The sequence below is a fragment of the Evtepia sp. genome, from assembly GCF_034090835.1.
Classification (GTDB): Bacteria; Bacillota; Clostridia; order Oscillospirales; family Oscillospiraceae; genus Evtepia.
This window is the reverse complement of record NZ_JAXDRS010000031.1, coordinates 1-43,908: the sequence shown is the minus strand read 5'-3', so window position 1 is coordinate 43,908 and position 43,908 is coordinate 1. Positions and strand designations below refer to the sequence as shown.

41 protein-coding genes, 1 rRNA gene, 1 pseudogene and 1 riboswitch are annotated in these 43,908 nt (G+C 60.3%); of the genes and pseudogenes, 12 read left to right on the top strand and 31 right to left on the bottom strand.

Going from position 1 to position 43,908, the window contains the following annotated elements:
- Positions 1 to 383: 383 nt before the first annotated feature.
- The 3 genes from metA (at position 384) to SOR61_RS06190 (ending at position 4,114) form a co-directional block, all read left to right on the top strand.
- Entirely contained in the window at positions 384 to 1,307 is a 924-nt protein-coding gene (metA, locus tag SOR61_RS06200; RefSeq protein ID WP_320611802.1) for a homoserine O-succinyltransferase, read from the top strand.
- 1,172 nt (positions 1,308 to 2,479) lie between these two features.
- Positions 2,480 to 3,595, top strand: a complete 1,116-nt coding sequence (locus SOR61_RS06195; protein WP_320611801.1) for a transglutaminase domain-containing protein — start codon at positions 2,480 to 2,482, stop codon at positions 3,593 to 3,595.
- A gap of 18 nt (positions 3,596 to 3,613) precedes the next feature.
- Complete coding sequence (locus SOR61_RS06190; RefSeq protein ID WP_320611800.1) at positions 3,614 to 4,114, top strand: DUF4358 domain-containing protein; 501 nt, start codon at positions 3,614 to 3,616, stop codon at positions 4,112 to 4,114.
- A gap of 97 nt (positions 4,115 to 4,211) precedes the next feature.
- On the opposite strand, the gene SOR61_RS06185 is transcribed toward SOR61_RS06190, so the two are convergent.
- From SOR61_RS06185 to SOR61_RS06095, 19 genes are all read right to left on the bottom strand, one after another.
- Positions 4,212 to 4,946, bottom strand: coding sequence for an MBL fold metallo-hydrolase (locus SOR61_RS06185; protein WP_320611799.1), 735 nt, complete (start codon positions 4,944 to 4,946; stop codon positions 4,212 to 4,214).
- A 3-nt stretch (positions 4,947 to 4,949) separates the two neighbouring features.
- On the bottom strand, positions 4,950 to 6,317 hold the full coding sequence (gene lpdA / locus SOR61_RS06180; protein ID WP_320611798.1) for a dihydrolipoyl dehydrogenase: 1,368 nt from the start codon (positions 6,315 to 6,317) through the stop codon (positions 4,950 to 4,952).
- Positions 6,318 to 6,322: 5 nt separating this feature from the next.
- Complete coding sequence (locus SOR61_RS06175; RefSeq protein WP_320611797.1) at positions 6,323 to 7,306, bottom strand: lipoate--protein ligase; 984 nt, start codon at positions 7,304 to 7,306, stop codon at positions 6,323 to 6,325.
- A 27-nt stretch (positions 7,307 to 7,333) separates the two neighbouring features.
- Positions 7,334 to 8,773, bottom strand: coding sequence for an aminomethyl-transferring glycine dehydrogenase subunit GcvPB (gcvPB, locus tag SOR61_RS06170; RefSeq protein ID WP_320611796.1), 1,440 nt, complete (start codon positions 8,771 to 8,773; stop codon positions 7,334 to 7,336).
- Positions 8,770 to 10,089, bottom strand: a complete 1,320-nt coding sequence (gene gcvPA / locus SOR61_RS06165) for an aminomethyl-transferring glycine dehydrogenase subunit GcvPA (RefSeq protein WP_320611795.1) — start codon at positions 10,087 to 10,089, stop codon at positions 8,770 to 8,772. Before gcvPA ends, gcvPB begins: the two co-directional genes overlap by 4 nt.
- Positions 10,090 to 10,091: 2 nt before the next feature.
- The gene (gcvH, locus tag SOR61_RS06160) at positions 10,092 to 10,469 is read right to left on the bottom strand and encodes a glycine cleavage system protein GcvH (RefSeq protein ID WP_407066513.1); all 378 of its coding nucleotides are present in this window, start codon (positions 10,467 to 10,469) and stop codon (positions 10,092 to 10,094) included.
- A gap of 67 nt (positions 10,470 to 10,536) precedes the next feature.
- Positions 10,537 to 11,622: a glycine cleavage system aminomethyltransferase GcvT gene (gcvT, locus tag SOR61_RS06155; protein WP_320611793.1), complete on the bottom strand. Its 1,086-nt coding sequence runs from the start codon at positions 11,620 to 11,622 to the stop codon at positions 10,537 to 10,539.
- A gap of 146 nt (positions 11,623 to 11,768) precedes the next feature.
- Positions 11,769 to 11,850, bottom strand: a riboswitch (glycine riboswitch).
- A gap of 173 nt (positions 11,851 to 12,023) precedes the next feature.
- On the bottom strand, positions 12,024 to 12,605 hold the full coding sequence (locus tag SOR61_RS06150; protein WP_320611792.1) for a TetR/AcrR family transcriptional regulator: 582 nt from the start codon (positions 12,603 to 12,605) through the stop codon (positions 12,024 to 12,026).
- Positions 12,606 to 12,654: 49 nt separating this feature from the next.
- On the bottom strand, positions 12,655 to 14,283 hold the full coding sequence (locus SOR61_RS06145) for an AMP-binding protein (protein ID WP_320611791.1): 1,629 nt from the start codon (positions 14,281 to 14,283) through the stop codon (positions 12,655 to 12,657).
- A gap of 3 nt (positions 14,284 to 14,286) precedes the next feature.
- Positions 14,287 to 15,066 (bottom strand): acetyl-CoA carboxylase carboxyltransferase subunit alpha, encoded by a 780-nt coding sequence (locus tag SOR61_RS06140; RefSeq protein WP_407066512.1) that lies wholly within the window; start codon positions 15,064 to 15,066, stop codon positions 14,287 to 14,289.
- 2 nt (positions 15,067 to 15,068) lie between these two features.
- A complete protein-coding gene (locus tag SOR61_RS06135; RefSeq protein WP_320611789.1) occupies positions 15,069 to 15,875 on the bottom strand; it encodes an acetyl-CoA carboxylase carboxyltransferase subunit beta in 807 nt (268 codons plus the stop codon).
- Between the two features lie 62 nt (positions 15,876 to 15,937).
- Positions 15,938 to 17,245, bottom strand: a complete 1,308-nt coding sequence (locus SOR61_RS06130; RefSeq protein ID WP_320611788.1) for a biotin carboxylase N-terminal domain-containing protein — start codon at positions 17,243 to 17,245, stop codon at positions 15,938 to 15,940.
- The gene (locus SOR61_RS06125; protein ID WP_320611787.1) at positions 17,227 to 17,664 is read right to left on the bottom strand and encodes a 3-hydroxyacyl-ACP dehydratase FabZ family protein; all 438 of its coding nucleotides are present in this window, start codon (positions 17,662 to 17,664) and stop codon (positions 17,227 to 17,229) included. The genes SOR61_RS06130 and SOR61_RS06125 overlap by 19 nt, the downstream gene beginning before the upstream one ends.
- Position 17,665: 1 nt before the next feature.
- A complete protein-coding gene (gene accB / locus SOR61_RS06120) occupies positions 17,666 to 18,082 on the bottom strand; it encodes an acetyl-CoA carboxylase biotin carboxyl carrier protein (protein ID WP_407066511.1) in 417 nt (138 codons plus the stop codon).
- The gene (gene fabF / locus SOR61_RS06115; RefSeq protein ID WP_320611786.1) at positions 18,079 to 19,323 is read right to left on the bottom strand and encodes a beta-ketoacyl-ACP synthase II; all 1,245 of its coding nucleotides are present in this window, start codon (positions 19,321 to 19,323) and stop codon (positions 18,079 to 18,081) included. The genes accB and fabF overlap by 4 nt, the downstream gene beginning before the upstream one ends.
- A gap of 51 nt (positions 19,324 to 19,374) precedes the next feature.
- On the bottom strand, positions 19,375 to 20,106 hold the full coding sequence (locus SOR61_RS06110) for a 3-oxoacyl-ACP reductase family protein (RefSeq protein WP_320611785.1): 732 nt from the start codon (positions 20,104 to 20,106) through the stop codon (positions 19,375 to 19,377).
- Positions 20,100 to 21,017 (bottom strand): ACP S-malonyltransferase, encoded by a 918-nt coding sequence (gene fabD, locus SOR61_RS06105; RefSeq protein ID WP_320611784.1) that lies wholly within the window; start codon positions 21,015 to 21,017, stop codon positions 20,100 to 20,102. The genes SOR61_RS06110 and fabD overlap by 7 nt, the downstream gene beginning before the upstream one ends.
- Entirely contained in the window at positions 21,005 to 21,949 is a 945-nt protein-coding gene (fabK, locus tag SOR61_RS06100) for an enoyl-[acyl-carrier-protein] reductase FabK (RefSeq protein ID WP_320611783.1), read from the bottom strand. Before fabK ends, fabD begins: the two co-directional genes overlap by 13 nt.
- Positions 21,946 to 22,170 (bottom strand): acyl carrier protein, encoded by a 225-nt coding sequence (locus SOR61_RS06095; RefSeq protein ID WP_320611782.1) that lies wholly within the window; start codon positions 22,168 to 22,170, stop codon positions 21,946 to 21,948. The genes fabK and SOR61_RS06095 overlap by 4 nt, the downstream gene beginning before the upstream one ends.
- Before the next feature lie 376 nt (positions 22,171 to 22,546).
- Here SOR61_RS06095 and vanG point away from each other — a divergent pair, with 376 nt between their 5' ends.
- The 4 genes from vanG (at position 22,547) to SOR61_RS06075 (ending at position 30,195) form a co-directional block, all read left to right on the top strand.
- The gene (vanG, locus tag SOR61_RS06090) at positions 22,547 to 23,599 is read left to right on the top strand and encodes a D-alanine--D-serine ligase VanG (protein ID WP_320611781.1); all 1,053 of its coding nucleotides are present in this window, start codon (positions 22,547 to 22,549) and stop codon (positions 23,597 to 23,599) included.
- Entirely contained in the window at positions 23,596 to 24,360 is a 765-nt protein-coding gene (locus SOR61_RS06085; RefSeq protein WP_320611780.1) for a D-alanyl-D-alanine carboxypeptidase family protein, read from the top strand. The genes vanG and SOR61_RS06085 overlap by 4 nt, the downstream gene beginning before the upstream one ends.
- Positions 24,353 to 26,479: a serine racemase VanT catalytic subunit gene (gene vanT / locus SOR61_RS06080; protein WP_320611779.1), complete on the top strand. Its 2,127-nt coding sequence runs from the start codon at positions 24,353 to 24,355 to the stop codon at positions 26,477 to 26,479. Before SOR61_RS06085 ends, vanT begins: the two co-directional genes overlap by 8 nt.
- Before the next feature lie 644 nt (positions 26,480 to 27,123).
- Positions 27,124 to 30,195: a CocE/NonD family hydrolase gene (locus SOR61_RS06075; RefSeq protein WP_320611778.1), complete on the top strand. Its 3,072-nt coding sequence runs from the start codon at positions 27,124 to 27,126 to the stop codon at positions 30,193 to 30,195.
- A 73-nt stretch (positions 30,196 to 30,268) separates the two neighbouring features.
- On the opposite strand, the gene SOR61_RS06070 is transcribed toward SOR61_RS06075, so the two are convergent.
- The 4 genes and pseudogenes from SOR61_RS06070 to SOR61_RS06060 form a co-directional block, all read right to left on the bottom strand.
- Positions 30,269 to 31,615: an MATE family efflux transporter gene (locus SOR61_RS06070; RefSeq protein WP_320611777.1), complete on the bottom strand. Its 1,347-nt coding sequence runs from the start codon at positions 31,613 to 31,615 to the stop codon at positions 30,269 to 30,271.
- A 135-nt stretch (positions 31,616 to 31,750) separates the two neighbouring features.
- Entirely contained in the window at positions 31,751 to 32,080 is a 330-nt protein-coding gene (locus tag SOR61_RS10255) for a chromate transporter (protein ID WP_407066514.1), read from the bottom strand.
- A 23-nt stretch (positions 32,081 to 32,103) separates the two neighbouring features.
- Positions 32,104 to 32,316, bottom strand: a pseudogene (locus SOR61_RS10250) (chromate transporter); the annotation flags it as partial.
- Positions 32,313 to 32,900, bottom strand: a complete 588-nt coding sequence (locus tag SOR61_RS06060) for a chromate transporter (protein ID WP_320611776.1) — start codon at positions 32,898 to 32,900, stop codon at positions 32,313 to 32,315. The pseudogene SOR61_RS10250 and the gene SOR61_RS06060, both read right to left, overlap by 4 nt.
- Positions 32,901 to 33,030: 130 nt before the next feature.
- Between SOR61_RS06060 and SOR61_RS06055 the strand changes: the two genes are divergently transcribed.
- Positions 33,031 to 33,975 carry a LysR family transcriptional regulator gene (locus SOR61_RS06055; RefSeq protein ID WP_320611775.1) on the top strand — a complete coding sequence of 315 codons (945 nt, stop codon included), beginning with the start codon at positions 33,031 to 33,033 and terminating at the stop codon, positions 33,973 to 33,975.
- Positions 33,947 to 34,396 carry a GNAT family N-acetyltransferase gene (locus tag SOR61_RS06050; protein ID WP_320611774.1) on the top strand — a complete coding sequence of 150 codons (450 nt, stop codon included), beginning with the start codon at positions 33,947 to 33,949 and terminating at the stop codon, positions 34,394 to 34,396. The genes SOR61_RS06055 and SOR61_RS06050 overlap by 29 nt, the downstream gene beginning before the upstream one ends.
- Before the next feature lie 70 nt (positions 34,397 to 34,466).
- On the opposite strand, the gene SOR61_RS06045 is transcribed toward SOR61_RS06050, so the two are convergent.
- From SOR61_RS06045 to SOR61_RS06035, 3 genes are read right to left on the bottom strand one after another with little or no spacing between them, the layout of a single operon-like run.
- Positions 34,467 to 35,387: a 4Fe-4S binding protein gene (locus SOR61_RS06045; RefSeq protein WP_320611773.1), complete on the bottom strand. Its 921-nt coding sequence runs from the start codon at positions 35,385 to 35,387 to the stop codon at positions 34,467 to 34,469.
- On the bottom strand, positions 35,388 to 35,534 hold the full coding sequence (locus SOR61_RS06040) for a CD1871A family CXXC motif-containing protein (RefSeq protein WP_320611772.1): 147 nt from the start codon (positions 35,532 to 35,534) through the stop codon (positions 35,388 to 35,390).
- A gap of 6 nt (positions 35,535 to 35,540) precedes the next feature.
- Entirely contained in the window at positions 35,541 to 36,632 is a 1,092-nt protein-coding gene (locus SOR61_RS06035; protein ID WP_320611771.1) for a TlpA disulfide reductase family protein, read from the bottom strand.
- A 245-nt stretch (positions 36,633 to 36,877) separates the two neighbouring features.
- Here SOR61_RS06035 and SOR61_RS06030 point away from each other — a divergent pair, with 245 nt between their 5' ends.
- Positions 36,878 to 38,083 carry an MFS transporter gene (locus SOR61_RS06030; protein WP_320611770.1) on the top strand — a complete coding sequence of 402 codons (1,206 nt, stop codon included), beginning with the start codon at positions 36,878 to 36,880 and terminating at the stop codon, positions 38,081 to 38,083.
- A gap of 124 nt (positions 38,084 to 38,207) precedes the next feature.
- Here SOR61_RS06030 and SOR61_RS06025 read toward each other — a convergent pair whose 3' ends face one another.
- Both SOR61_RS06025 and SOR61_RS06020 read right to left on the bottom strand, forming a co-directional pair.
- Positions 38,208 to 38,912: a DUF554 domain-containing protein gene (locus tag SOR61_RS06025; protein WP_320611769.1), complete on the bottom strand. Its 705-nt coding sequence runs from the start codon at positions 38,910 to 38,912 to the stop codon at positions 38,208 to 38,210.
- A 137-nt stretch (positions 38,913 to 39,049) separates the two neighbouring features.
- Positions 39,050 to 40,369 (bottom strand): MATE family efflux transporter, encoded by a 1,320-nt coding sequence (locus tag SOR61_RS06020; protein WP_320611803.1) that lies wholly within the window; start codon positions 40,367 to 40,369, stop codon positions 39,050 to 39,052.
- A 230-nt stretch (positions 40,370 to 40,599) separates the two neighbouring features.
- On the opposite strand from SOR61_RS06020, the gene SOR61_RS06015 reads away from it, so the two are divergent.
- On the top strand, positions 40,600 to 41,211 hold the full coding sequence (locus SOR61_RS06015) for a DUF1643 domain-containing protein (protein WP_320611768.1): 612 nt from the start codon (positions 40,600 to 40,602) through the stop codon (positions 41,209 to 41,211).
- 43 nt (positions 41,212 to 41,254) lie between these two features.
- On the opposite strand, the gene SOR61_RS06010 is transcribed toward SOR61_RS06015, so the two are convergent.
- Positions 41,255 to 42,235, bottom strand: coding sequence for a helix-turn-helix transcriptional regulator (locus SOR61_RS06010; protein ID WP_320611767.1), 981 nt, complete (start codon positions 42,233 to 42,235; stop codon positions 41,255 to 41,257).
- A 120-nt stretch (positions 42,236 to 42,355) separates the two neighbouring features.
- Positions 42,356 to 43,042: a Crp/Fnr family transcriptional regulator gene (locus tag SOR61_RS06005; RefSeq protein WP_320611766.1), complete on the bottom strand. Its 687-nt coding sequence runs from the start codon at positions 43,040 to 43,042 to the stop codon at positions 42,356 to 42,358.
- Positions 43,043 to 43,185: 143 nt separating this feature from the next.
- Between SOR61_RS06005 and SOR61_RS06000 the strand changes: the two genes are divergently transcribed.
- Positions 43,186 to 43,659 carry a pyridoxamine 5'-phosphate oxidase family protein gene (locus SOR61_RS06000; RefSeq protein ID WP_320611765.1) on the top strand — a complete coding sequence of 158 codons (474 nt, stop codon included), beginning with the start codon at positions 43,186 to 43,188 and terminating at the stop codon, positions 43,657 to 43,659.
- A gap of 109 nt (positions 43,660 to 43,768) precedes the next feature.
- Here the strand turns inward: SOR61_RS06000 and rrf are convergent.
- Positions 43,769 to 43,884 (bottom strand): 5S ribosomal RNA (gene rrf, locus SOR61_RS05995).
- Positions 43,885 to 43,908: the final 24 nt, after the last annotated feature.

The following is a 43,908-nucleotide window of genomic DNA, read 5'->3' as shown; positions in this document are numbered from 1 at the left end:
TACAAGGTGCACGCCGCTTTGTTTCGTCAGGCGTGAGTTGTATTTTAGCACAACTCTTGGAGCTTGTCAAGCACTTTTTTACTTGATTTTTTCCAGTTTTTCGCGCCTGTCGTTCGCGACAGCTTGGGTATAATACCACCCTTCTCCCCAGATGTCAAGCACTTTTTTCATATTTTTTCGAATTTTTTCCACATTTTCCGGACCCCTTCTGGAAAACGACAGTTCTTCCCCCTCACTTTTCCCATTTTTCCACACGGTTTTCCCCACATCACCTATTATATAAAAGACCTGCTGTTTTCAGCGGGAAAGGTTTGCGTTCCCGCAAAAACTATGGTATTTTAAGAACCAAGCAAACGCAATACTCTTATAAGGTAGGTTTTATTATGCCCATTAAAATCCCCGATTCCCTTCCCGCCAGAAAAACTCTGGAAGGAGAGAACATCTTTGTTATGACCGAGTACCGGGCCATCCACCAGGATATCCGCCCGCTGAAACTTTTGATCCTCAACCTGATGCCCACCAAGATCGTTACGGAGACTCAGCTGCTGCGAAAGTTTTCCAATACCCCCCTGCAAATCCAGGTGGAGCTGCTGCAAACTGTCAGCCATATCGCCCAAAACGTCGACCGCAGCCATCTGGAATCCTTCTACACTTCCTTTGAGGAGATCAAAGACAAGTATTATGATGGACTGGTCATCACCGGCGCCCCTGTGGAAAACCTGGACTTTGAGCAGGTGGACTACTGGGATGAGCTTTGCCAGATCATGGACTGGTCCAAAACCCACGTCCACTCCACCCTCCACATCTGCTGGGGCGCCCAGGCCGGTCTCTATTATCACTACGGCGTGCCCAAGTACTCCCTGAAGGAAAAGCTCTTCGGCGTCTTTGACCACAGCGTCTTAAAGCCCTCTTCCCCCCTCTTCCGGGGATTTGACGACCGCTTCTACGCCCCCCACTCCCGATACACAGAGGTGCTGGCCGAGGACATCCGAGCCGTCCCCGATCTGGAGATCCTGGCCGTTTCCGAGGAAGCCGGCGTTTTTGCTGTGAAAACCGAGGACAGCCGCCAGTTCTTCTTCCTGGGCCACCTGGAATACGACCGCAACACCCTGGCCCTGGAATACCAGAGAGATGTGGACAAGGGGATCAAGATCCAGGTCCCCCAGCATTACTTCCCCGGCGACGACCCCACCCAGCCCCCCATCGTCCGGTGGCGCTCCGCAGGCCAGCTCATCTACACCAACTGGCTCAACTACTACGTCTATCAGACCACCCCTTACGATCTCACCGACCTGCAAAAGCCCTGATCCTCCCGCCCTGCGTACCCACGGTGCGCAGGGCGATTTTCAAAAATTTCTTATGACATTTTCCCTATTTCCTATTGACATGCCGCCCCTTTTATTGTATACTTTAGCCAGAGCCAAGGAAGAATCACTTCCACTACTCTCTGTCCCGTTCGTCGGGTCGGATGATAAAAGAAAGGTAAGGTGAGTCCCATGGGCAGCGCGATTTTCCACCAGAGAGCATGGGCTCCACTCCTCTTTGGCAATTGGTAACAGGATCTCCCTGATGGCACAGTCCCTGTTCCTTGCTGACAGCAAAGGCTGACTCCTTGTGGATGCTCATTATTTCTCTCTGGGACCTGTCATTTCTCTTGAATAAAACTGAACATCGTTACAGTTGAATATGTGATCGTTAATCCAAACGGAACAGAAGAAAGATTGATTGTGATACACTTTATTGTAAGAAAGCCTCCTTTGTAATGCATTCGTTATGAATTCAGAAGGAATTTTTCGTCACAACCACCGGTTTGTATCCTGCGGATAGACAGGGTGATCCCCTTTCTTTCCACGGCAAGCCGTTCCCTTGATCGGAAGATCATTATTGTGTTGTTTCCTGCGCAGTGTAGCTGTGGCTTTGCACAAGGATAGCTGGAAACAGCAGCAGTCAGGGGGTGGATAGAAGGAGAAGGATCTTTGGGTCCTTGGTCCTGTGATACGACGTAAATTCTGTCGCTTTTTACAAGTTTGTGGCACCTCTCTTGCAGAGAGATGCGTTTACGATATCATATCTTAATTTCCTCGTGTACCCCTGTCCCAAGTACGGACAGGAGAACGGAAGACAGTGAAAGCAGAAAGAGTTTTTGGTTTTGCGTCTCTGTTTATGGTCTATAGGAAGGATTCTGTGTGAGATTGACGGATGTCCATTCTAAAAAAGAATCGGGCAGTATCAAGTGCTTTGTGTCTTAATGTGGGCAATTCGGACGGTTCGTCCGGGTTGCCCACGTTTTTTCTTTTCATAGCAGCTTCTGCTTGGATCCCATTTTTTTGCAGGCCGCCTTGCCCTTCATATCCCCTTTCTTAAATCTCCTTCATCTCTCTTAACTTTCTCTTAATTCCATTGACAAATCCTCACCAATTCTCTATAGTTTCCACACCAAAGGAAATCCTACACCCTATGAAATGACGAGGTAACAGCCATGATGAAAGAAAAGAAATGGATGTATGGACTTCTGGCCGTTCTGCTTGTGGCGGTCTTGATCTCTGCAGGCGCCAGCCTTTTTACCGTCAGAGCGGTCCAGCAAATGCAGGCAGCACAAAGCGAAAAAAATGAGACCACCGAGGACAATGTCCCGATCATGGACGGCACCTATACCATCGTCTCCACCCGTCCCATCTCGGACGCCTACCAGTCCGGCCAGACCGGCAACCTGGACAGCAAACAGAAGGAAATCCTCTCTATGGCTTCCGATGTTCTGTCCTCCCTCCTGAAAGACGGCATGAGCGACTATGAAAAGGAAAAAGCCGTTTACGACTGGATGACGGCCAATCTCCGCTATGACAGCGGCGCACTTCAAGTGATCCCCGACACCCAGGAGGACGCAGACAACCCCTACGGCGCCCTGAAATATCACAACGCCGTCTGCGTAGGATATGCAACCACCTTCCGTCTTTTCATGCAAATGATGAACATCGAATGCATGGTAGTCCACAACACGGAGGAGTACCACACCTGGAACCTGGTCAAGCTGGGGGACGACTGGTATCACGTGGACGTATACTCTGACCAGAACGGCGGAAACTACGCCAGCTTTAACCTGAACGACCAGCAGATGCACCAGCAGATGATGAGCTGGGATCTGTCGTTCTTCCCCGCCGCCACCGGCACCCAGTATAACTACGCCTTCCAGAACAAACAGGATGTGGACTCCATCTATGCCATCCCTGGCCTGATCCGTAAGGCAGCCGATCAGAAAACTCCTATGCTCTCTCTGAAGCTCTCTTCCCTGGATGACCAGCAGCTCCAGGCCACCCAGGCCCTGCTCAACGGCGTGGACGTTGCCCTCTCCGAGACCGAAGCCTACGCCCATCTGTCCGTCCAGCGGAGCTGGCTCCCCCTGGGCAGCAACGATTATCTGCTGGCCCTGTACCTGAGCTATCCCCAGGAGGACGACCCGGAGTTCCCCTCCACCCTGACTCAGGAAGAATTGGAAAAAGGCTGCCAGTCCATCAACGACGCCTTCGGCACCCACCTGGACTGGACCAACCTGAGCAGCGACCCCGTGGAAGACCCCTTTGACACCATGGGGATGTAAGAAAGGAGGTCCTTTCCTATGAAACGTTTCCGTATCCTTACAGGGGGACTGGCCCTGCTTCTGGTCCTTCTCCTGTCTGCCTGCGACACCGCCGCCCCGGCGGCAAGCCGGAAGACAGTGGATCTGCCCACCTTGCAGGCTTCCATGCTGGAAGCCGCCCCCTCCCTGCCGGATATGATCTCCGTGACCGGAGGGCTCCCCGATTCCAAGCGGGCCTTCTCTTACCTCTCGGATTTTCCCTATGAAAAGGTGGAAAACTTTCTCCTCTCCTATGCCACCGCCGGGACCGCCGACGAGATCGCCGTGATCTCCGTCAAAAACCCGGCGGACGCAGAAGCCGCAGCCGACAGTCTCCGCACCCATCTCAACAACCGGAAGGCCCTTTTCCGCCAATATAAACCGGAAGAGGCCGCCCGGGCTGAGCAGGGACTGGTCTTTACCAAGGACCAATATGCGGTCCTCATTATCTGCGGTGACAGCCAGGCGGTCAAATCCGCCTTTGAGGCAGCGGTCACCTGAGCTTTCTTCTTCGTGATCTCCGTGTGGATCCCTTTCCTCCCCATAGAAATGGCCCCCAAGGCAGAGATGCTCTGCCTTGGGGGCCATTCATTTTCTTTTACGTGGGTTCATTTCCAGACAGCAGCCGCCGGTCTACCAGAAAAACCGACCGGGCGCTGCCCTCTTTATAGAGGCTCCGGCAAACTTTGGGGCCATACGGGCCCTCCTCTTGGGGTGGTTCTTCCATAAAACGGAGCCAATGCCGCCGGTGGACCTCCACCATCCTCCTGAGATACGGCCGGGGACTGTGGCTGGAGAGGTACCGGTCAAAGGGCAGGGTAAGACTTTCCTCTAAGGTCTGCCCAAGCCGGGCCAGGGTATCGGTCTCCTGCCCCAGCATGAGCAGGGTGGGGTTCAGGCCATCCCCTGCCAGCAGCAGGCGCTCCTCTTCCAGCAGGAGTCCCATAGAGCCTCGGGTGTGCCCCGCCAGGGACACCACCCGTCCGTGGAGCCCGCCCAGGTCAAACACCAGGCCCGGTTCCAGGGGCTCGATGGCGTAGGCAGGTTCTCTCTGGCTGGTCAGAAAGGCCTGGGCCTCCAGGAGATACCAGTCCGCCGGATGGGCGTACACCACCGGAAAGCGATGGTTTCCCCCGATGTGGTCACTGTGCCCGTGGCTGTTCAGCACCAGACAGGGAAGGTCTGTATGGGCCCGGACAAAGGCGGGAAGATCTCCTTTCTCCTGTCCCGTGTCCCACAAAATCGCCTGGGTCTCTCCCACCACCAGGGTGCAATAGTCCCGGTAATCCTCTTCCATGTGCCAAACCCGTGGGGTGATCGCCGCAGCCTGCATCCCTTACTCCGACCGCAGCCCTTCCGCTGCGCCGTACACCATCTCGCAGAAGGTGGGGTGGGGATGGATCACCGAGGACACCTGGTCGGCGGTGAGTCCCTTCTGGATGGCCAGCGCCAGCTCACCCACCAGGTCGGTGGCACGGGGGCACACCAGCTGGGCCCCCAGCAGACGGCCGCTGGCCCCGTCGGTGACCAGCTTCACATAGCCGCTTTCCGTCCCTTCAATGAGGCACTTTCCGTTGGCACCGGTAAGGTATTTCCCGGTTTTCACCGAGAAGCCAGCTTCCTTTGCCTCTCCTTCGGTGCAGCCCACGGAAGCCACTTCCGGCACTGTATAGACACAGCTGGGCACCACCGACAGGTCCAGAGGGAGCGGCTTACCCAGAATGGCGGCCACTGCGTTCTCTCCCTGGGCCGCTGCCACATGGGCCAGCTGGATGTTCCGGGCCTTGGCGTCTCCGATGACGTACACATGGGGCAGGCTGGTCCGACCTGCTTCGTCGCCCACAATGGCCCCTCGTTCCAGTTCCAGAGAGATTCCCTCGCCCAGAAGGCCCTCCAGATTGGCCTTGCGGCCTGCCGCAGCCAGGACCCCTTCCGCCGTCACGGTCTGCTCCTGGCCTTTCTTGTCCAGATAGGTCACGGTGACTGCGCCGGGCTGACCTTCGATCCGCTGCACCTGGGACTTGGGCAGGATCTCTGCCCCCCGTTTTTTCAGCACCATGGTCAGCCGCTGGGCGATCTCTTTGTCCATAAAGGGCAGGATGTGGTCGGCGGCTTCCAGCACCGTCACCTGGCAGCCCAGGGACAGGTAGATGGAAGCGCACTCAATTCCTACCACGCCGCCGCCGATGATGACCAGAGAGGAAAAATCCTTTCCTTCCCCTTCCAGCAGGTCGCGGCTGTTATAGACCCCCGGCCCATCAATGCCGGGGATGGGGGGATAGGACACCTGAGAGCCGGTGGCCAGGATGATATCCTTTGCCTCATAGGTCTCGCCGTTGCAGGTAAGGACGCCCTCCCCCTGCAAGACCGCAGTCCCTTTCACCACAGTCACCTTGCTGCTCTTCATGAGCTTCTCCACCCCCTGGCGGAGCGACTCCACTACCTTGTCTTTTCTCCGGTGCATGGCGGCGAAGTCATAGTTCACCTGGGGCACCTCAATGCCCAGTTCTCCCGCCGCCTGGATGGCCGCGTAGGTCTCCGCACTGTGCAGCAGGGCTTTCGTGGGCATACATCCCCGGTTCAGGCAGGTGCCGCCCAGGTCTTCCTTCTCAAAGAGGACCACCTGGAGCCCCGCCTTGGCGGCCTTTTCCGCGGCGGTATAACCGCCCGGTCCGCCCCCAACAATGGCAAGATCATAGTTCATACCGTTCATTCCTCCATCAACAGGGACAGAATCCCCTGGGTCATTTCTTCCGTGTTTCCCGGCTCCGCCCCAAGGCGGGCCCGAATGGCCCCCGCCTCACGGGGGCAACCCCGGAGCAGGGTGGGGACCCGGCTGAGGTAATCCCCTTCCAGTCCGTCTGACCACAGGGCCAGTTCCTGGATCACCCCGTCCCGGCAGGTGTAGTCCAGGCGCAGGGTCCCCCAGTCAAACCGGGCCTCCCGGCTGTGGTCCAGGGGCATCTCCTCCCCATAGGTCCAGACCGGGTTGGCGAACCGGGCGTGGCAGGTGTACAGCATCTCCTGGTCCACCTCTCCCCGGCCCAGCTGGGTCACCGGCAGACCGTACACCTGGGAAAAGGCCTCCGTGAGCGCCTGCTTCAGCATGGAAATGGTCAGATCCGGCCGATAGTCCCGCAGGTTCACCACCCGGGAGCGCACCGACTGCACCCCCTTGGCCTGGAGCTTCAGAGGGGAGACGTTCAGATACCGCTCCAGAGGGGTCAGGTCCACCTCCACCATGAGGGTGCCGTGGTGATAGCACTGGTCCCCTGCCCGGTAATATGCGTGGCCGGAAAACTTTCCCCCGTCCAGGGTCAGGTCGTTGCGGCCGTTTTTCTCTCCGCGCATCCCCAGCGCCTGCACCGCCCGGAGAATCACCTCGGTCTGCTTCTCCACATCGTAGTCCTTCCAGTGGGTCAGAAAGGTGAAGTTCAGGTTCCCCAGGTCGTGGTAAACCGCGCCACCACCAGACAGACGGCGGACAAGATGTCCGCCGTCTGCTTCCAGTGTTTGGATGCGGCACTCGTTGGCTGCGTGTTGGTTCCGTCCGATCACCACCGTGCGCTGGTTCTGCCACAGGTAGAGGATACACTGGCCGGGCTGCACGGTCCGCAGCAGCACTTCTTCCATGGCCAGATTCCAGCGGGGATCGGTCTCTTCCGTGATCACAACAGAAAGGGTTCGGAGCATGGCAGTCCTCCTGTGTCGCAAAATCGTTTATTCGTTCTCAAAGGAATAGCGAAGGATGGGAGACCGGGCTGCGGTCACTTCGTCCGGACGGCCCACCGGGCAGTCATGGGGGGCGTGATGCAGGCTCTCCGGGTCGGCGTGGGCCTCGTCCAGGATCCGCAGGAATACCTCCGCTGCCTCGTCCAGGGTCTCGGGGCTCTCGGTCTCCGTGGGCTCCACCATGAGGGCCTCATGGACGATGAGGGGGAAGTACATGGTGGGCGGATGGATGCCGAAGTCCAGAAGTCGCTTGGCCACGTCCATGGCGGTAACGCCGGTCTCCTTGGCCAGGCCCTGGAGGGTCATGACGAACTCATGCATACAAATGGTATTGTAGGACATGTCATAGCCGGGCATGAGCTTTCTCATAAGGTAGTTGGCATTGAGCACGGCACCGGCAGAGGCCTCCGGGATGCCTTCCTTGCCCAGCGTCAGGATGTAGACCAGGGCACGGAGGGTCACCAGGAAGTTGCCGTAGAAGCTGCGCACCTGGCCCATGGTCTGCTCCGGGGTGTAGAAGGTATAGGTCCCGTTCTCCTCCTTCACCCGGGGGGCGGGGAGGAAAGGTTCCAGGAAGGCCTTGCAGCCCACCGGTCCGCTGCCGGGACCGCCGCCGCCGTGGGGCGCGGCAAAGGTCTTGTGGAGGTTCAGGTGGACACAGTCAAATCCCATGTCGCCCGGCCGCACCTGACCCATAACGGCGTTCAGGTTGGCGCCGTCGTAGTAGCACAGGCCGCCGGCGTCGTGGACGATCTGGGTGATCTCCAAAATATTGGGATCAAAGAGACCCACGGTGTTGGGGTTGGTGAGCATCAAGCCAGCGGTGTCCGGACCCACGGCCTTCCGCAGAGCGTCCAGGTCCACGCAGCCCTGGTCGTTGGAGGGGATGGACACCACCTTGAACCCTGCCATGGTGGCAGAGGCGGGGTTGGTGCCGTGGGCGGCGTCGGGCACGATGATCTTGTTCCGGGCCAGGTCCCCCCGGGCCTTATGGTAGCACCGGATGAGAAGCAGACCGGTGTATTCCCCGTGGGCGCCGGCGGCGGGCTGGAAGCTCATGCCGTCCATGCCGGTGATCTCGCACAGGAGTTTTTCCGCCAGGAAGAGAGCTTCCATGGCGCCCTGCACCGTGGACTCCGGCTGGAGGGGGTGCAGCTGGGTGAACCCAGGCTGGGCCGCCACTTCTTCGTCCACTCTGGGATTGTACTTCATGGTGCAGGAACCCAGGGGATAGAACCCATCGTTCACCCCGTGGGTCTGCTTGGCCAGCTCAGTATAGTGCCGGCCCAAATCTACCTCGGCGATCTCCGGCAGCCGGGGCGCAGCACCCCGCAGCAGGGCGGAGTCAAACGCCGGGACCGGCACATCACAGGGGGGCAGCAGGGTAGTGCCCCGTCCGGGCCGGCTGCGCTCAAACAACAGTTTCATTTTCCGCACACCTCCCCAAGCACTGCGATCAGGTGATCAATGTCGCTGCGGCTGTTCAGCTCCGTGCAGCACCACAGGATGCCGCCGTCCACCGGCAGGCCGCCCAGAATGCCCCGCTCCTCCAGGGCCGCGCACAGGGCCTCGGGCTTTATGGGGCAGTCGGTCACAAACTCATGGAAGAAGGGTTTGTCGCCCAGGCGCAGAGAGAACCCGGGCAGCTTGGCCAGTTCGTCGGCCAGGTAGTGGGCGTGGGCGGCGGAGCTCTCCGCTGCCTGCCGCAGGCCCCCGGGACCCATGGCAGCCAGATAGACCGAAGCAGTCATGGCGCACAGGGCCTGGTTGGAGCAGATGTTGGAGGACGCCTTCTCCCGGCGGATATGCTGCTCTCTGGCCTGCAAGGTCAGAACATAGCACCGGCGGCCCTGAGCGTCCTTGGTCTCACCCACGATCCGGCCGGGCAGCTTTCGCATCATGGCCTGTTTACAGGTCATAAAGCCCAGGTAAGGCCCGCCGAAGGACAGGGGCATACCCAGAGGCTGGCCCTCGCCCACGGCGATGTCCACCCCGTACTCCCCGGGGGTCTTGAGCAGGCCCAGGGAAATGGGGTTCACCCCCATGATGACCTTTGCACCTGCCGCATGGGCGTCGGCGACCACCGGCTCCACATCCTCCATGACCCCGTAGTAGTTGGGGCTCTGGATATAGACCGCAGCGGTCTCTCCGGTGAGGGCTTCCTTCATGGCCTGGACGTCAGTGGCATAGTCCTTGGCGGGCACCACCACCACAGGGACATCCCGGCTCTCGCAATAGGTTTTAATCACCGTAATGGTCTGGGGATCGGCTGCGCCGGACACCACCACGGTGCTGCGCTTTCTCTCCTGGCACATGAACACCGCTTCTGCTGCGGCCACGGCCCCGTCATACACCGAGGCGTTGGATACATCCATGCCGGTGAGCTCGCACATCTGGGTCTGGTACTCAAAGATGGACTGCAGGACGCCCTGGCTGATCTCCGCCTGATAGGGGGTGTAGGCCGTCAGGAACTCTTCCTTGCTGGTCACGGTTTTTACAATGGGCGGGATAAAGTGGCGATACGCCCCGGCGCCCCGGAACACGCTCCGGAACACCCGGTTTTTCTCTGCCATGGCGGTGCCCTTCTGAAGCACTTCCATCTGACTCATGCCCTCCGGCAGGTCCAGGCTCTTCACCCGCACCTGTTCGGGCACCACGTCATACAGCTGATCCAGAGAGGTCAGGCCGATGGCTTCCAGCATTTTTTGCCGCTCTTCCCGGGTAGAGGGAATGTAGCTGCCCATACTTATGCCTCCTCTGCCGCAACGACAGCTTCGTAGCCCTCTGCATCCAGCAGTTCCTCGGTGGCGCTCACGTCAGACACCTTGATGAGCCATGCCTCGTAGGGAGCCTCATTGACCTGAGCAGGATCGTCCAGAAGCGCTTCGTTCACGGCGGTCACGGTGCCGGTCACAGGGCTGAACACGTCGGAAACCGCTTTCACGGACTCCACGTCGGAGAAAGGCTCTCCGGCGGTGACTTCGTCGCCCTCTTCCGGCAGGTTGATGAACACAATGTCACCCAGGGCGTCCTGGGCATAGTCGGTCAGGCCGATGGTAAAGACTCCATCCTCTTCCTGGATCCACTCGTGGGACTTGGTGTACTTCAGTTCAGCAGGGATCATAGACATAGCGATATTCCTCCAAAATATGATTATTTTTCACGCAAAGCGTATCGGTTTTCCGTTCTGCTTACCCTCTCTTATAGAAGGGCAGGGGGATGATCTCCGCGCCGACCCGGCGGCCCCGGACGTCTGCCTCCACCACAGTGCCCACGGCGGCGTGGTCTGCGTCCACCAGGGCCATGGCCACTGCCTGATCCAGGAAGGGGCAGAAGGTGCCGGAGGTGGAGTGGCCGAACTTCTCCTGTCCAACATAGATGTCCTGATGCTCCCGGATGATGCCGCGTCCGGTGACCTTCAGGCCCACCCGGACCCGCTTGGGTGCCCCGGCAGCGGTCAGCGCATCCTTTCCGATGAATTCTTCCTTGCCCAGCTTCACGCCGAAGTCCAGCCCTGCTTCCAGGGGGGTGATGGTCTCATCCATCTCGTGGCCGTACAGGGGCATGGCAGCCTCCAGGCGCAGGGTGTCCCGGGCGCCCAGGCCGCAAGGGATGAGGCCGAACTCCTCGCCGGCTTCCCGCAGCAGCTTCCACAGCTTGGGGCCATTTTCGCTGGCGGTGTAGATCTCATAGCCCAGTTCCCCGGTGTAGCCGGTGCGGGAGATCATGCACTCCATCCCGCCCAGGGTCACCCGGGGCAGGGCAGTGTAGTATCCCTTGGGGATCTGATCTTCCGGCAGAAGCTTTTTCAGAATATCCGGTGCCTTGGGGCCCTGGAGAGCCAGCTGGGCCACCGTGTCGGAGATGTCCTCCGCCTTGGTGCCCGGCAGCAGATTCTGCACCATGTGGGCGTAGTCCTTTTCCCGGTTGGAGGCGTTCACCACCACCAGGTAGGCCTCTTCCCCAAACTTATACACCACCAGATCGTCAATGGTGCCGCCCTGGGCATTGCACATGACCCCGTAGCGCACCTTGTTGACTGCCATATTGGTGTAGTCGTTGGTCAGCAGATGGTTCAGGGTGGCCAGCGCCGTGGGGCCGGTAAAGAGGATCTCACCCATGTGGGAGACATCAAAGAGTCCCGCCTGCTGGCGCACCGCCATGTGTTCCTTGATGACGCCGGTCCCATACTGCACCGGCAGAAGATAGCCTGCGAAGGGGACAATCTTGCCCCCCTCCTCTACGTGGATGTCATACAGAGGGGTTTTCCGTTCCATAACGCTCGCTCCTTTTCACCATACTATATGAAAATAGAGGCGCAGTGTTTGAATCCATGCCAAACTCTGCGCCTCCGTACCTGAACCTGAAAGTTTCTCCGCTTGCGCGGGTTGCCTCTTCGGTGCGATTCCGCTCTCCGGAGTCTCGTCAAAAACCGGTCCCTTTTGCCTGAGAGTTTTCGCTTGCCCCTTCGGCTCCGCCTGGGCGGTATCTCCCGGTTTTCTCATCCGACGATATCAACTTGTCCTTCCTGCCTGCTTCCAGGCAAAACATAGAACTTATAGGTTCATTATAGTAACCCTGTTCTCCCCTGTCAATCTTCTTTTTTCCTCTTTTATCCAGATGCCCTCTCCGGGATCAAATCCCGGAGAGGGCATCTGGTCTGCGCAGGCAGGGCTGGTCACGGCAAGTCAAACTCCCGGTCGATGCTGCTGCGCACGATGGTAACGGTTTTTTCTTGGTACGGCAGTTCCCCGTTGTCAAACATCAGGGCCGCACCGAAGATCAGGGCCCGGATCACATAGATCTTCCGCTGCAGGGTCTCCTCGTCCATGCCGGATTCCTCCTGATAGCAGCGGATGAGCTTCTGGGTGGGGCTGCTCAGCTCCCCCCGCATCCGGTGATAAACGTTGTCAAACTCGTCGTCCTTCAGCATCAGAATGGAGCGGAAATGGGGGTGCTCCACCAAAAAGCGCACATACGCCACGCTGATCTCCACGATCTGCCGTCGGGTGTTCCCCTCGTAGGTCTGGAGGATCTCCCGCTGATGGGTGTGCCACTGGGCGTTGACGTACTCAATGACCGCCGCAATGAATTCCTTCCGATTGCCGAAATGCTTGTAAGGGGCGCCGCAGGATACCCCGCAGGCGTCTGCGATCCTCCGCATGGAAAACCCTGTGATCCCATACTGATTGATCTCCCGGATGCCTGCTTCCACCAGTTCTTCCCGCTTGTTGCCCCGACGCTTGGTTCCCTCTGCCATCATCCTTCCTCCTGCCTCTTGCGTTCTCCGGCGGATGCGCAGCCTGTGGTCATCCTCTCAGCGCGCCCTTTCGGACCTTTCCGCTGATGGTCTTGGGCAGGTCAGAGACGAACCGGATGGTTCGAATCCACTTGTACTCCGCCATCTTCCCGTTGGCAAAGGAGCGAATCTCCTGCTCCATCTCCCGGGTGGGGGCGTACCCCGGCGACAGCACGATCACCGCCTGAATGGCCTGCCCCCGCAGCGGGTCCGGTTCTCCGATCACGCTGCACTCCAGCACCGCCGGGTGCTCCATGAGAACCTGTTCCACCTCAAAGGGGCCGACACGAAATCCACCGGTTTTTATTATATCATCAAACCGGCCGTGAAACCAGTAGGTTCCCTTCTCGTCTTTCCAGGCAGCGTCGCCCGTGTGATACACACCGCCGCGCCACACCTCCTGGTACCGCTGCCGGTCCCCCAGGTACTCCATAAATACCCCCACCGGGCGCTCTCCCTTTCGGGGGCGGACCACCACTTCGCCGATCTCTCCCACCTCTGCCAGGCTCCCGTCCGGCCGATGCAGCTCCACCTGGTACAAAGGGGAAGGAACCCCCATGGCCCCCTCTTCCGGGGGGATGCCCCGGAAATTTGCCAGGAGCAGCGCCGTCTCGGTCTGGCCGTAGCCCTCTCGCACCGCAAGGCCCGTGCTCTCCCGAAAGGCGCGGAACACCTCGGGATGCAGCTTTTCCCCTGCGGTGGAGGCGTGCTCCAGGGAGGGCATGGGCGGGACCCCCTTCTTTACCAGGTAACGGTACACCGTGGGGGGCGCACAGAAGGAGGTCACCTGATACCGGTTGATGATCCCGGCCAGCTGCTTGGGGTCGAAGGTGTCAAAATCATAGACCATCACCCCGCAGCCCGCCAGCCACTGGCCGTAAATCTTCCCCCAGGAGGCCTTGCCCCACCCAGTCTCTGCCACGGTGAAGTGCAGCCCCCCTTCCCGGACTTGCTGCCAGAACACAGCCGTCACAATATGGGCCAGGGGATAGGTGAAGTCATGCACCACCCCTTTGGGCTGTCCGGTGGTCCCGGAGGTAAAATAGAGCAGCATGGGGTCCTTGGCCCTGGTCTCCTGCCGGGCCAGGACAGAGGGCTGCCCCTCCATGGCCTGGGTCAGATTTTGAAAGTCCGGCCATTCCTGCTCCACCGTAAACAGCCGGCAGGGCAGGCCGGTGTCCTCCACGGCCTCCTGCACCCGTTGGGGCACCCCATTCTGCGGCGTACACACCACCGCAGACACCTGGGCACAGGCCATCCGGTAGGCAAAGTCCTCCCGGGTGAGCATATGGGGCACGGGAATGAGCACCGCCCCGATCTTATGCAGGGCTACCGCCACGAACCAGTAGGAAAGATGCCGCTTCAGCGCAACCATCACCCGGTCCCCCCGGCCGATCCCCGCCGACAAAAAAACATGAGCCGCCTGGTTGCTCAGGCGGCTCATCTCTTCAAAGGAAACCGTCCGTTCCCGGTCTTCACTGCCCCGCCAGACCAGCGCCCGGTCTGTGGGGGTCTCCCGGGCCAGTACATCCACTACGTCATACCCAAAGTTAAAGTCCGGGGGATATACCAGCTCCATGCTTTGAAGCCGCCCCGCTGGGTCCACGGTCTCCCGGCAATAGCGTTTATACAGCTGCATGGGTCACGCCTCCTCAAAGCGGCCAAAGGAACGAAACCGCTGGTAGCGTTCCTCCAGCAGGCTGGGGTTCTCATCCAGCTCCTGGAACTGCCGGTACAGCTTCTCCCGCAGGGCCCGGTAGAACCCCGGCTGCCCCAGGTCCCGCTCGGGCACAATGGTCTCGATGACCCCCAAAGCCTGGGCATCCCGGGCAGTGAGTTTCAGGTGCCGGGCGGCCTCTGCCGCCTTGGCCGAGTCCTTCCACAGAATGCTGGCGCAGCCCTCCGGGGAGATCACCGAGTACACTGCATTCTCCAGCATCCAGACCCGGTCCGCCACCGAGAGGGCCAGGGCGCCGCCGCTGCCCCCTTCTCCAATGAGCACCGTGACAACGGGGGTATTCAGGGTCATCATCTCCATGAGGCACTCCCCAATGGCCTGACCCTGGCCCCGCTCTTCTGCTCCCACACCGCAGTAGGCTCCGGAGGTGTCCACAAAACACAGCACCGGTCGGCGGAATTTTTCCGCCTGCTTCATGAGCCGCAGGGCCTTCCGATAGCCTTCCGGGTGGGGTGCGCCGAAGGTGCGGGCCATCCGCTCCCGGGCGCTGTGTCCCTTTTCAATGGCGATCACTGTGACCGGCCGGCCCTTCAGCCGTCCGATGCCGCCCACCACAGCGCCGTCGTCTCCATACCGGCGGTCTCCGTGGAGCTCCATGAACTCCTCCACGATCCCTTCGATATAGTCCAGCCCTGTGGGCCGCTTGTTATCCCGGGCCAGACGGACCCGGTCATACGCCTGTATACTCAAGGGTTCTCCCCTCCTTGGTGCAGTCTGAGCAGGGAGGCGATGGTCTCCCGCTGGGTACGGCGGGGCACGATGGCATCCACAAACCCGTGCTCCATGAGAAACTCTGCCCGCTGAAAGCCTTTGGGCAGCGGCCGCCGGGTGGTCTGCTCCACCACCCGCGCGCCTGCAAAGCCGATGGTCGCCCCCGGCTCAGCCAGGATGATGTCCCCTTCCAGGGCAAAGCTGGCGGTCACGCCACCGGTGGTGGGATCGGTCAGCACCGTGAGGTAAAAGAGCCCTCCGTCGCTGTGCCGCTTCACCGCCCCGCTGGTCTTGGCCATCTGCATGAGGGATAAGAGGCCCTCCTGCATCCGCGCCCCGCCGGACACGGTATAGCCCACCACCGGCAGGCCATGGGCCAAGGCGTATTCAAAGAGAAGGGTGACCTTCTCCCCCACTGCGGTTCCCATGCTCCCCATCATGAAATAGGGCTCCATCACAAAGAGGCAGCAAGGCTCCCCGCCAATGGTGGCGGTGCCGCAGAGAACGGCTTCCCGCTCCCGGCTGGCTGCCCGCACCGTCTCCACCTTCTCCCGGTAGCCGGGAAAGTCCAGGGGGTCCTTCCCCTCCACCTGGGAAAACAGCTCGGTAAAGCTCTCCGGGTCCGTCAGGAAACGAATCCGCTGCCGGGCACTCATCCGAAAGTGATAGCCGCAGCCACAGGTATTCTCCTGGGCCCAGAGACGGCTGAGGGGAATGGTTTTATGACAGTTGGGACAGGTCTTTTCCGGTTCGCTGGCATCCTCCTGGACCAGAGCTGCCATGCGTCCCCCCTTCTCCAACTCGTTTTTGGGTTTATGCCGAAAGGTCAAAAAGGCCAATCGTCTCACCTGCCTTCCATGAACGTCAGGTCGTACTCCCCGCTCATAAACCGGGGATCGCCTACCAGCTCCAGCTGCTCGGCGATGTTGGTCTCGATGCCGTCGATCACCAACTCGCACAGCGCCGCTTTCATCTTTCGCACCGCTTCCTCCCGGGTCCCTGCGTAGACGATGAGCTTGCCCAGCAGGGAGTCGTAGTAGGGGAAAACGGACACCCCCTGTATTAAATAGGTATCAAACCGGACAAAGGGACCGCCGGGCACATGGAGGGTCTCCAGCCGCCCGGGGGACAGAGCATTGATCCGGCACTCCAGACACGCTCCCGTCAGAGAGACGCTCTGCTGGGCAAAGTTCAGGGGAACCCCGGCCGCTGCACGGATCTGCCACTTCACCAGGTCCACCTTGGTGAGCATCTCGGTGACTCCATGCTCCACCTGGAGCCGGACATTCATCTCCATGAACCAGAACCGTCCGTCCCGGTCCAGCAAAAACTCCAGGGTGCCCACGCCCACATAGCCCACGCTCTTCACTGCCTGGGCGGTCAGGGCCATGAGCTTCTTCCGCTGGGCCCGGCTCACCGCCGGGGAGGGGGACTCCTCAATGAGCTTCTGGTGACGGCGCTGGATGGAGCAGTCCCGCTCCCCCAGGCACACCACGTTCCCCGCCTCGTCGGCCAGGACCTGCACCTCAATGTGCCGGGCGGGGTAGACGCACTTTTCCATGTACACCGAACCGTCCCCAAAGGCCGCCTCCCCTTCCGCTACTGCCAGAGAAAAGGCTGCCGTCATTTCGCCCGGGGCCTGCACCATGCGAATCCCACGGCCGCCGCCGCCGGCGCTGGCTTTCAGCATCACGGGATAGCCGATTCTGGCCGCTTCCGTCAAGGCCTCCTGGGGGCCGGACAGGGCCTGGGTGCCGGGAATCACATCCAGGCCGCCCTGGGCCATTTTCTGTTTCATCTCCGCCTTGTCGCTGAGCGCCTCCATGTTCTCCGGAGAGGGACCGATGAATACCAGTCCATTCTTCCGGCAGAGGGCAGCAAACTGGGGGTTCTCCGACAGAAAGCCATAGCCCGGGTGGACCGCCTGAGCCCCCGCCGCCAAGGCGGTGGCCACCAGCCGCTCCTGGTTGAGATAGCTCTCCCCCGGGGCGGGGCCGCCCACGCAGTAGCTCTCGTCGGCCAGGGCCACGTGAAGGGCGTCCTGGTCCGCCTGGGAGTACACCGCCACGGTTTCAATGCCCATCTCCTTGCAGGCCCGGATGATCCGCACGGCGATCTCTCCCCGGTTGGCAATCAGGATCTTTGAGAACATAAGTCACGCTCCGTCACGGCAAAGGAGAACTCCGCCTTTACGCAGAGCGTCTCCCCCACGTAGCCCGATCCTTCCGCAAAGTAAAAGGGCGGCTTGGCCCGGGTGATCCGGCACCGGGTCTGTACGGTGTCGCCAGGGAGGACCGGCGCCCGGAACCGCACGTTTTTCATACTGGTGTACATGGGGATGCACCCCTCCGGAATGGCATCCTTCAACAGGATGCACACCGACTGGGCCAGGATCTCGCAGAGAATAACCCCGGGCACCACCGGCGCGCCGGGGAAGTGGCCCTGCAAGAACCACTCGTCTCCCCGCACCCGATACTTGCCCAGGGCCACATCCTCTTCCCGGTCCAGTTCGTCCAGCAGGAGCATATTGTCCCGATGGGGCAAAATTTCCTTGATCGTTTCCTGTGTCATATTAGGACCCTTTCATTCGGAACAGAGGACAGCCGTAGTCCACCACCTGGCCGTTGGCAGCGCAGATCTCGGTGATCTCTCCGTCCTGTTCCGCCGTAATTTCGTTCATAAGTTTCATCGCCTCTACAATGCAGAGGGTCTGTCCCTTCCGGACCACATCCCCCACCTTTACAAAGGGGTCGGCGTCTTCCGCCGGGGCCGCGTAGAACACCCCCACCATGGGAGAGGTCACCACGGTTCCCCGGTCTTCCAACGGGGCCGGCTCCTCCGGCAGGGGAACGGTGGTCACCGGAGCGGCGGCGGGAGCCGCCGGGGTGCGCTCCAGGCGCACCACCCGGTCGTTCTCCGTCACTTCCAGTCCGGTGAGACCCAGCTCCTGCATGAGAATGGCGTACTTTCTGATCTCTGCGTCGTTCATACCTTCACCTTTCGGAAGGCCAGGCAGGCGTTATGGCCGCCAAAGCCCAGGGAGTTGGACAGGGCCAGATCCAGGTCGGTACGGATGGCCTGGTTGGCCACATAGTTGAGGTCGCACTCCGGGTCCGGGTCCAGCAGATGAATGGTGGGGGGCAGAATGCCCTCGTTCAGGGCCTTCAGGCAGGCCAGGGCCTCAATGGCACCCGCTGCGCCCAGCATATGGCCGGTCATGGACTTGGTGGAGCTCATGTAGGCCTTGTAGGCCTCCTCACCCAGCGCCTGCTTCACCACGCCGGTCTCCATCACGTCGTTCATGGGAGTGCCGGTGCCGTGGGCGTTAATGTACACGGTCTCGCCGGGACGATAGCCTGCCTCCTCCAGAGCCAGGGTAATGGCCCGGGCGCCGGTGGTCCCGTCGGGACGGGGGGCGGTAATGTGGAAGGCATCGCAGGTGGCGCCATAGCCGCACACCTCGCCGTAAATCTTGGCGCCCCGCTTCACGGCGTGCTCATACTCCTCCAGCACCAGGGCTGCAGCTCCTTCGCCGATGACGAAGCCGCCGCGGCGGCGGTCAAAGGGCAGGCAGGCAGCCTCCGGGTCCTCGGACACCGACAGGGCCTGCATGTTGATAAAGCCTGCGATGCCGCACTGGGAAATGGCAGCCTCAGCGCCGCCGGAGATCACTGCGTCAGCATAGCCGTGGCGGATAGCCCGCACTGCCTCGCCGATGGCGTTGGTACCGGAAGCGCAGGCGGTCACTGCGGGAATGGCCGCACCCTGGCAGTTGAACCGAATGGCGATCATCCCTGCGGCCATGTTGGCAATGAGCATGGGGATGAAGTAGGGGGAGACCCGCTTGGGGCCCCGGGCCAGCAGCTTGTTGTGCTCCTCGGTAAAGGTGCGGATGCCGCCGATACCGGAGCCGAAGTACACCGCCACCCGCTCGGGGGGCAGGGTACCGATGACGCCGCTCTCCTCCACCGCCTGGCAGGCGGCAGCCAGCCCGTACTGGGCAAACCGGTCGCTGCGCAGCATGTCGGTTTTGTCCATATAAGCCCGGGGATCAAAGTCCTTGACCTCCGCGGCGATCTTCGTCTTATAGTCTGTGGTATCAAACAGGGTGATGGGGCCAATGCCGTGCACCCCGGAAATCAGGTTATTCCAGCAGGTGTCCACGTCGTTGCCCACGGGGCTGATGACCCCCAGGCCGGTGACCACCACTCTGCGCATGGTCTGTTCCATTGTTTGGTCCTTTCCCGGGAGCCATTCGCTCCCTGTCTTGGTGATAAGGTCTTACATGGCAAGGCCGCCGTCGATCCGCAGCACCTCGCCGGTGATGTAGCCGGCCTGAGCCAGGAAGGCCACCGCCTCCGCTACCTCTTCCGGCCGTCCGATCCGGCCCAGGGGGACCGCCGACAGCACGCCGCTGTCCGCTGCCAGGTCCCGGGTCATATCCGTCTCAATAAAGCCCGGTGCCACTGCGTTGCAGGTGATCCCCTTGGGGGCCAGTTCCTTGGCCACCGACTTGGTCAGTCCAATGAGCCCCGCCTTGGAGGCTGCATAGTTGGCCTGCCCCGGGTTGCCCATCAGGCCGGACACCGACGCCATGTTGATGATGGCCCCCTGCTTTTTCCGCAGGAAGATACCGGTGCAGTGGCGAATCATATGAAAGGCTCCGGTGAGGTTCACGTCCAGCACCCGGCGGAAGTTCTCTTCCTTCATCATGGCCACCAGGCCGTCCTGGGTGATGCCGGCGTTGTTGACCAGAATGTCCACAGTACCGAAGTCCTTCTTGATCTGGGCCACTGTGTCCTTTGCCTGGTCAAAGTCCGCTACGTCGCAGCGGTAGGCCTGGGCCTTGACCCAATGGGTCTGGGCGCACTCGGCGCACAGAGCCTCTGCCAGCTCCTGGTTCCCGCTGTAGATCACCGCGGTATCTGCCCCCAGAGATGCCAGCTTCCGCACCACAGCAGCCCCGATGCCCCGGGACCCGCCGGTCACGATCGCAACCTTTCCCTTCAGCATCCCTTGACCTCCTCTTTGATCCGTTCCAGATCCTCCAGGCTGTCCAGAGAGAAGGTGCGGACCTCCTTGCTGATCTTCTCAATGAGACCGCACAGGGTCCGTCCGGGGCCGATCTCCACGAAGGTGTCCGCCCCGGCGGCGATCATGTTCTCTACGATGGTCTGCCACCGCACAGGGGAGGCGATCTGCCGGGCCAGCAGGTCCTTGCTGTCCCCTTCGTACACCTGTCCGGTGCAGTTGGAGTAGAGGGGGATGGCCGGCTCTGCCAGGGTGCAGTCCTCCAGCACCTGGGCAAAGCCCTGAGAGGCAGAGGCCATAAAGGGAGAGTGGAACCCGCCCCGCACCTTCAGGGGAAGGGCCCGGCCGCCCGCCGCCTTGACCGCAGCGGAGAGATCTTTCAGGTCCTCCTGGCGGCAGGCTACGGACACCTGGCCGGGGCAGTTATAGTTCACAGGATAGGCCTGGGAAAACCCGGCGCACACCTCTTCCACCGCCTGGTTGGACAGGCGCAGCACCGCCGCCATGGCGGTGGGCTGGGCCTCGGCCGCTTCCTGCATCAGTTCGCCCCGGCGGCGCACCAGACGGAATCCGTCCGCAAAGTTCACTGCCTGGGTGTAGGTCAGGGCAGCGATCTCACCCAGAGAGAAGCCCGCTGCCATATCGGCCCGGATCCCGGCTTCCTCCAGGGCGGCGGCTGCCGCCATCTCTACGGCAAACATGCAGGGCTGGGTGTTTTTCGTCTCCCGCAGCTCCTCTTCGGTCCCCTGGAAGCACTGCTGAGAGGTACCCGGCCGCAGTTCGTCCGCCTGGTCAAAGACCCGGGCGGCAGCCCCAGACGCCTGGGCCAGGGCCTGGCCCATCCCCGGGTACTGGGCGCCCTGTCCGGCAAACACAAAGGCTATCTTACCCATTTCATGGCTCCTTTCAGAAGGGGCTCTGCCCCCTCTATCACGTCCCGGACGATCTCCGCCGCCGGTTCTTCCTTTTTCACCAGGGCAGCGATCTGGCCGGACAGGAAGCAGCCATCTTCCATGCTGCCGTCCTCTACCGCCCGGCGCAGAGCGCCGGCGCCCATGGCCTCCAGAGTCTCGTCGTCCACCCCGCCGTACTCCGCCTTGGCGTAGTTCCGGGCGAAGGGGGTGCGGAGGCTGCGCACCGGGTGGCCCAGCCGCTTGCCAGTCACCATGGTGCACAGGTCTTTGGCTTTCAAAATCTTTTCCTTGTAGTCGGGATGGATGCTGCACTCCACCGCGCTGAGGAACCGGGTGCCCATCTGCACCCCGCAGGCCCCCAGCATGAAGGCGGCAGCCACCCCACGGCCGTCGGCAATGCCGCCGGCGGCGATCACCGGCAGGGTGGTGGCGTCACACACCTGGGGAACCAGCACCATGGTGGTGAGCTCTCCCACGTGGCCACCGCTCTCCCCGCCTTCGGCGATGAGGGCGCTGGCGCCCAGCCGGGTCATGAGTTTGGCCATGGCCACCGAGGCCACCACAGGGATCACCTTGACTCCGGCTTCCTTCCACATGGCCATGTACTGGGAGGGGTTGCCTGCGCCGGTGGTCACCACTGCCACCTGCTCCTCCGCGATCACCTGGGCTACTTCCCCCGCAAAGGGGCTCATGAGCATCACGTTGACGCCGAATGGCTTCTTGGTCAGCGCCTTGGCCGTCCGGATCTCCTGCCGCACGTAGTCTGCCGGTGCGTTGCCTGCGGCAATGATGCCCAGGCCGCCTCCCTCAGAGACAGCGGCAGCCAGCTTGCCGTCGGCGATCCAGGCCATGCCACCCTGCAAAACCGGGTACTCGATCCCCAGCAGGTCACATAAGGGTGTGCGGATCATGCCTGCTGCTTCTTCTCGATGAAGGCGACCAGGTCACCCACGGTCTCCACCTTCTGGTCCAGCTCGATCTCCATGCCGATCTTATCTTCCAGGTTCATGAGCAGCTCCACGGTGTCCAGGGAGTCGATGCCCAGGTCGCGGAAGGTGCTCTCTGCCTTGATTTCGGATACGTCCTTTTCTACGCGCTCTGCGATGAGCTCTGCAACTGCTTCAAATACCATGATCAAATGACCTCCATATAACATTTGGTTGTTCTCTGTATTAGTTAGTAATCACTGATTACTTTGGCTATGTATAAACCTCTTTTCCTTCTTTGTCAAGACGCCGCTTCCATTATTCACACTTTGTTCATATTTTTGTTTTTGGCTTTTCCACAGAAGAAAAGGGCGAGAAAAAATTCAATTTTTCTTAATGATTTTTAATCAATATGCAACTTTTCTTAAGGATTCTGCAAACCATCCTTAAAACAATTTCGCTTTTTTTCTGCTAAAATAGAGGCAATTTCAAGGGTTTTTCGTCCGTTTTCCCGTCATTTATCTTCCTCTCTGAGGAACTGTGACTGGATGACGATTCCTGACGGATTCCAGGAGGTCTCTTATGAAAAAACATACTGTTGCTGTTTTCTTCGGCGGCCGCTCGCCGGAATATACCGTTTCCCTTCAGTCGGCCTACTCTGTGCTGACCAACCTCAGTCCCCAGCAGTATCAGGTCGTCCCGGTGGGCATCACCAGACGAGGGCAGTGGTTCCTGTACAACGGGCCCTTTGACTGGCTTCTGGATGACTCCTGGCACAGCGATACCGCCTCCCTCACCCCCGCTATGATCTCTCCCGACCCCGAAGTCCACGGCCTGCTGGTCCTCTCCCCAGAGGGCACCCGCACCATTCCCCTGGACTGCGCCCTGCCGGTCCTCCACGGAAAAAACGGCGAGGACGGCACGGTACAGGGTCTGCTGGAGCTGGCAGACATCCCCATCGCCGGGTGCGGCACCCTGGCCTCTGCCCTCTGCATGGACAAGGACCGGGCCCACAAGCTGGCCGCCATGGCCGGGGTGCTGGTCCCCCGCTCCCTGGTGCTCTCCGCCTGGGACGACCGGACCAGGGCCGCAGCATGGGCAGACAAAGCCGGATTCCCCCTCTTTGTAAAACCGGTCAAGGCCGGGTCCTCCTACGGCATCACCAAGGTGTCCGACCCCCAGGGGCTTCCCGATGCCATCGCCCATGCCTTCGCCTACGACGACCAGGTGGTGCTGGAAGAGGCCATTGACGGCTTCGAGGTGGGCTGCGCCGTCATGGGGACCCAGGAGCTGATCGTAGGGGAGATCGACGAGATCGAGCTCTCCAGCGGCTTCTTCGACTTCACCGAAAAGTACACCCTCAAAACCTCGGCCATCCACGTTCCTGCCCGGGTGGATGAGGGCACTGCCCGCACCGTCAAAGAGACCGCCCAAACCATCTACCGGGCCCTGGGCTGCGCCGGCTTTGCCCGGGTGGACCTCTTCCTCACCCGGGAGGGGGAACTGTACTTCAACGAGGTCAACACCATCCCCGGCTTCACCGAGCACAGCCGCTTTCCCGGCATGATGAAGGCCGCCGGTTACACCTTCCCCCAGATTCTGGACACCATCATAAGGCAGGCGATGGACCAATGACCCCCCTCTGTCTGCCGGAGGAAGCCCGGTTTTCCGGCCCTCTCATTCTGGTCAATCCCGCCTATCCCTACCGCTCCCCTGCGCCTGTCTCCCTGACCCCGGTGCCGGAGGAACCCTCCTCCGTTCTGCTGGCCCGGGAGGCGGCCCAGGCCCTGAACGACTTTATCGCCTCTCTGGGTGGCTGGGCCTCTTTCATCCCCGTAAGCGGCTGGCGGTCCCAGCAGGAGCAGCAGACCATCTGGGATGACTCCCTCCGGGACAACGGCCTGGCCTTCACCCAGACCTACGTGGCCCTGCCCGGTCACAGCGAACACCAGACCGGCCTGGCCATCGACCTGGGGTATGGTCAGGAACCGGTGGATTTCATCCGCCCCGCCTTCCCCTATGCGGGGATTTGCCAGGCCTTCCGGGAGACCATGGCCCGCTACGGCTTTATCCAGCGCTATCCGTCGGAAAAGGAAACCATCACCGGCATCGGCCACGAGCCCTGGCACTTTCGATATGTGGGGACCCCTCACGCCCAACGCATTCAGGAGATGGGGATCACCCTGGAGGAATACCTGGATTGGATTCGGGCCTACCCCTGGGAAGTCCGCCCCTATGAGGGGGTAGCAGAGGGCCAGCTCTTCCGCATTTCCTTCCGGCCAGCTGCCTCCGACGGTCCCACGGTGATTCTTCCCCACCCCGGCTGGTCCTGCACGGTCTCGGGCAACAACATCGACGGGTTCCTGATCACGGAATGGAGGCAGAACCATGGCTGATTCCCGCACCACCTACGGGGGCCTGGATGTCTTCAAGCTCATTGCCGCCTTTCTGGTGGTGGCCATCCACATTTCGCCCCTGACCACCTACACCCCCATGGGGGACTTTCTTCTCACCCGTGTCCTTGCCCGGGTGGCGGTCCCCTTCTTCTTTATGGTCACCGGACAGTTCGTGCTGGGCCCCTATCTCTTGGGGAGATCCTCCTTCCCCCCAGTGGCCAAAGCCCTGAAAAAGCTCCTGCTGCTCTATGCCTTCGCCATCCTTCTCTACCTCCCCATCGGCCTGTACGCAGGGCACTATCAGGATCTCTCTCCCCTGTCCCTCTTCCGTCTGCTGGTCTTTGACGGTACCTTTTATCATCTCTGGTACTTCCCTGGCTGCATCCTGGGCATCCTGGTGCTCTGCCTGCTGAGAAAGCTCCTGCCCCGGAAGGGTCTCCCCGTCGCCGTTCTCCTCCTGTACGCCGTCGCCCTGCTGGGGGACAGTTATTATGGCTTCACCGCCCAACTGCCCGGGCTGGCCGCTGCTTATGACCTGGGCTTCCAGCTGTACAGCTATACCCGAAACGGCCTGTTCATGGCGCCCCTCTTCCTGTGGATGGGGGCAGTTCTGGGGCAACGGCCCCACCCTCTCCCCCTTCGAAAATACAAGATAGGGCTGGCCCTTGCCCTTCTCGCCATGGCAGCGGAAGGGCTGCTGCTTCACCACTTCCAGATGCAGCGCCACGACAGCATGTACCTGATGCTGCCGGTGGTGATGGGGCTGCTCTATCCCCTGCTTCTTTCTTGGAACCCCAAACCCTCTCCCCTCTGCCGCACCCTCTCCACCTGGATCTATGTGCTCCACCCGGCCATGCTGGTGGTTCTGCGGGGCGGGGCCAAGGTCACCGGATGCACCGATTGGGTCATCGGCAACAGCTTGGTGCAATATTTAGGGGTATGCCTGCTGTCCCTGCTGGCCGCCCTGGCGGTCGCCTTCCTTCTGTACCGCCTCCGTCCCCCCGCTCCAGCCTCCCAGGCCAGAGCCTGGATCACCCTGGATCGGGACGCTTTGGCCCACAACGTCTCCACCCTGCAAGCCCTGCTGCCCAAGCACACCCGCCTGATGCCCGCCGTCAAAGCCAACGCCTACGGCCACGGCGGACCTCAGATCGCCAGAGAACTCAACCGTCTGGGCATCCACGCCTTCTGCGTGGCCTGCGCAGGGGAAGGGGTCCAGCTGCGTAAGGCGGGGGTGAAGGGGGAGATCCTTGTCCTGGGTTACACCCATCCCTCTCAGGTCCCCCTGCTGCGCCGGTATCACCTGACCCAGACTGTAGTCGACCTGTCCTACGCCCAGGAGCTGGCCCATTACGGTAAACCCCTCCATGTCCACGTGGCGGTGGACACAGGAATGCACCGGCTGGGGGAGGATGTGCATCATCTGGACGCCATCTGTTCCATCTTCTCTCTCAAATCCCTCCGCATCGACGGGATCTTTACCCATCTCTCCCGGGCTGACTCCAGAGCCCCCCAGGACATCGCCTTTACTGAGGCCCAGGCTGATTCCTTTTCCCGGCTGCGGGACGCCCTGGCAGAGCGTGGCATCCCCTGTCCTCCCTACCATCTGCTGGCCAGCGCCGGGATGCTCCACTATCCTCATCTGGGGGGAGCCTTCGCCCGGCCGGGGCTGGCCCTTTACGGAATCACCGAAGCCCAGGAAACGTCCCCCCTCTCGCTGCGGCCTGTGCTCTCTCTGCGCGCCCGGGTGGCTGCCGTAAAGCCCCTGGCCCAAGGGGAATCCGCCGGATACGGCCGGGCCTTTGTGGCGCCCCATCCCATGCGCATCGCGGTCCTCACCATCGGGTACGGAGACGGCCTGCCCCGCTCCCTGGGCCTGCAGGGGGGCTGGGTCCTCCTCCACGGGCACAGGGCCCCCATTCTGGGGCAGCTGTGCATGGACCAAACCATTGTAGATGTCACCCATCTGCCCCAGACCGCCCCCGGCGACAGCGCCGTTCTCATTGGCAGAGACGGAGAGGAAACCCTCTCTGTCTCGACCCTGGCCCAGCAGACCGGCACCATCCCCAACGAACTGCTCAGCCGCCTGAGCCCACGGCTGGAACGCAGGATAACATAAAAATACATCATATAATATCTGTCACCCTGCAAAGCCCCCTTGCAGACGGACCTCTTGGGTCCGCCTGCAGGGGGGCTTTCCTGCGTCCTGCCTTGTCGAAGGAAGGGGAACGAGGCCTTCCGCTGCGCCTTCCCGTTTCCCCTGCGGTCCTCCCTCTCTTCTGCTGTCAAATCTCCCAGATCACCACTTCCACTCTGCCGTTATCCTACAAAAAACCTACTTCCTTTCAGCATCTTCCACTGTTTGTATCCAAATGGGAAGAAATCCCCCTGTTTTCTGAGAATGTATTGACATTTTACCCAATGTGTCCGTTCTCTTTCCCGAGAAAAAAGATTCATTTTTACCGGAACTTTGTTCAATTAAACCAGAAAAGGGGCAGCGCCGGCGGGAAGAACAACAGGATTCTGACAAAAACCCTTTCTCTTTCTTCCTCTGCGGCCTTCGGCACTTCTCTCAAAGCCGCCCTTTTCCCCCGGTTTCCCTCCCTTCTGCCCAGGCCGGGCGATTGACAGGGGTTTCGTGAAATTATATACTTAATTTATTGTTCCTCTTCAGAATAGAATGTATTTATTGCGGGATTGGCCGGTCCGCAGTGCATGAATATTCTACGAGGCACAAGAAAAAAGAGAAAGAAGGTAACACCCATGAAGAAAAGAGTCTCGGTCATGCTGCTGATTCTGGCTCTTATGCTCTCGGTCCTCTCCCCGGCGCTGGCCGTGGAAGACGGCGGCAACGACGTCATGACCTGGGGCGAGCTCAACCAGATCAGCCCTGACCTCCAGCTCCCTGCCTCCGGCAGAGACAACCAGAAGATCACCAATCAGGAAGCCGTGGCTTTCCTCCTTCGCTGGGCCGGCATGGAGGAACGTCAGCTGGGCACCTACCCTGACGACTACAACGCCCTGGCCGACAGCATGGGCATGACCAAGGGCATCGCCAACTATGATCCCGCTGGTCCCTGCACCCTGGCCAACTGGGAGGTCCTGAAAAAGGCCGTGCAGCCTCTCTATGACGCCCTGCACGCAGAGAAGATGGAGCCCCTGTTTATGAACGGCATGGCGCAGCCCATCTTCCCCTATACCTCCGGCGCAGTAGAGGAAGGCTATGACAACGCCAAGAGCGACATCATCCGTTACTGCGTCTACGTGGAAACCGACTACGACACCGACGGCGACGGCAAGCTGGACCTGGTCAAGGCCCTGGTTCAGCTCCCCCGGGCTGCCATGGAAGGGGACTACAAGGCCGCTACCATTTACGAAGCCCGTCCTTATATCACCGGCTGCACCTCCGGCGCCGTTCCCTACGGCGAGGACGGCTATGACATCAGCAAGCTCTACAGCCAGCCCGCCCCCAGAAAGGCAGCCGGCTCCGCTACCACCCAGCAGGCCGCTGACGCAGCCAAGTCCTCTGACTGGTACTACTGGAATCCCCACGAGGGCATGTATGACTACGAGGACCTGAACTGGTACGACTACTATCTGGTCCGCGGCTACGCCGTGGTGGAATCCGGCGGTCTGGGCACCAAGGGCTCTGACGGCTTTGAGACCTGCGGCACCGACCTGGAGATCGATGCCTTCCGCTGCATCATTGAGTGGCTCCACGGCGACCGTGTGGCCTACACCGACAAGACCAGCAACATCACCATCGAGGCAGACTGGTCCAACGGCAAGGTGGGTATGACCGGCCGCTCCTACGCCGGCACCACCCAGTTCGGCCTGGCTACCACCGGCGTGGAAGGCCTGGAGACCATCGTCCCCGTGGCCGGCATCGCCAGCTGGTATGAGTACACCAACTCCCAGGGCATCTCCACCCGCAGCAACCCCGCCTACTCCGACTGGCTGGCTTGGTACTGCGCCGGCCGTTACCTGGACGAGGCCGACTGGAACACCATCTCCGAGAAGTACGGCAACTACCTCAACCAGATCCGCAAGGATCAGCTGGCCACCAACGGCGACTACAGCAACCACTGGGCCACCCGCGACTACACCCTGGACGCAGAAGACATCCAGTGCCCCGCTCTCATTGTCCACGGTCTCAACGACGACAACGTCCGGACCAAGGAATTTGACCTCATGTACAAGGCCTATGAGAAGGCTGGGGTCCCGGTCAAGATCCTCCTCCACCAGGACGGTCACCTGACCCCCACCTATCCCTCCGGCAAGCTGGTCTTCTCCATCGGCGACCAGTACTATGACGAGATCCTGAACCGCTGGTTCTCCCACTACCTCTACGACGTGAAGAACGGCGCAGAAAACATGCCCGCCGTCACCGCCCAGAGCAACTACGACGCCAACCAGTGGAACACCTACGACAGCTGGAAGACCGAGGACGCCATCTCCCTGACCGCCGGTAAGGACGCTGCCAAGAACACCACCATCAGCAGCGACTACGCCGCCATCGGCGTGGACCGCAGCAACTGGAAGGACACCTTCACCGCCGGTTCCACCGCCTCCAGCTCCATGTACACCATGGACGTGACCCAGGACACCGTCATCAAGGGCTCCGTGGCCGTGAACTTCAAGGCCGCCACCGCCAATGCTCCGGCTTCCGAGTCCCCCAGAGGCACTGAGAAGACCGTGGATCACGACAACTTCGTGGATCCCAACACCCTGGACCACGACAACTACATGGCCGTGGGCAACACGGAGATCCCCGCAGCCCTCAATATCCCCGACACTGAGCTGGTCAACCGGGACGGCCTCATGGTCAGCGCCATGCTGGTGGACATCGCCCCCGAGGGCAAGACCCTGTCCGCCTTCAACACCGCTCCCACTTACGTGAAAAAGAACACCCTGAAGGAAGGCGGCGCCTGGATGGGCGGCGGCCTGGAAAACTTCGACCTGGTGGAGATGGTACCCAGCCAGGTGCCCTACAAGATCATTGCCCGGGGCTGGATGGACCTGTGCAACCCCACCGCCGGCTATGACTCCGCTTCCGCCGCCACCAAGGTCAACCTGAAGGAAGGCCAGTTCTACAACTACACCCTCTACCTCCAGCCCAACCTCTACGAGGTGAAGGCAGGCCATGAGCTGGCTCTGGTCATCTACGCTTACGAGCCCGGCAAGGCCTCCTACAGCCAGAACTACACCATCACCCTGGACAACGCTTCCGTGAACGCCGCCATCCCCGTGGATGAGTCCACTCCCGTGGAGCCCGAGCTGCCCTTCACCGACGTGGCTGCCGGCAGCTGGTACTATGACGCTGTGAAGTACGTCTACGAAAACAAGGTCATGAACGGCGTGGAAGGCAACCAGTTCGCCCCCGACGAGACCCTGAGCCGCGCTATGCTGGTCACCATCCTCTATCGTCTGGACGGCGAGCCCAGCCTGGACGGCGAGAACCTGGGCTATCCCTTTGAAGACGTGGAAGAAGGCAGCTGGTACAGCGATCCCGTCTACTGGGCCAGACTCCACGGCATCGTCAACGGCGTGGAAGGCAACAAGTTTGCCCCCAACGACGGCCTGACCCGTGAGCAGATGGCTGCTATCCTCTACCGTTACGCCCAGTACAAGAAGCTGGATGTGTCCGCTTCCGCTGATCTGGGTACCTTCGCAGACGGCAGCAAGACCTCTTCCTGGGCTGTGGATGCCATGAAGTGGGCCGTGGGCGAAAAGCTCATCAACGGCCTGGAAGGCAACACCCTGGCGCCCCAGAATACCTCTACCCGCGCTCAGGTGGCTACCGTGATGATGCGCTTCATGGAAGGCATCGCCTGATCTGCCCCCATCTTTTCCCCTGTGTACACATAAAAACGAACCGCAGAAGTTTCCTTCTGCGGTTCGTTTTCTTTTATCCTGTTGTGGTTCCGGTACGGCGTTTTCCTTCCCGCCGCCAGAGGAGGACCCCCGTGACGTCTGCCAGGAACCACCCAATGGGGATGGAGACCCAGATGCCCGTCACCCCGATCCCCGGAAGGGCGGACAGGGTGTAGGCCAGCACCACCCGGGTCCCCAGAGAGCAGACGGTCAGCACCACCGACACCGCCGGACGATTCACCGCCCGGAAATATCCATAGAGCAGGAAGAGGATGCCTATGCCCAGGTAGAAGGCCGCCTCGATCCGCAGATATCCTGTGCCAATGGCGATGACCTCCCGGGCTTCCTCGCCCACAAAGGCCCCCATGAGCCGGGGGGCAAAGAGACACACCAGCCCGCCGATCACCAGGCAGAAGGCCACCACGCAGCCCAGGGCCACAAAAATCCCCCGGCGGATCCGGTCCCGCCGGTCCGCTCCGTAGTTTTGGGCCACAAAGGTGGAAAAGGCATTGCCGAAGTCCTGCACCAGCATATACGCGATGGTGTCGATCTTCACCGCCACGGAAAAGGCCGCCATCACCGCCGTGCCGAAGCTGTTCACCAGCCCCTGCACCATGAGGATACCAAAGTTCATCACCGACTGCTGCAGGCAGGTAAGGGAGGAGAGGTGGAAGATGCTTTGCAGGGAGCGGCGATCCCACACCATATCCTCCCGGCGTACCCGCAGGGAGGGCACCCGGCAGCGGGTGTACAGCGCCAGTCCCAGCCCCGCTATGTACTGGGACAGCACCGTGGCCAGAGCCGCTCCCTGAACACCCATGGCCAGCGGGACCACAAAGAGTACGTCCAGCCCGATGTTCAGCACCACGGAACCCCCCAAAAAAAGCAGAGGGGTCACCGAGTCTCCCACCGCCCGCAGGAGGTTGGCAAAGAAATTATAGAGAAAGGTGGCTGCGATCCCGGCAAAGACCCACCACAGGTATTCTCCGGTCAGGGCGGTGATGTCCTGCGGGATCCGCAGCACCACCAGCAGCCAGTCCAGCAGCTGATACACCAGGACATTGAGAGCCAGGGTCAGCCCCCCGATCACCACAAAGGACTGGAAGATCCCCTGGCGCAGCCTGGCCTCCTCTCTCCGCCCAAACTGGATGGAGAAATAGACGCTGCTTCCCATGCAAAGGCCCAGCAGAATGGAGGTCAGGAAGGTCATAAGGGTATAGGACGCCCCCACCGCCGCCAGGGCCGCTTCTCCGATAAACCGGCCCACGATCCAGGTATCCGCCAGGTTATACAGCTGCTGCAAGACGTTGCCCACCATAAGAGGCAACGCAAACAGCAGCAGTCCCTTGGGAATGCTGCCGTTGGTCAGGTCCTGTTTCATGCTTGATCCCCCTGCTCTCTCCGAAATTCTCTGTCTGAAAAGTGTACCATGCCCCCGGGGAAAAAGCAACGCTCCGGCAGACAGGGTGGGCCCTGTCCGCCGGAGCGTCGTTTTTTGTTTTCTCATGGGATGGGGCTACAGCGCGCCCATAAGCAGGTACAGTCCGGTCCCTACCACACCGGAGCCAAAGATCACCGCAATGGCGCTGGGTCTCCTGATCCGCAGGAGCACCAGGGCCCCCACAAAGATGACCCCTTCCACCCAGCGGAAGTTCCCCAGGGATACCCCTGCCAGGTCGGACTGGAACACCCCCAGCAGCAGGATGGACAGGCCAGCCGAGGCGATGAGGGCCACCACCGCCGGGCGCAGGGCGCCCAGCACGGTCTGCACCCCGCCGAAGCTGCGGTACTTATAGTAGAAGAAGGCCAGATCAGGAAGGAGGGAAGGATGCAGCCCAGGGTGCACAGGAGCACACCAGGGACCCCTGCCAGACGCATCCCCACGAAGGTAGCGGAATTGATGGAGATGGGCCCCGGTGTCATCTCTGCGATGGTGATGAGATCGGTAACCTCCGCCAGGGTCATGAGGCCGTGGACGTCCACGATCTGGTTCTGGATCAGGGGGATGGCAGCATAGCCGCCGCCGACGCTGAACAGCCCCACCTGGAGGAAGGAAACAAACAGCTGGAGAAGGGTGCTCATGGCGCCACCGCCTTTCTTCTGTGATACGCCTGGAGGGCCAGGTCCAGCAGACCCACCCCCAGGCAGAAGAGGATGAGGAGCATGGCGTCCACGCCGAAGAAGACCTTTGCCACAAAGGCCGCCGCCATCAGGATAATGTACACTTTCCGGCGGGTGGACACCACATTCCTGGCCAGGTTGATGACCACGTCAAAGATCACCGCTGCCACACCGGCCCGCATGACCTGCAAGGCCAGGGCGATCACCCGGTTGCTGCGGAACTGCGCATAAAACACGGAGATCAGGGAGAGGATGATCATGGGCGGCAGGATGGTGCCCAGCACCGCCACCAGGGAGCCCACCACGCCGTACATCCGATAGCCCAATATCACCGAGGCGTTCACAGGGATGGGACCGGGGGAGGACTGGGCAATGGCGGTGATGTCCAGCATCTCGTCCTCCTCCAGCCACTGCAGTTCCTCCACAAACTTCTTTTTCATAAGGGATACGATGACGAAGCCGCCTCCAAAGGTAAAGGCGCTGAGCAAAAAGGTGGCCCGGAACAGCTTCCACAGCATCTTACCGGTGCTTTCCTGTCTTTTCATGGGATGGTCCCCTTTCTCTTGGTTCTCTCTCAGGCGGCTCTATCATAGCACAGTTTTTTCATAAAGAAAAATGATATATCTTTATTTATATATAACACTATGTTATGATGAGAAAAAGGAGGTATGCCCCATGCTGGACTTCCGAATGGACACCTTTCTGGCCGTCTGCCAGTTTATGAACTACACCCGGGCTGCCGAAGCCCTGAACCTGACCCAGCCCGCCGTCTCCCAGCACATCCGCTGGCTGGAGGCCCAATACGGTGTCCCCCTCTTCACCTACGCCAACAAACGCCTCACCCTCACCTCCCAGGGAGAGCAGCTGCGCAGCGCCGCCACCACCATGAAGCACGACGTGCTCTCCTTGCAGCGCCGCCTCCATGAGCCGGGCCCCGGCGTCCATCGCCTGCGCTTAGGCGCCACCCCCACCGCCGGGACCTATCTGCTCCCCCAAGCCCTGGCCCGCTACCATGAAACCTATCCTCTGGCCCCCATCTCCCTGCGCATCTCCAACACCCAGACCCTCTGCGCCGCCCTGGACGCAGGTGAACTGGACGCTGCGCTGGTGGAGGGCTTCTTCTGCAAGAGCGACTACGACTCCCTGCTCTTCCGACGGGAACCCTATCTGGCCGTGTGCAGCGCCCAGTACCCCTTCGCCCGTCCACCCCGGGTGCTGGCAGACCTGCTCTCGGAGCCTTTGGTCATCCGGGAAAAAGGGTCCGGAAACCGGGAGATCGTCCGTCGTGCCCTCAGCCGGCAGAACCTTGCGGTGGAGGACTTCCCCTGCCTCATCGAAGTCAACGACATGCATGTACTGAAGCAAGTGCTGCTGCGCAGCTGCGGGGTGGGCTTTCTCTATCAGGCTGCCGCCCAGGATCAGCTGGACCAGGGCCTGCTCCGAGAAATCCCTCTGGAGGACTTCCACGAGAGCCATGACATCACCTTCCTCTGGAGAAGGGGCAGCGTGTTTTCTCCCCACTACCACCAGCTCTTCCACTTTCTGCTCCCCTCCTACCAACCACCGGAATCACCGAAAGGAGAATCCTTTCATGGAACTTCGTCCCTACCGTCCCGCTGACTGTCCCGTGCTGGCCCAACTCTTTTATGCCACCGTCCACCGGGTCAATTGCAAAGACTACACCCCCCAGCAATGCCGGTCCTGGGCCACCGGTCAAGTGGACCTGGCGGAATGGAACCGTTCCTTTCTCTGCCACTGCACCCTGGTTGCCTGGGAGAAAGGCGCCATCCTCGGGTTCGGCGATATGGCCCCGGAGGGATACCTGGACCGGTTATATGTCCGTTGGGACCGGCAGGGGGAAGGCATCGGCTATGCCCTCTGCCAGGCGTTGGAGGCTGCCGTCCCTTCCGCCCGGTATCACACCTATGCCTCCCTCACCGCCCGGCCCTTTTTCCTCCGCCAGGGGTACCGGGTGGCAGCGGAAAACCAGGTCCTGCGGAACGGTGTTCTTCTCCCAAACTTCCTGATGGAAAAGCCCTGACCGAAGGAAACAAACCCCCGCATCCCAGGACCTTATGTTCTGGGACGCGGGGGTTCTTTTGTATCCTCTGTCAGGATTCTGGTTCCTGTTTTTTCAAAGGGACTTTGGCCGGATCGGTGGGGGGTCGGAACCCGGAAGAAATGGAGCAGGTGGGGCAGACCGCCTTACACTTGCCGCACCGGATACACTCCCGGCTATTGATGTTCTCCCGCACGGGCACCTGCATGGGGCAGGCTTTTTCACAGGCCTGGCAGTCGATGCAGGTGTGGTGGTCCAGATGCATCTGATAGAAGCTGAACCGGTGGAAGAGCCCGTAAAAGGCCCCCAGAGGGCACAAATACTTGCAGAAGGGGCGGGTGAGGAACACCGACGCCAGAAGGATGACCGCCAGCACCCCCACCTTCCACTGGAAGAGGAAACCCACCGCCATACGAAGGCTCTCATTTTTAGCCATCAGAGGGAAGGCCCCTCCCAGGGTCCCGGCGGGACAGATCCACTTGCAGAAGTAGGGGGGTGCGATCCCAAAGGAGTTGGTCAGGAAGATCGGCAGCAGCACCACCAGCAGGGCCAGGACCCCGTACTTAAGCCAGGTCAGAGGCCGGTGGACCTTGTCCGGCAGGCGGAATTTGGGGCTGGGGATCTTATGGAGCAGATCCTGCACCAGACCAAAGGGGCAGAGAAAGCCGCAGATGAACCGGCCCAGCACCACCCCAAAGAGCATGAGAAAGCCCAGCACATAGAAGGAAATATTGTGCTTATGCCCGCCCAGCACCGCCTGGAGAGCCCCGATGGGGCAGGCCCCCAGGGCGCCCGGGCAGGAGTAGCAGTTGAGCACCGGCAGGCACACCGCCTTGCTGTCCCCGGTGAAGATCTTCCCCTTGGCAAAGCCGATGGCGTAGCCATTCACCACGGCGGCGCAGAGGACCTGTACCAGCAGGCGGATGCGCCCCTGCTTCCGAACCGAATGCTTCTTGTTGTTCTTTTCTGTCATTTATCCAATCCCAATGCATTCCAGGCAGATGTTGGCGGCCTTGGTGAGCACCACCAGGTGCTCACCTCTCCCCACGCCCAGGGCCAGAAAGGCCAGGGCACAGACCACCACACACCAGCGCAGGATGGTTTTTTTCTTCTGGTCCATGGCAGCTTACTGCTTCACCTGGGCCAGGCGTTCGTTGATGAGACTCAGGTAGGCTTCTGCCACGCTGTCCCCTCTGGGGACCCCGGCCTGCATTTTGCCCACCAGATTCCCCTTGCTGTCCACAAAGACCGTGGTGGGGAAGCCGGAGACATACTGCACCAGGCTCTGGTTCAACTGGTCGTTGGCCACGATGGTCTGGAACTTGACCCCGCTCTGGGTGAGGATCTGCTGGGCCAGCTCCTTCTCCGTGTTGCCGTCGCAGCAGATGCTCAGCAGGTTCACGTTCTCAGGCAGCTGCTGGCGGAGCTTCTCCAGCTCCGGCATCTCCTGCACGCAGTAGCCGCACCAGGTGGTCCACAGGTTCACCATGGTGAGGTCATAGTCGGCAAAGATGCTCTGGTCCACGGTCTTGCCCTCCATATCCTGGGCAGTAAACTGGGTCAGGGAAGCCATGTTCCCCCCTGCCTCCGTGTTCTGCTCCGGAGGGAAGAGGGCCACGCACGCCTTCACCTCTTCGATGCTGCCGGTGAGCACTTCCATGGCTGCCTTCTCGCTCTCCTTTATGCCCTCCGGCAGGGTGGGGTTGTAGGAGAGGCAGTAATGATAGCCGTTGGCGATGGCCAGAGTCTCAGTTTTTTCGTAGTTCAGAGCGATCTGGTCCTGGATCTCCCGGTTCCCGTCGGCCACGGCGTAAATGCTCAGCACAGGATAGAGCATCTCGTTATACAGACGGTCCAGGAAGGCCTCCTGCTCTTCCTGAGACAGGGCCTCCAGGTCCACCTTCTGGATCTCTTCCATGGCTGCGTCGCTCACATAGGAGACATGGACTGCGTTGCTCCCCTGGTAGACGTTGAGCCGCTGCAGGTCCAGCTCCAGCCAGGAGGCAGGGCACAGGGCCAAAAAGCCACCCTCCATGCTGCCGCCCAGCAGGTCGGTGTCTGCCGGGGTGATCTTCTCCCCCTGGATGTTCACCATATTTTCTACGTCATAGGATTTGTTCACCACCGCGCCGCTGTCGGTGGTCTCGGTCTTGCCGCAGCCGGCCAGCAGAGCAGCGGCCAGCACCAGCACGACGAGGACACTCGTCATTTTTTTCATGGCGTTGTTCTCCTTTCCGGGGCATCCTGCCAAAAAAAGGATACCCGTCATAAGTAATGGGAGTATACCACGGGGGCCGCCCTTTTGGCAACCCATCCCGGAAAAGCCGCCAACATTCTCCCCCTTTCCCCCGCCTCCTTCCCTCTGTCTCCCTTTCCCGAAGAAAAAAAGAGGGAGAAGGGGAGAAAAGCCTGTCTCTTTCTGTTATAATAAGGCCATCTATCTGTATGAAAAGGAGGGCTCCTGTGAAGCGCTCTCATTCCTCCCGCCGCCCCTCTCCCACCTTACGGTTTACTGTCATCCAGGGCAGTTACTGGAGCTGTTACTGCGGCATCGCCACCTTTTCCAGCGTATACCTTCTGGCCCAGGGGTTTCGCAACACGGAGATCGGTCTGCTCATCAGCGTAGCCGGGCTTCTCTCCGCCCTGCTGCAGCCCTTTGTCTCCCGGCTGGCTGACAGCCTGCAGCGCATCAGCCTCCGGCAGTTCACCGCCCTGCTGACAGCGCTCCAGCTGGCCGCTGCCATCCTGCTGCTGGTGCTGGTCCCCCGGCTGACCCAGCTCCTTCTCTATGGGGTGCTGCTCATCCTCCTCCAGCTCATCATGCCCCTCTCCTCCGCCCTGGGAATGGCCTGTCTGAACCAGAAGATCCCTCTGAACTTCGGCCTGGCCCGGGGGGTAGGGTCCATCGCCTACGGGGGCTTTTCCGCCCTGTGCGGCCGTCTTGTCCTCTGGTTCGGGGCCTCCTCCATCCCTCTGGCCATCGCCCTGCTGGACGGGATCCTTCTCCTGTCCGTGCTGTCCTTCCGCTTTGGCGACAGCACCCCCCAGCCCCACCAGGAGGAACCCCAGCCCACCGCCGGCACCCGCCCTTTTTTCCGGGCCTATCACCGGGTGCTCCTGCTGCTGCTGGGGGTGGTCTGTCTCTTCCTCAGCCACAACCTGCTCAACACCTTTGCCTATCAGATCGTCCTCCCCCTGGGGGGCGACAGCAGTGAGATGGGCACCATGCTCTTCATCCAGTCCTCTCTGGAGCTGCCGGTCATGTTCCTCTTCAGCCGGATGCTCCACCGCTCGGACAGCCGCTTCTGGGTAAAGATCTCCGGCATTGGCTTTTTCCTCCACGCCTTCGGTGCCTGGCTGGCCCCCTCCATGGGGGTGCTCTATCTGGTGCGGATCTTCGAGATGCCCGGCTATGCCCTGTACGCTCTGGCCTCCATTTACTACGTCAACGACACCATCGCCCCTCAGCAGCGCATCCAGGGGCAGGCCTGGTTCACCATAGCCATCACCCTGGGCAGCGTCCTGGCCAGCTTCAGCGGCGGCCTGCTGCTGGACTACGCCAGCGCCTGGGCTCTGCTGGCCTTTTCCTCCCTCACCGCCGGGATCGGCATGGTCCTTCTTCTGGTCCTGCTGGGCAAGCACAGCAAAACCCTCACCCCCGTGGTCTGACCCTCCCCGCTCCGGCGCTGTCCACGGACCTCTCCCCGCATCTCCTGCAAAAGGGCCTGGAGACCAGTTGGTCTCCAGGCCTTTTTTGAATCGCCTTCTGAACAGACGCCGTCTTCCCTCTCTATTAAAAGAACAGAGAAAACAGCCAGGAGGCCGGCCAGACGATCACCAGCGCCGGCAGCAGGTTCACTGCGCTGGTCTGCTTGATCTTAGCGATGTTCAGGCCCAGCACAATGGTGAGCAGCCCTCCCGCGGCCATAAAGTCATTGAGCATCTCCTGGGTCACCAGGGGCATCAGGAACTGACCTCCGTAGAAAAAGGCGCACAGGATCGCCAGCTGCAGGGGGAGGATGAGGTTCATCGCCCGGCCCAAGGTAGCCCCAAAGATGGTGGCCGCGAAAATATCCATCACTGCCTTGGACAGCAGGACGGTCATATCCCCGCTCATCCCCTCCGTAATGGCGCCGAAGATGTTGGCGCCGCTGGCGCAGAAGGTCACCGCAACGATGAGATAGAATTGCAGGTAAGCCTCCCGGTCCCCCTGAATGGAAAAGCGGAAGCGGGTGATGAGCCGATGAAAGAGGTTCTTTACCAGCGTCTCCAGGTCCAGCAGCTCCCCAATGAGCCCGCCCAGGATCAGGGCCAGGATCACCGCAGGCAGAAAGGACAGTTTGATGAGGGACAGGATGCCGATGGCAATGGCAGACAGGCCAAAGATCACGTTCATGGGGTCCAGGATCTTTTTGGGGACCGCCTGCTTTAAGGCAGCGCCCAGGTTACCGCCCAGAAAAATGCAGGCGCAGTCAATGAGGATTCCTTTGGGGATCATATGCAGCTCTCCTTCCTTTCGATAAAAGCTTAGCATTTTAACATATGGCCCCTAAAAAATGCAAGGGTTCTCGCAAATTTTCTTTTCCTCCCTGCAAAAAAAGAGGGATCCTTGCACCAAGGCTCCCTCTTTTTCGTTCAGCTCCGGGATGGCTCTGCCGGATGTTCCACCGGCACATGGTTCAGCCACCGGCCTTTCCGGTAATAGAGGATGAGGATCACCGCCGTAATGAGCCAGGAGATGGGATAGCAGATGGCAATGCCCAGCAGGCTGCTCCAGTGGGGCACCACCAGAACGATCCACAGGATACGGAACCCACAGATTCCGCCCACGCTGATGAGCATGGGCACCAGGGCATCCCCTGCGCCCCGCAGGGCGTTGGCAATGACCTCAATAAAGGTCCAGATAAAGTAGAAGGGGACAAAATAGCTCACCACCTGGGTGGCGTAATGGATCACCTGGGGGTTGTCGGTGAAAATGCGGAAGCAGTACTTGGCAAACACCAGCAGCAGCACACTCAGCACCACCGTCATCACCAGGGCGATGGCAAGACATACCCGGACACTGGCCTTCATCCGGTCGTACTTCCCTGCGCCGTAGTTCTGGCCCACAAAGGCCATAATGGCCACGCCAAAGGAGATAATGAGGGACCAGTAGATCCCGTCCACCTTGCTGGTGGCGGACCAGGCCGCCACGGAGTCGGTCCCCAGCTCATTGATGGGCACCTGAATGAGCAGGTTGGACACCGCATACATGGCGCTCTCAATGGCAGCAGGGACCCCGATGCCCAGGATATGCACCAAGGTGGCTCCATGGATTCGGATGTTTCGAACCACCAGCCGATACCCTTCGGTGCTCCGGGCCAGCTGGCCCAGAATCAGCAGGGCGCTCACCAGATTGGCCAGGGTGGTAGCCACCGCCGCACCAGCCACCCCCATATGGAAGCCTGCCACAAACAGCAGGTCCAGCACAATGTTCAGCAGGCAGCAGATCACCAGATAGTAGAGCGGCCGCCGGGAATCGCCCACCGCCCGCAGGATACCGGAACCCATATTAAACACCAGCATGGGAATGGTGCCCACAAAGTACAGGCGCAAGTAAAAAATGGAATCTCCCATGATCTCCTGGGGGTTCTTCGTCCAGACCAGGGCGCTGGGTGTCAGGAGTATGCCTGCCACCGTGATCACCGCCCCCGCTACCATACTGAAGGCGATGGCCGTGTGGACCGCGCGGGTGAGTTTGGTCCGGTCCTCTGCGCCATACCCATGGGCAATGACCACCGTAGCCCCGGAGGCCAGGCCGGTGAACACCCCTACCACCAGTTGGGTGATCATCGCGGCGGAACCGCCCACCGCAGCCAGGGCGTCGGAGCCTACAAACTGCCCCACAATGATCGCGTCCACGGTACTGTAAAACTGCTGAAACAGTGTGCCCACAGCAATGGGCAGTAAAAACAGCAGAAGCTGTTTCCATATGACCCCCTCGGTCAGATCCAGATTCTTCTTTGCGTGCGCACAGACATAATCTCCTTTCCGGTCTGATGGTCCGTCCCTTCCAGAGAAAGTCGAGACGCCGCAAAGTGACGGCGTCTCGACAGACTTTCATTTCTGTGGTATTGTAGCACTATGTAGAAAAAAAGCAAGAGGTGCCCATGGAAAAATGACCGGGCCCGGAGACGGAGGTTCTTATGCATATCCCCCTTTGTGAAACCCAAGATCTGTCCATCCTGACCTTTGCCCAAGCCCTGATCCCAACCCGGGACGATTTTGACCGGGACCGGTGGTGGTATGTTCCCGACCACTACGCAGAGTACCGGTACCTTCTGGGCACCCGGGGAGAGAATCCCCTCATCTGCATCGGCATCAATCCCTCCACCGCCGCACCGGGTGATCTGGACAACACCCTGAAATCCGTGGAACGAATCGCCGCCGGAAACGGATTTGACAGCTTTCTGATGTTCAACGTCTACGCCCAGCGGGCCACCCGGCCGGAGGATATGGACGCCGTCTGCAACCAGGCCCTGCACCGGGAGAACATGACCGCCTTCCGCTATGTGCTCAGCCAGGTGGGAGAGGGCTTCACTCCCTCGATCTGGGCCGCCTGGGGCACCATCATCGAAAAGCGGCCCTACCTGAAAGACTGTGTACGGGACATGGCCGCCATCGGCACCGAATATGGCGCCCGCTGGCTGTGCGCCGGAAAGCGCAGCAAAAAGGGCCATCCCCATCACCCCCTCTATCTGAGAAAGGACGAAAAGGTCCAGCCCTTTGACGTAGCGCAATACTTAGACACCCTGTAAACAACCGAGCCCATGACGGAACCCTTCCGCCATGGGCTTTCCTTTATTCTTTCCTCAGTACCGAGGCGATGCCCGTCAACGCAGGATAGAGCACCGCAGCCACCGGCCAGATGATCCAGCTGTAGCCCCAGTTGAAGGTCACAAAGCTGTAGCCCAGGTACAGGGCCAGAACGATCGCCCAATAGATCTGAGCAAAGGGTTCCTCTTTCCGCTGCCGTTCCTTTTCCTCCTGGGTGTACTCCCCCTCCTCCAGAAGCTGATGGAAGGAAGCCCAGCGGATCTCGGTCCGCACCAGGAGAAAGACCCCAACACTCACGATCACAAACCCCATGCACAGGGTGATCACCATAAAAAAGGCGTTCTCCGGCGCAAGGATCAGCCCCAGAAACAACGGCACAAAGGCCAGGATGCAAAGGCAGATCCCCGTGATCCGGTACATGGTGTGGGGAGCCTGCGCATAGTTCCGCCTCTCCTTCACCATTTCCCGTACCCCATACTGGGTCTCTATGGGACCATTGAGATACTGAAACCGGGCGGTCTTTCCATGGCACCACAGGAAGAGGGCCACCGCCACTGTCACGAATCCCAGCAGCCCTGTCAAGCCCAGACCGCCGGCCGCAGACTCGGAAAAAGGCGGCGGGGTCAGCTCGCTGGCTGCTCCCAACAGAATCAGTGGGATCGGAGAGAGGATGCAGAGGGCCACACCCAGAGCGATCCTGAACGCCGCCCATTCCTTCACCGCCAAAAAGTCCACCGCCTCTTCCATCGTCACCTTCTGCAAATGGGAGACCTCTTCCCGAACCACGCCTTCCCCTTCTTCCTCCCCCACTTCATCCTTGAGAAGATAGTCTGTGGTCACCCCAAAAAGCCGGGATAACCGAACTATCTTTTCCAGATCCGGCACCGACTGGGCACTCTCCCACTTGGAGACCGACTGTCGGGATACCAACATCTTCTCCGCCAGTTCCTCCTGGGACCATCCATTCTTCTTCCGGAGCTGTATGAGCTTATCTGCAAAAATCATACCGTCGTCTCCCTTCGTTTTTCCGTATGGTAGCAGAAACCGCTGTTGCCGTCCACCAATTTCCACGTGCAAATCCGGCAACCAGTGGTTGCATTCCCAGGCGTCCAGGCATCTTACGCCTCAGATAATATCTTTTGCAGCGTTATTTTCTCCATATAACGCAAAAGTCCGTCTGTCATATCGCAGGATGCCCTCCCGCTGCATCCGGGCCAGCTCCCGGGTCATGGCCGACCGGTCCGCGCACAAATACTCCGCCAGCTCCACTCGTCCCATGGGAATCGTAAAGACCCGGCTCCCGCTGCGCTCCGCTTCCCGGGCCAGATAGGTCAGGAGTTTCTCCCGAATGGTACTGCGGGAGATCACCTCCAGCTTTTCTACCAGCTCCAGGTTCTTCTCCGCAATGAGCTCCAGCATATTTTCGATCATCCGGTGGTGGAAGCGGCAGACCAGTTTGCAGGCGTGGAGAATGCGCTCATAGTCCAGCAGCAGCACCCGGCACTCCTCCCGGGCCTGGTAGGCAATGGTCCGGTTTCGGGCTTTCACGCAGGAATAGCTCTCTCCAAATACGCTACCCACCGGCAGCACCGACAGCAGCGATTTCTTTCCGAAAAAATCCTCACTGATCATCTCCACCGAACCGGAGAGGACCACCCCAATGAGGGGATGCTCTCCCGGGGTCTCCATGATAAAGGTTCTCCGCCGGGCCTTCTGTTCCCGGGCGTTGAGGCAGTTCAGCATGGCCTCCAAATCTTCCGGTGCGATCTGATGAAACAGCGGGCACTCCCTGACCAGTTCCTTTGCATTCACAGGCTGTCAGCCTCCTTCCTTTTCTCCAGTGTAAAAGATTTTTCTCTATGATGCAACTGCAACATATTTTTTCTTCCTTTTTCTGCTATCCTATCCTCAGCAAAAACAAGACCAATCGGTTCATGATAAAAGGAGGAGTTTCCATGAAACAGCATCCCATGCATAAGCCTGAGCGCCAGCTCTCCCCTGCTGATACTATGGCCCTGTTAAAGAGAGGCCACCACGCCGTTCTCTCGGTAAACGGGGACGAGGGCTATCCCTACGCTGTGCCCGTCAACTACGTGTTGGTGAACGACACTGTGTACATCCACTCCGCCCCCTATGGCTATAAAATGGAGTGCCTGGAGAAGGACCCCAAGTGCTGCCTGTCCGTCATCGTCTCCGCACAGATCCTGCCGGAAAAGATGACCGCCAAGTACGAGAGTGTCGTTGCCTGCGGGACCATCACCATAGTCCAGGACCGGGAAGAAAAGGTCAAAGCACTGGAAGGCTTCGTGACCCAGCTGGGCGCTGGCCACGAAGCGGTAGGCTACAAGATGATTGAAAAAATGACTGATAAAACCGCAATCCTCCGATTCCAGGTTGATGCCATCACCGGCAAAGCATACCTGGGGTAAGAAACCATCAACAAACCAGGAAGCCCCGAACCACATGGTTCGGGGCTTCCTGGTTTGCATTTTGAGGAAATAAAAAAACAGGACAGCCGATTGGCCGTCCTGTTTTCTGTGTTGGCGTTACCTATTTTCCCGGTTCGTCTCCAAACAAGTATCTTCGGCGCAAGTGAGCTTAACTTCCGTGTTCGGAATGGGAACGGGTGGACCCTCACTGCAATCAACACCAACTCGCTGTTCATTGCAAACAGCATA

Bases quoted from the DNA above. Each gene is read 5' to 3' on its own strand.
- metA (WP_320611802.1), top strand. From the start codon at position 384: ATGCCCATTAAAATCCCCGATTCCCTTCCCGCCAGAAAAACTCTGGAA.
- SOR61_RS06195 (WP_320611801.1), top strand. From the start codon at position 2,480: ATGATGAAAGAAAAGAAATGGATGTATGGACTTCTGGCCGTTCTGCTT.
- SOR61_RS06190 (WP_320611800.1), top strand. From the start codon at position 3,614: ATGAAACGTTTCCGTATCCTTACAGGGGGACTGGCCCTGCTTCTGGTC.
- SOR61_RS06185 (WP_320611799.1), bottom strand. From the start codon at position 4,946: ATGCAGGCTGCGGCGATCACCCCACGGGTTTGGCACATGGAAGAGGAT.
- lpdA (WP_320611798.1), bottom strand. From the start codon at position 6,317: ATGAACTATGATCTTGCCATTGTTGGGGGCGGACCGGGCGGTTATACC.
- SOR61_RS06175 (WP_320611797.1), bottom strand. From the start codon at position 7,306: ATGCTCCGAACCCTTTCTGTTGTGATCACGGAAGAGACCGATCCCCGC.
- gcvPB (WP_320611796.1), bottom strand. From the start codon at position 8,773: ATGAAACTGTTGTTTGAGCGCAGCCGGCCCGGACGGGGCACTACCCTG.
- gcvPA (WP_320611795.1), bottom strand. From the start codon at position 10,089: ATGGGCAGCTACATTCCCTCTACCCGGGAAGAGCGGCAAAAAATGCTG.
- gcvH (WP_407066513.1), bottom strand. From the start codon at position 10,469: ATGATCCCTGCTGAACTGAAGTACACCAAGTCCCACGAGTGGATCCAG.
- gcvT (WP_320611793.1), bottom strand. From the start codon at position 11,622: ATGGAACGGAAAACCCCTCTGTATGACATCCACGTAGAGGAGGGGGGC.
- SOR61_RS06150 (WP_320611792.1), bottom strand. From the start codon at position 12,605: ATGGCAGAGGGAACCAAGCGTCGGGGCAACAAGCGGGAAGAACTGGTG.
- SOR61_RS06145 (WP_320611791.1), bottom strand. From the start codon at position 14,283: ATGCAGCTGTATAAACGCTATTGCCGGGAGACCGTGGACCCAGCGGGG.
- SOR61_RS06135 (WP_320611789.1), bottom strand. From the start codon at position 15,875: ATGGCAGCTCTGGTCCAGGAGGATGCCAGCGAACCGGAAAAGACCTGT.
- SOR61_RS06130 (WP_320611788.1), bottom strand. From the start codon at position 17,245: ATGTTCTCAAAGATCCTGATTGCCAACCGGGGAGAGATCGCCGTGCGG.
- SOR61_RS06125 (WP_320611787.1), bottom strand. From the start codon at position 17,664: ATGACACAGGAAACGATCAAGGAAATTTTGCCCCATCGGGACAATATG.
- accB (WP_407066511.1), bottom strand. From the start codon at position 18,082: ATGAACGACGCAGAGATCAGAAAGTACGCCATTCTCATGCAGGAGCTG.
- fabF (WP_320611786.1), bottom strand. From the start codon at position 19,323: ATGGAACAGACCATGCGCAGAGTGGTGGTCACCGGCCTGGGGGTCATC.
- SOR61_RS06110 (WP_320611785.1), bottom strand. From the start codon at position 20,106: ATGCTGAAGGGAAAGGTTGCGATCGTGACCGGCGGGTCCCGGGGCATC.
- fabD (WP_320611784.1), bottom strand. From the start codon at position 21,017: ATGGGTAAGATAGCCTTTGTGTTTGCCGGACAGGGCGCCCAGTACCCG.
- fabK (WP_320611783.1), bottom strand. From the start codon at position 21,949: ATGATCCGCACACCCTTATGTGACCTGCTGGGGATCGAGTACCCGGTT.
- SOR61_RS06095 (WP_320611782.1), bottom strand. From the start codon at position 22,170: ATGGTATTTGAAGCAGTTGCAGAGCTCATCGCAGAGCGCGTAGAAAAG.
- vanG (WP_320611781.1), top strand. From the start codon at position 22,547: ATGAAAAAACATACTGTTGCTGTTTTCTTCGGCGGCCGCTCGCCGGAA.
- SOR61_RS06085 (WP_320611780.1), top strand. From the start codon at position 23,596: ATGACCCCCCTCTGTCTGCCGGAGGAAGCCCGGTTTTCCGGCCCTCTC.
- vanT (WP_320611779.1), top strand. From the start codon at position 24,353: ATGGCTGATTCCCGCACCACCTACGGGGGCCTGGATGTCTTCAAGCTC.
- SOR61_RS06075 (WP_320611778.1), top strand. From the start codon at position 27,124: ATGAAGAAAAGAGTCTCGGTCATGCTGCTGATTCTGGCTCTTATGCTC.
- SOR61_RS06070 (WP_320611777.1), bottom strand. From the start codon at position 31,615: ATGAAACAGGACCTGACCAACGGCAGCATTCCCAAGGGACTGCTGCTG.
- SOR61_RS06060 (WP_320611776.1), bottom strand. From the start codon at position 32,900: ATGAAAAGACAGGAAAGCACCGGTAAGATGCTGTGGAAGCTGTTCCGG.
- SOR61_RS06055 (WP_320611775.1), top strand. From the start codon at position 33,031: ATGCTGGACTTCCGAATGGACACCTTTCTGGCCGTCTGCCAGTTTATG.
- SOR61_RS06050 (WP_320611774.1), top strand. From the start codon at position 33,947: ATGGAACTTCGTCCCTACCGTCCCGCTGACTGTCCCGTGCTGGCCCAA.
- SOR61_RS06045 (WP_320611773.1), bottom strand. From the start codon at position 35,387: ATGACAGAAAAGAACAACAAGAAGCATTCGGTTCGGAAGCAGGGGCGC.
- SOR61_RS06040 (WP_320611772.1), bottom strand. From the start codon at position 35,534: ATGGACCAGAAGAAAAAAACCATCCTGCGCTGGTGTGTGGTGGTCTGT.
- SOR61_RS06035 (WP_320611771.1), bottom strand. From the start codon at position 36,632: ATGAAAAAAATGACGAGTGTCCTCGTCGTGCTGGTGCTGGCCGCTGCT.
- SOR61_RS06025 (WP_320611769.1), bottom strand. From the start codon at position 38,912: ATGATCCCCAAAGGAATCCTCATTGACTGCGCCTGCATTTTTCTGGGC.
- SOR61_RS06015 (WP_320611768.1), top strand. From the start codon at position 40,600: ATGCATATCCCCCTTTGTGAAACCCAAGATCTGTCCATCCTGACCTTT.
- SOR61_RS06010 (WP_320611767.1), bottom strand. From the start codon at position 42,235: ATGATTTTTGCAGATAAGCTCATACAGCTCCGGAAGAAGAATGGATGG.
- SOR61_RS06000 (WP_320611765.1), top strand. From the start codon at position 43,186: ATGAAACAGCATCCCATGCATAAGCCTGAGCGCCAGCTCTCCCCTGCT.